Raw genomic sequence first — 57671 nt, 5'->3', positions numbered from 1 at the left:
CGCTCTCCCAGCTGAGCTACGGAATCGTTATATTATTTTCCTCTTGTGAGGACAATATAAAATATAATATTTTATTACATAAAAGTCAATACCTATATTGATTCCATTAATAGAAGATTAATTAGTTTGAAAATAGATTACATTCACATTACATTTTCCCCATTTAAAGCTGTAAGCTATCTTTTTAAGAAAATATGCTTTATAATGCCCTCTATATGATTCTTTTGTTAGATGAATCAGCCATTTCAGGGTTACGGAAGGAGAATATTTAATGAAGAAACTAATGTATCCCTTTTTACTAGTATTACTATCTGCCGTTTTAGCAGCTTGCGGTGCAGATGATGAAGGCAAGACCGCAGAGAAAAAGGATAAGGCAAAGACGGCTGAAACAGATCAGCAGGATCAGCAAAAGCAAATGGAAGAAATGCAAAAGAAAATGGAAAAACAAAAGCTTGAAGAAGATAAAACAGTTGCCATTGTAAATGACCAGAAAATTCTTGGCCGTGAGTATAATAGTGTACTGACTTCTTCACAAATGATGTTCCAGCAAATGGGACAAGATCCTACCACTAAAGAAGCAGCAGAGCAAATCAAGAAGCAAACACTTGATAGCTTAGTGGGCCAAACGCTTCTCCTCCAGGAAGCCGACAAAAAAGGCTATAAAGCGTCTGATGAAGAAGTCAAAAAGCAGCTTGAAGAAACAAAGGGACAATTCAAAGACGATAAAGAGTTTGAAACAGCTATGCAGCAGGCAGGCCTGAACATGGATTCTTTAGAGGATGAAATTGCCAATAATATAAAATATACAAAGTATATTAATAGTGAAATTAAACCTGAAGAGGTTACGGATGCCGAAATCAAGAAATTTTTTGATGAGTATACAAGCCAGGGCGGCGCTGAAGGCCAGGAGCCTCCTAAATTAGAGGAAGTCAAGCCGCAAATCAAGCAGCAGCTTGAACAGCAAAAACAACAGGAAAAGCTGGTTAAGCATGTTGAAGAATTAAAGAAAAATGCAAAAATCGATATCAAGGTTTAATCCTTATGGAGCAGCTGCCTTTTTAGGTGCCTGCTCTTTTTAATTTATATGATAAATTTACCTTACTCTTTTCCTCCACCTCCTCTTGAGAAATTATTTAAATACGGTAATATGTATTGGGGAGGCTGCATCATGATAAAACATACAACGTTCATTCAAATAATCGTAGGTTATTTAATACTCACTTTGGGTGTCTCATTAATTATTTTATCCGGCCTTGGAGCAGGTGCATGGGATACCGTCTATGTTGGCCTTTTTAAAAAATTCGGCCTGACAATCGGTACATGGTCATTCCTGGTTACTGCTTCCCTGGTATTTTTAAACGCATTGCTTACGTGGGAAAAGCCGCAATTTAAATCTTTTATAGGTACGGTGTTAGCAAGTTTGGGAATCGACTTTTGGATGGAGCTTGTGTTTAACAGCACTGTCATAACACATTTTCCTATTCAAATTCTCTCCTTCTTTTCTGGTGTTATATTACTGGGGTTTGGGGTAGCCATTTATATCCGCCCAAAATTATTTAGCGGACCAATCGATGGTTTAATGATTGCAACAGCTAAAAGGTTAAACATTAGCATTAAAAATGCCCGTATCCTAAATGAGTTTTTGGCATTGGCTATTGGTTTCCTATTAAGCGGTCCGGTGGGATTAGGCACTCTATTCGTCGCCATCTTTTTAGGCTACACCATCCAATATGGCACTGTCTTCCTAAACCGCTTAAAAGATAAAGGCATGAAAATCATTTAAAAAGGACTTCAATTTTGAAGTCCTTTTTATGCGAACATATTTTCGTCTTCATACTTGAAAAAGAACGTTCGTTCGTATATAATGTAAATAAAAGTAAGGAGGGATTTCTCTATGAAAGGAATTCTTTATCGAGCTATGGAAGAGAGAAAGCCTGTTGAAATCATTTATCTCTCCAAACGCAATTCATTTACTCAAAGAAAAATTTTAATTAAAGAACTGAGCGGAAGCACTATTTTAGCCTACTGCTTATATAGAAAGCAAATGCGCATTTTTAATTTAAATCATATCATGTCCATTCTTCCAGAAAAGAAAACACGCCAAATCAGCTAACCGAAGCTTTTCAATATTTCCATTATCAGAGCCTGTATTTCACATAAGAAGTACGGCTTTTTATTATACACCTTCCTTCTCTTCCTTTCTGTCATGCCCTGATTAACTGCGTTTTAAGGGGATATATAATCTTAAACAGGGCTTTGTCCCCATATAAACTATATACAGGCGATGAACCGGAACCTTCACTGTTGAATTGAACAGCAACAAAGACGGCTATAACAACGCAAGCCTATCAATCGGACATTGCGAACAGAAGCAGAAAAAGGAAAGCCTAAAGTTATCCGGCAAATAAAAAGGAAGGATCTCCGAGGAGTATCCTTCCTTTTTAACTTAAGCCGTTTGAGGCTTAGCTTTATCCTCTCGTTTAAAGAAAACTTGCAATACAATCAGCAAGATAAAGATTCCAAGTCCGATTATATCTGTCATTCCTTCAGGATAGATAAGCATCAAGCCGCCTGCAATTCCCAGCAGCCTTTCAAGTGGATTTAATTTGCGCAGCCAATAGCCAATAACCCCAGCACCAATTGCCATCATACCGGCCAAAGCAGTGAATACTACCCAAATTAAGTAATACCAGGTTGTATCAATCATCAAAAGCTCTGGAGATAGAACAAACATATACGGAATGATGAATGCCCCGATTGCAAGCTTTGAGGCATTTACGCCAGTTTTAATCGGATCTCCGCCCGAAACCCCAGCAGCAGCAAATGCAGCAAGCGCTACTGGAGGGGTAATATCAGCCACAATACCGAAGTAAAATACAAATAAGTGGGCAGATAAATCAGGTACACCGAGCAGTATAATGGCCGGAGCAGCAATTGTAGATGTAATAACATAGTTTGCAGTTGTTGGCGACCCCATTCCAAGGATGATGGCTGCAACCATTGTCAGCATCAGGGTTGGAATTAACAATCCGCCAGAAAGGTCTAAGAGGCCATTTGCCATCTTTAAACCAAGACCCGTCTTAACAACTACACCAACAATTATACCAGCTGCAGCTGTAGCAGCTGCAACTCCCAATGCTGTACGTGCACCATCAACTAAAGCATCAATTGCATCCCGGAAGTTAATTCGGGTATCTTTCCTTATCATACTAACGGCAATGGTAATGACGATAGACCAAAGAGCCGCACGGATAACACTCATTCCGCTCATAAGCAATACGATAACTGCCAAAATAGGCAAAAGCAAATATATCTTCTTAAATACTTCTTTACGGTTTGGCATTTCGTCGTCATTTAATCCTCTTAGACCTACTCTTTTTGCTTCAAAGTGGGTCATAATCCAAACACCTGCAAAGTAAAGCAGTGCAGGAATAGCCGCTGCTTTGGCAATATCCCAGTACGTAATTCCGCTGCCAATAAACTCGACCATAAGGAATGCGGCAGCACCCATGATTGGTGGCATTATCTGTCCACCGGTTGATGCAGTTGCTTCAACTGCCCCCGCAAATTCTTTTTTATAGCCAAGCTTTTTCATCATTGGGATCGTAAAAGAACCGGAAGTAACTACGTTTGCCACAGAGCTCCCACTGATTGTTCCCTGAAGCGCACTGGAGAAAATGGCAACCTTTGCAGGGCCGCCTGTTCTCTTTCCCGCCAGAGAAACAGCCAAATCATTAAAGTATTGTCCTACACCGGTTTTCACAAGGAAAGAACCAAATAACAGGAATAGGAAGATAAAAGTAGCTGATACGCCTAACGGAGTACCAAGAATCCCTTCTGTTGTAAAGAACATTGTTTGTACAAGTCTTTCTAAATCCAGGCCACGGTGTGCCAGGAATGCTGGCATATAAGGTCCATACATTGCATAGGCAAGAAATATAATAGCAATAATGGTAATCGGCAATCCAACTGCCCGCCTTGTTGCTTCAAGCACCAAAAGTACTGCGAGCAAGCCAACATAGAAATCAATCTCTGTCAGGCGCCCGGCTCTCATAACAATTTCATCAATAAACAGCGGCCAATATGCTCCTACAACAATACCGAGAATCGCTAATATTACATCATACCATGCAACCTTATGTTTACGTCCCCTGTCTTTTTTCCTTGCAGGGAATAAGAGAAAGATTAGGGCCAATGCAAACCCTAAATGGATTGATCGCTGCAGCTGGGCTGTAAGCATCCCAAATACTCCAGTATAGAGATGGAACAGTGAAAATGATAGAAGCCCAATAAAGACAATCCACCCCAAAATGCCTCCAAGTTTCCTCGTACCGGCCTCAGGATCGTACTTCTCCAGCAGTTTCTGCTGTTCCTCAAGAGATAACGTTTCCCCTCTATTGTCCAAGGATATTCACTCCTTTCAAAGTCTCAACTAAGTTTAATTTTTTAGCCTTTATACGAATCCAGGTTCCCGGTTCTATATAATCTGATAGCGGATACTCTTCCCCTTCACTTATTACTGTGTGGTTAGCTCTAACCTCTCCTAGCCGGAGATCAAATGAAGGAAAAATCCGATTCATATTCTTAATATAATATTTGCCGTCCTTCTGTTCAAATATTTCTCCATTTGAAGCATTTTCCGGCATTCCAATCGCAAAATCCTCATACATAAGCTCGTATAGCTTAATATTTCCTTTTTCAGTTAAGTTGTAGCTTTCTACAACATCTGAAAGGTGAATGGAATGAGTGTACTTAATTTTAAAAGATCCGTCCTCTTTAATTGGGAGATAAGCAAGCACTTCTCCTTTGTTCTGATATTCGAAAACAATTGCCTGCTTTATAGGAATGAAAAGCATAATTGCGATGGATGTGAGGCTGAGGAATGCCAGGATCCGTTTTGCCTTCCCTGGCTTCTTATATTTCATATAAAACCCCACCTAAAATAGTTATAATAGCCAGCCTTTACAGTTCCATTGGAAATCACTCTAAAAGTTAATTGACCGGCGTAAGAACCTTATTTAGGTTTTACAGCCGGCCAAGTTTTTAAGCGTTTAATTTTATTTTTGCAGATTACTCGGCTTTTAAGCCCTGTTCGTCAAAGTATTTCTTAGCACCTGGATGTAAATCAATACCGGTACCTTTTACAGCATTTTCTGCTTTGATCATTTTGCCTTTTGCGTGTGTAACTTTATCAAGATTCTCGAAAATAGCCTTTGTTACATCGTACACTACATCTTCAGAAAGGTCGTTTGAAACAACAAGCATTGCCTGTACAGCTACTGTAGGAGCAGCTTCGGCAAGCTTATAAGTTCCAGCTGGCACTTCATCCTGAACGTAGTATGGATACTTTTCGATCAATTCGTCAATTTTTCCTTGTTCGATAGGAACAATGACAACATCCTCGGTTGCAGAAAGGCCTTCTACAGCACCAGTTGGAGTTCCTGCCGTAACGAAAGCAGCGTCAATTGTCCCATCCTGGATGCCTGCAGTAGATTCATCGAAAGAGAGATCCTGTTTTTTGATATCATCTAACGTGATTCCATGGACTTCAAGAATTTGCTCGGCATTCGCAGCAGTTCCTGAACCAGGAGCCCCAATGGAAACCTTTTTGCCTTTTAAATCTTCAACAGTCTTAATGCCTGACTTTGCAGTTGTTACAATCTGAATGGTTTCAGGATATAGTGTTCCGATTGCACTTACATTATCAACAGCTGCTCCTTCAAACATTAATTTTCCTTCTTTAGCGTAAGAAGCAATATCTGTTTGAGAGAAAGCTATTTCAGCGTTGCCATCTTTCAGTGTGTTCATGTTCTCTGCAGATGCACCTGATACTTCAGCATTTGTATCAATGCCAGTAGCATCAGAAATAATCTCAGCGAACGATCCGCCTAGCGGATAGTATGTACCGCCCGTTCCACCAGTTACGATGCTCATAAACTTCGGCTTTTCAGCGCCATCACCTTCGCCTTCGCCACCGCCGCCATTGCCTTCATCAGTTCCGCCGCCGCAAGCAGCAAGGACCATCGAAAGCGCTAACAGCAAAACGGTTGCGAGAAGAAAACTTTTCTTTTTCATTATAGTTCCCCCTTTATAAAATTACAGTTTCTCGTATTATATACTATCATAAAGGATATCCAGATTGTCAAATGATACCTCTTCTATTTATAAATCAGTATATGTCTTCCATTATCCTCAGAAAGGTATACATATTTTATGCATTAAACAGCTTATATTTTAGGTTAAAGCTGGATCATTTTCAGCCGTTTCAACCATATTATTACAGAATGGCTTCTGCCGGCCGAATACTTGTAAAAAGCAATTCCTATATAAATATGATAAAATCTTCATGAAAAGCCTTACATACATGCAAACGGAGGAATAGATAACATGGATTTTCCAAGAGGATCAATCAAAGATATTAAGATAGACAGCAAAGAGCTGGGGGAAGAGATTAGCCTGCTCATTTATTTGCCGGCTTCCTATTCACCTCTATATAAATATACAGTTGCTATTGCCCAGGATGGGAAAGACTATTTTCAGCTTGGAAGGGTTGGCCGTATCGCAGACGAGCTTTTAAGCGAAAAAGAAATTGAAAACCTGATTATTGTCGGTGTTCCTTATAAAGATGTCAAAGATAGATGGAAAAAATATCATCCTGACGGGGAACAAAATAATGCTTATATCCGCTTTCTAGCACACGAATTGGTTCCATTCCTTGATCGTGAATTTCCTACATATCAAATGGGAATGGGACGGGCTCTGATCGGGGACTCCCTTGCTGCTACTGTATCTTTAATGGCGGCAGTCCATTACCCAAATACATTTGGACGTTTAATTCTTCAGTCCCCTTTTGTAAACCAATCAGTTATGGAGGCTGTTGAAGAATTCAATCAGCCACATCTTCTTAATATCTACCATGTCATTGGAAAAGGTGAAACAGCTGTAAAAACAACCGGAGGCTCGGAGAAAGACTTCCTTACTCCAAATCGGGAACTTTCAAAGCTATTTAAAGAAAAACGGTTTCCATACTTTTATGATGAATTTGATGGAGACCATACCTGGACCTACTGGCAGCCAGATTTAAAAAGAGCACTTAAATTAATGTTTTGACTTTTCTTATAAGCGAAAAGGACTATTCTTGGACATACACGAAAAGAATACATGGGTGGGCACTGTTTTTTCTTTTAAAAAAAGGTATAATTATATAATGAATTTAGAAAATTTGCTATAATAGTTCAACCACAAGGTTTTTAACCATTTAAGCCTGCCAGTTATTAAACTAAAAATAAACATGGAGGTTGTTGTATGAGCACGAAATACGGTATCGTAATTTTCCCTTCAAAAAAATTGCAAGATCTTGCCAATTCTTATCGAAAGCGGTATGATCCGCATTATGCATTAATTCCTCCACATGTCACTTTAAGATCCGGCTTCGAAGCATCGGAAGAGGAAATTAAAGAGCTTACCGAAACTTTGCACGGGATCGCCAAGAAACACCAGCCTTTTCGAATAAATGCATCGAAAATCAGCTCTTTTCAGCCGGTTAACAATGTCATTTATTTTAAAGTAGAGCCTACCTCCCAGCTCGAAGAGCTGCACCGCGAATTGAATGTTCATATCACTGGAGAGGCTCCTGAATATAATTTTGTCCCTCATATTACAATTGGGCAAAAACTTTCCAATGATGAGCATTCTGATGTTTATGGATCCTTAAGAATGCAGCCGGTTAATCACGAAGAAGTGGTAGATCGTTTTCACCTACTCTATCAGCTGGAAAATGGCTCTTGGACTGTATATGAAACATTTCGACTAGGAAAGGAATAAGAAGAAGTGGAAGTAAAAATCGTCTCAACCGAACAAGAATTACAGGATGCATTTTCTGTACGCAAACTGGTATTTATCCACGAGCAACATGTCCCTGAAGAAGAGGAAATTGACCAGTACGAGGATGAAGCTGCCCATTTTGTATTATATGATGATGGGAAGCCCGCAGGTGCAGGCCGATTCCGTACTATGGATGGCGTTGGAAAAGTGGAAAGAATTTGCGTGCTGCAAGAGAACCGCAAAAGCGGATCTGGAAAAGCGATCATGGATAAAATTGAAGAATACGCTAAAGAACAGGGATTGCCTGCCCTAAAGTTAAACGCCCAAACACAGGCCATTCCTTTTTATGAAAAATTGGGCTATGAAGTAGTCTCGGATGAATTTATGGATGCCGGGATCCCGCATCGAACGATGAAAAAAACAATATGATGGACTAACTCCTGCCTGGAATGGCAGGAGTTTTTTGTTGTGCAATATTTTTTAGCTTTCTGCAAACACTATTCAAGATGCAGCTTTAAAGGAGTGGTTTGGATGGAGTATTTACATATCGTCAGCGTGCTGGTCATTGGCTATATTTTTTTATTTGCAATGGCAAAACTATTGGGAAAAACGCAAATCACACAAATTACTCCTTTTGATTTTATCTCTGCAATCGTATTGGGAGAGCTTGTGGGAAATGCACTATATGATGAGAAAATCGGCATACTGGAGATTTTCTTTGCTGTAGCTGTTTGGGGGGTTTTAATTTTTGCAACTGAAATTATTACTCAAAAGTTCAAACGTGCTAGAAAACTTCTAGAGGGAGAGCCCTCCATCGTTATAAAAAAGGGGAAAATTGTTTATGAAGAACTCAGGAAGAACCATTTGGATATAAATCAGCTGCAGCATCTTCTCCGTTCAAGGGACGTGTTTTCCATCCGGGAATGCGAATATGCCATACTGGAGACGGACGGTACAATTAGTGCCTTGAAAAAGCCTATGTATGCTTCACCTACTGTACAGGATATGAACTTACCATTTAATACTGTTGGTTTGCCTGTTACAGTCATTTTGGATGGAGAAGTTGTTTGGGATAATCTTAAAAGTGTTGGTTGGGACGAAAGCAAGCTGATGAGTGAAATAAAAACGAGCGGCGCTCGCTCGGTGAAGGATGTATTATATGCAGAATGGAAGGAAGGAGAGGCTTTGCACGTGCAAACTTACTAAGCCTCTCCTTCTTTTTTGCTTTACTTATATACATTCACTGAAATGGCGGCCTTTTCCAGTCAGCTCGCCATATGTTTGCTCTGCTGTTTTTCTATTCTTACGGTTTGGGTATTCAGAACGCTGATTTGGATTTGTTTTGATTAATTTTTTTTGGATATCAAGAGGAAGTTCTTGACGGAAGTCTTTTGAATTTGATTGTGCAGCTATGCGGGTAACTGGTACAAAACGAAACGGATCATACTTGTTTCCTATTTCTCTTTCTGCGTACTGATTATATTGATAATGTGTCAAAGGCAGGATATAGCCCACGGTTGATCCCCCTCTCCATTCATACTCTTATCAAAGAAATACGTTATGTAATTCATTTTTATGTACCCGTTTTCAAAGAAAATTAAACATAAAGGGACTTTAGAATTCTGTTGTGTTTTGATATGATAAACTTTGCCTTGTTAGTATTACGTGGACGAAGGCAATTCAGCATTCATTTGGTATTTGCGTGCAATTTCCAATCTCTGAATGATTGCTTTAAATGGGGTATTTTTTATGAAAACGGCTCTTTTACATAATAAGGTATTAAATCTTGAACAGTTAAATAGAGAAAGCTTTCAACAGATATATCAAGAGGGCAAAAAAGGTAAATTGCTTTGTCCTGATTGCGGGGCTTCAGTCCGATTATATTTAGGCATCAGCAAGGAACCTCATTTTTATCATATTCAGCCCAATAGCAATATGTGCCAGGATGTGGAACAGGAATCTGAGAAAGTACAAACTGAATCAAAAGAATTTATAGAAAGAAATGGTTTCCAGATTCCGGTATCACGGGCTATTACTTCTACTGCAGTTAAAGATGCCGAATCAATCTTTAAAAAAGCTCAGCCTGTTAAAAACATCCCTCCTTATACTAAAGAAAACACTCAGAATTATAGCTTTCCTGATGAGTACTTGCAGGCGCTTTCCCAATCAGGGGTTTTTTTGGATGAGCGGCAGGCAGCAGCTGTATCACATATCGAGGGGCCATTGCTTGTCCTTGCGGGAGCAGGAAGCGGAAAAACCAGAGTTTTAACTACGAGGACCGCTTTTATGCTGCGAGAAAGAAAAATAGACCCTAAGTCTATTATGCTCGTCACATTTACGGCAAAGGCTGCTGCTGAAATGAAAGAGCGGCTGCTTGATTATCCCGGAATGGAATCCAGAAAAGTAAGGCAGTTAGTTTCGGGTACCTTCCATAGTCTGTTTTATCGGATCCTCTCCTTCCATTCCGCTGAGAAATGGTCTTCAGGCAGGCTTCTGAACAGAGAATGGCAGCGTGAGCAGATCATTAAGGAAGCTTGCAAAGATTTAAAACTGGACGAAAAAGAATTTGCCTTTGACCTGGCTCTACAGCAAATCAGTTATTGGAAAAACTCACTTATCATGCCAGAGAAAGTCCACCCTGGAAATGACTGGGAGGAGCAGACGGCCATTCTTTATAAAAGGTATGAGCAGGCGAAGGAGCGAAAAGGATTATTTGATTTTGATGACATGCTAACAGGCTGTTATGCCCTTTTTCATGATAATCCCGCTATTCTCGGACAATATCAAAACCGGTTTCAATATTTCCTGATTGATGAGTTTCAGGATATTAATAAAGTTCAATACGAACTAATGAAAATGCTTTCTGCACAGACAAAAAATGTCTGTGCAGTCGGTGATGATGATCAGTCCATTTACGCATTCAGGGGCAGTGACCCTCAGTATCTTCTCGATTTCGAAAAAGACTTTCCCGAAGCCAAGGTGATTACATTAAATCAAAATTATCGATCGGCACATGAGATTGTCTCAGCAGCCAACCAAATAATATCCCTTAATAAACAAAGGCGGGCAAAAAGCATGAATGCCCAATATTCAAGTGATCAGCAGCCATTCTTATTTTTTCCGTATGATGAAGAAGAGGAAGCAACCATGATTCTAACAGACATTCAGGATAAAATAGAAAAAGGCTATGAGCCACGGGATTTTGCCTTATTATTCCGGACACATGCCGGCAGCAGAGCTGTCTTCGAGAGACTGGCAAATTCAAGCCTCCCTTTTAAACTAGATCAGGATGCCGAATCATTTTATGATCGTTTTATTGTGAGAAGCATGCTTTCGTTCTTGAAGCTTTCTATAAATGAAGACGACCAAAATGCGATTAAAGATATATTGCCTTCTCTCTTTGTTAAACAGACGGCTTTGCAGGATATTAAAGCGGAGAGCATTTTAAAGGATTGTTCACTGCTCGAGTGCCTCAGCCATATAAAAACAGGCTTTGCTTTTCAGGAAAGCAAATTAAAAAAAGTAATCCCCGTGACGAGATCACTTTCAGGCCTTACTCCCTTAACAGCAATTGAAACGGTTGAAAAGGAACTCGGATTTCAGGATTTTATAAAAAAAAGGGGAAATGAAGGAAATAAAATGGAAAAGGGATCTGATGATCTGAAGGATTTAAAGGTTGCAGCCCGTAATTTCAACTCCCTTGCCGAGTTTTTGGAACATGCAGAGCATATGAAAGCCATGAACAAAGAAATCAAGCAACTAAGCAAGAGTTATAACAACGCCATTACATTAAGTACGATCCACCGTGCGAAAGGCCTTGAGTATAATGTGGTGTATGTTGTCGGGGCAGTTGAAGGAAGCCTTCCCCATGATCATGCTTTAGAAGCTTACCGATCAGGAGATTCCGCCTCATTGGAGGAAGAGCGCAGACTGATGTATGTAGCTGTTACACGGGCGAAAAGAGATTTATTTATTTCAGTACCGGAAAGAAGGCGAGGACGAAAAGCCTATCCTTCAAGGTTCCTTGCTCCCATCACAAGAAGCAGCAGGCGCTAAAGTTTCGAGAAAAGCAGACGGACCTGGCCGACAATTGCCAGGTCCTTTTTTATTTTTTATTTTTTGTTCATCATCTGCGAAATGGTATTAAAGTCCAGCTGCTTTCCATCAGCAACGATCGATTTCACAATTTTATCTTCCATCTCTTTTGATACAGGCTTATTCGCAATTTTGGAAACCCTCTTAATAACGCCTCTTACTGTTTTTTCATCTTTAAAATTTGCATTCTGCAAAGAACCTGCCAGCTCAAGTACTTCCTTCATATTTACGCCTGTTTTCTTTTCAAGGTTTTTAAAGAAATTATTATCCATGCTGCTTTCTCACGCTCCTTCTTTAACTACTTTATATAGTATGAAGGAGGGCAGAAAAGGTGATTTATAAGTACTAGCTCTTTGATCATCACATTGGAGCTACATGCAGACTGCCTTTACTTCAGTTTTTTATAGCTTCCTAAATAATCAGAAAAGCCGACCCAAAACCATAACTATGGCATTGGGTCAGCCGCTCTCACGAAGAATTATTAGTGGCAGAAGCTCGCGCCAACAATAATTAACAAGATGAATAACACGACGATTAAAACAAAACTGTTTCCACCGTATCCTCCATAGCCGCCGCCATAGCCGTAGCCGCAATAACCGAAGCCCATTCCTATCACCTCACTTTGTTTTTACTCAATACAACATATGTAAAACAACCAGTTGGTGTATAGGCAAGCCCCTAAGCAAGTCTTGCTTTTATTCCTCCAGACTGAAATAAGGCTTGGTCTTTTTTAATAATTCGTCTATGCGCCTGGAGTATTCCTTATAAGCCGTTTTTAGGACAGGTTCTTTTGCAATCAATGAGTTCCATTCAAGCTCAGCATGAATTTTCTTCATTAGGATTAAAAGGTGCTCGTCCTGCTTTATTTCAGGCATCTTTAATGAGTCATTATAAAGGTCAATTTTAAGCTGACCTTGCTCATCAATTTGAGCAAAAAAGACATGTTCTGCCTCTACCTGTCTCTTTGCCAACTCAATGCTCAGCCATTCCCTGCTAACTCCCGCATTTTTAAGAGCCTCGTTATAGATGGTTCCATCCATAATTACAGTATGCGGTACGCCCGACTCTGGCAAGTTATCAAATAAGTCTCCTGCAGTCAGCGGCTGTTTTGCTTTTTTTGGTATTATATTTAATTCTCCATTGGAATCCAGGGAGGCAAATTCCACATCAGCAACCCGAAAAACATCTTTTTTTCTTAACTGTTCCAGCAATTCATCTGCACTAAACTTTTCTTTTCTCAAATTATCTTCCAGGATTTTGCCTTTTTCAATAAAAGTAGTCGGCTTCCCTTCTACAAAATCTCTAAAGGGCTTGCTTTTTAATGATATGACGCTGATAAATAATGGTACAAATGCCCAGATTAAAAAGGCAGTTATCCCATCTCTCAAGCTAAGTTCAGGGTCCATGGAAAGTGTTCCTGCGATATCGCCTACTGTAATGCCGACAATATATTCAAAAAAAGATAGTTTGGATAGCTGTTTCTTTCCTAATAATTTAGTGATTATAAAGAGCCCCAGGATGATGAATACAGACCGCACAACTGTTGCAAGTATTTCTGTCATTACAGCTCCTCCTATAAAAGAAAGGAACGATTAAGTTCCTTTATGCGCTTTGATAAAAAGCCATTTATATCTGAAGCTGAAACGATTCCCTGATGAAAAATACGCTGCGCCTGTTCATCTGATGAGGTCATAGCCTTTTCTCTTAGAGCCAATTCCATCTCCTCAATCATCACTTGCAGCACCTTAAGACTTTGTTTACTTTCTTCCATATTTACAACGTCCTTCGCCATTAGCCTTTTGGTTTAAAAATAAGTGCACCGATAAAGCCAAATATGATGGCAGCGGATATACCGGAGCTGGTTACCTCGAACATTCCTGTCAAAACTCCGACAAGCCCGTGCTGGTCAGCTTCCTGCATGGCGCCATGCACCAGGGAATTGCCAAAACTGGTTATCGGTATTGTCGCGCCTGCCCCGGCAAAGTCTGCTAGCGGTTCATAAAGCCCAACTCCATCGAGAACTGCCCCCAATACAACTAAAAGGCTCAAGGTATGGCCAGGTGTTAATTTAAATACATCAAATAATATCTGGCCGAATACGCAAATAAGGCCCCCTATAACAAAAGCCCAGAAAAACATTGGCAACATACAAAACCCTCCTTTAGTCCATTTCGATTGAAACAGCATGGGCAATGCAAGGAATACTTTCATTCTGCTGGAATGTCAATGGAGATAATAGCGCTCCTGTGGCGACTACAAGTATTCTTTTATATGCTCCCTGTTTCATTTGATTTAATAAATGTCCATATAATACAGTAGCTGAGCACCCTGCTCCGCTTCCCCCTGACTGGACAGGCTGATCTTCTTTATAAATCATTAGCCCGCAATCCTTGAATTTCTCTCTTTCAATGTTCAGGCCATTATTTGACAGCAATTCATAAGTAGTTTCCTGGCCAATTCTGCCTAAATCTCCAGTTACGATCAAATCATAATAAGACGGATCAAGCTGCATATCCTTGAAATGGGCTGTAATGGTATCAGCAGCTGCCGGAGCCATTGCCCCTCCCATATTAAAAGGATCCGTTAGACCCATATCGATTACTTTTCCAATTGTGGCTGAAGTTGTGACAGGCATGTTCTGGCCAGCCACTTTAGAAGTAACAAGTGCTGCACCTGCACCCGTTATAGTCCATTGGGCTGTTGGCGGCTTCTGCCCGCCATATTCAGTCGGGTACCTGAATTGTTTTTCAACAGCTGCGTTATGGCTTGATGCGCCTGTTAAAATGTAATCAGCCCCTTGATAGTTAACAATAAAGGATGCTAAGGCTAGTCCTTCCATAGAAGTAGAGCAAGCACCAAAAATCCCGAAATAAGGAATCTGTATCGTTCTTGCACTCAAGCTTGAAGGAGTAATTTGATTAATTAAATCACCTGCAATATAAAACTGTATATCTTCTTTTTGAATATTTGCTTTTTGCAATGCGGTTTGCCCTGCTTCTTCCATAAGTACACGATGAGCTTTCTCATAGGAGTCCTCACCCATCCACAGGTCGTCGTGCAGGACGTCAAAATCATCCGCTAGATTGCCATTTGCTTCAAATGGACCACCGGAAACACCAGTAGCAGCAATTACAGGGCGGTTTTGAAAGATCCAGGATTGTTTTCCTTTTAGCATTAAATAACCCCCCATATCCCTAAAAGCGTTTTAATCAGAGCCACTACAAAAGCTGAGAATACACCAAAAAGTATTACGGAGCCGGCAAGCTTGAACATATTTCCGCCCACACCCAGCACAAATCCTTCGGTACGGTGCTCAATTGCTGCAGAAATAACTGCATTCCCAAACCCCGTTACTGGAACAGCGCTTCCTGCACCCCCAAATTGGCCCAGCCTGTCATAGAAACCAAAGCCAGTAAGAAGCATGGAAAGGAAAATCATAGTAGCTACAGTCGGGTTTCCGGCTGTTTGCTCTGTAAAGTTAAAAAAATAAATGTAAAAATACGTAATAGCCTGTCCGACTGCACAAATGAGTCCACCTACCCAGAAAGCACGGATACAATTTTTAAGGAGGGGGCGCTGCAGTTCATGCTTTTGTTCAAGCTGTTCATATTGCTGCTGTTCCGGCGTTTTATTCGAATTTTTTTTGCTCATTGCCCATGCCCCTTTCTATGTCATCTCTTTTTGTAATTTTATAATCTTATCAAGTTTCTTTTTGGCTTTTTTATCCGAGAAGTCCGGATCTTTCATTTTTTCCTGAAGCTCTACTGCCTCAATGAAAATCTTATAGTCACTCGAAACAGTGAAGTTCTCTTCCGGATATTTTTCCTCAAGCATTTTTGTCATTTTCTTTTCAATCCTTTTCATATGGAATCGCTGCAGGTGTTTTACCTTATAAGCGACAAGTGTGTCTCCATCCCCTTTCACCACAGCCACATCATACAGCTCTTCCAAGGATTCGACATCATGCTCAATGCTTGCAATCAAGTCCAGATTTTCTTTCGTATTTTTTTCAATTAAAGTAGGCGGAGGGTTGGTCGTTTTGACAAGCGCCAAATCGCTTTCTGTCACTTTACCATCTCCGCTGCATCCAGTTATTGCGATGAGTAAGGCTGCCGAAAACCATAAGTGTCTTTTTTTCATATAATTCCCTTCCTATGTAGATTCTTTAGCTATATTGTCCTCGAATAAGGACAATTTTATGATAACTAACAGTCATCCTAATATTTCCAAACTGAGCTTAAAAAAAAATAAAGCCGGGAATCTGCCGGCCTTATTTTTATTTTTTCTTTGATTTTTTTCCGCATCCGCAGCCTTTTTTCTTTTTCTTTTTTAGCAGCCCAGATTTTGTGCCAGCTTGCTCATTTTCATTCTTCATCATGGTGAGGCCCTCCATTTTTGAATAATTTCCCTCTCAATAATTTATGCTGAGCCTCCATGCTTGTGTAAATCAAATGCCTATGCAGTTATCCAGTAAAATAACCTTTTCCATTTAACGCTCGAACCTCTGGAGCAGTGATTCAATAATTGCAGCTAGCCCCGCCACAGCCAGCACTAGCAACACTGGAACAGCCCATTCCCTCAGAAAAACATATAAGGTACACAAAAAAATGGCACTCCACACGCCGGTACACCAATAACAGCTCAAAAGCTCCCCGAAAAATCCGCGGATCCTGCCCTTTTTTATGACTAAATAAATTTCAGTTTCGCCATCTTCACCTTTTTCCTCTACTTCCTCCAGGAATGGTTTCCGAATGAATTGAGTAATTTTATCAAACACAATCAGCCTGGTCAGTCGAAAGCTTGCTAGTGAGAGGATTATCAATTCCATAGGTGTTATATCCACTTTTCTACCTCCAAATATAAAATAATAGCCTATTTTTTAGTAAAACAAGGCGTTTGTCCGTAACCCATAGGGCACCCCGGCAATATGTTATTAGTGTAGACCACAAGAAACAAACAAGGAGGAAACCAAAAATGGGTTGTGGAAAAAAAGACGACTTCAAAGGCAAAAGCTGCGTATGTGAAGTAGTTCGTGCTATAAAAGATATTCAAGATAATGCAGAAGATGTGTGCGAATGCCCTTCAAACTGTTTCCTGGAGCCGCTGGGAGCTATATCACCTTCAAGCAAACGTCGCCATAAGCGTCCGGATACTCGCGTGTTCACACTAAAGACAGCTGATGGGACACCATTCCATGCTTTCTTTAAAGGAGATGACTGCGCATGTGTATCCATCTTCTTCAGAGTAGAAGAAGTATTTGATAACTGCTGTGCAGTGCTTCGCGTCCTTCTTCCGGTAAATAGGAAAGAAGGCCGTGACAAGGTAGTCAATCTTGCTGAGGACTGCTGCATTGACTTGAAGAAAGTTTGTGAAGTTGACTATTTCTTAGCGACGGATGATTGTGTAACAGTTGACCTAAACTGCTTCTGTGCAGTTCAATGTATTGCCGATGTAGACCTTGATGTCTGCGAAGACTAATTTTAAAAGGCCAGCCCCAGCATACGGCTGGCCTTTTTTGTGCGGAAATTATCTTCTTAAGCCAATCATTTTTACTTCTTTTAATAATTGAATGCTGATTTTTTCTGTTGTTTCATTAAAAAGCTTGATTTCTATCCATTCTTCATCTTTAGAGGCCAAAAATCCTCTTATTGCTTTCTCTTCGGTTTCAAAAATGCAAGGAATAGGAGGAAGCTGTTTTGGAAAGTCGATTAAGTAATCTAAACGTTCGGTAGTATTCATTTCCTTAAAGCTCTTCACACGTTGAAAAGATGGCTTCCTTTTTTCTGTAGTAAAAGCAAATGATGGCCCCTCTTTTTTTTCTTCCCGGCCCGCTTCAAATTCTTCTATGGCTTCCTGCACTTTCTCCTGATCCGCGACTTTCATAACTGCCTCTTCTTCAAGCTTCTTTTTATGTTTTTCTATAGTGGGATGATCATGAAGCTCCGACCCTGGTTCCAATTGCCTCTTTTTACGTTCCAATTCTGCTTTTCTGCTGGAATAAACAGTTTGCATTTTGTTTTCCGGAAATTTAAAAATTGGCTGCTGAATATAAAACAAGGGTTCCATTTCTTTTTTATCTGTCACATTCATACACCTCCGAAATCATAATCTTTCATCTTATTATATGTATGCAGAAACTGGGCTTTCGTTTCTGCGTGGACAATAAAAAAGGCCTGCTCAAGTTTGAGCAGGCTTTTTTTTAAAGAATATGATAACCTGAATCTACGTGGATATTTTCTCCTGTGATTCCGCGTGACAGGCTGCTGAACAGGAATAGCGCAGTATCTCCAACCTCTTCAGGTGTAGTAGTTTTGCGAAGCGGTGCACGTTCTTCAATTTCTTTTAGAATTGAATTAAATTCGCTGATCCCTTTAGCAGAAAGAGTCCTGATTGGTCCGGCTGAAATGGAGTTTACACGAATACCGTCTTTTCCAAGATCATTAGCAAGGTATTTGACACTTGCATCAAGAGACGCTTTTGCCACTCCCATAACGTTATAATTCTTCACAACCTTTTCACCGCCCAGGTAGGTAAGGGTGACAATGCTTCCTCCTTCTGTCATTAACCCTCTAGCTTCCTTCGCAATTGCCGTCAGGGAATAAGAACTGATATTATGTGCGAGAAGGAATCCGTCCCTTGTGGTGTTCATATACTCACCCTGGAGTTCTTCTTTATGGGCAAAGGCGATGCAGTGTGCAATTCCATGGATTACCCCGGCTTCTTCCTTAATGGTGCTGAAGCATTTTGCAATATCTTCGTCACTTGTAACATCGCAAGGCAGCACGAGTGAATTGGCACCTTCCAGCGATTCAGCCAGTTCACGTACACTTTTTTCGAGCCTTTCTCCGGCATATGTAAAGATCAGCTGTGCACCAGCATTGTGAAGAGATTGGGCAATCCCCCAGGCAATACTTCTTTTATTGGCAACTCCCATTACTACGAACGTTTTTCCATTTAAAGAAAGAGTCATTTAATAAGCCTCCTGAAATATTTATTACAAGTTATTAGTACCTAGTGCTAATTGTACATGAATTTTTTAAAAAAGAAAAGCCTATCGCCATGTTGGAAACTCAAAAAAAAATCCCGCTTGCGGCAAGCAGGATTTTTTCAACTATAACCTTATGTGATCGCTCAGATGCTATTGCTTTTAACTGCCTATAGACTGTATAGGCAAACGATTATATCTTAGCACCATTCACAAAATTCAAGCTCTCGTTTCAATTCATCAACATATTCTTTAGAGCCAGTAACAATTAATCGGTCATTGACATGAAGTTCAGTATCTCCATGAGGTACGATGGAATCTTTGCCCCTGAATATCCGTACGAAAATGACATCGCCCGTAAACGGGAACCGCCTTAGCATCATGCCCTCAAACTGCTCGTTTAATAGGCGGATTTCATATAAAGCAGTCTCCTGGTTCGTTAAAATGTTTACTACACTTGGTGATTCAATTAAGGCACGAAGAAGCGCCTTGGCAGAAAGTATCGTAGAGAATAGCTCTACATCATGCTCACGAAGTGTTTCTTCCATATCAGGGCTTTCCATGCGGCAAATAACTCGATCTACGCCTTTTTCTTTAAAGGCAATGGATAATGTCGCATTGGTCTCTTCGTCGCCTGTCGAAATAACAACGATATCCGACTCAAAAGCATCTGTTTTTTCAAGTGCTTCTATATCGAAATCTTCTATTTCAATAATATCGAATAGAGAGTCTGCAATCTGTTTTTCCGCCTTTTCCTGCTTCTTGTGATAAAGAACAGGTTCATATAATGAGGATTTAAGCTCACTATAGATCGGCATGGTCATTTGGTTAGCCCCAATGAAGGAAACCTTGAGCTTCTTTTCCTCAGCAGCTTCTTGCGGGAAAAGCTTTTTAAAAACAACCGGCGTAAAGACGCTCGTGATAACAGCCACCAGAATCAGCGTCCCACTCATTTCTGCCGTGATTACGCCCATCCGTTCCCCTATTGTTGCGGCAGCAATCACAAGCGAAAGTGTGGAGGTTAGCAGAAAACCTGAAGCAATTACCGTCTTCATGTCATACCATCTTTTTAAAATATACACTGGCAAAAGCTTAGAAAGCAGCAATGCAATCAAAAGAAGAGGAATAAGCATAAGCATTTTTGGATCGCCGAACAAAGTCCAGACATTAAGATCCACTCCAACCATTACAAAGAAAATCGGAATGAGAAATCCATAGCCGAACGAGTCCAGCTTATGGATCATTTCCTGGTTTGGCGCTAGCAGTGATACAAGCACACCAGCCAGGAATGCCCCTAAGATATTCTCTGCTCCAACAGTTTCTGAAAGCGCAACAAGGAAAATAATGAGAGCAAACACAGCTCTAGTTCCAATTTGGACTGTTCCCGTAGACATTGCTTCAAGGAATTTAAGGTTTTTAAATTTCCTTCCAAGAAAATACAATAATACACCCGCTGCAAATAGAACTAGAAGGAGCCAAGTATTTCCCTCTCCGCCGTCATTTAATGAAACAAAAACAGCCAGCAAGATCATTGTGACCAAATCCGCAATAACGGCAATTAACAATATAATTTGGCCTATGCCGGTTTTCATCAGATGGGCTTCCTTTAGAGTAGGGACTACAACTCCCAGTGAAATAGTAGAAATAATTAATGTCATCAAAAAGGCGTTATCAATGAAGCCTGCCAGCACAAATAAATAGGAAAGACCCAATGACACGAGAAAGATTCCAACAAAAATAACAGATGAAACTGCAAATGAATTTGGCTCCAGCTTTCCGCTTGGCAATTTTTCTCGTTTCTTATTGGATGAAAAGGCTGTAAAATCAATTTCCAATCCGCTTAAAAACATGAGAAATATAAAGCCGAGGGTAGAAAGAGTCTCAAGCCACATATCTTCATGAACAATATCGAATCCGCTTTTTCCGATAACCAACCCAACAAGAATTTCTGCTACCACAACAGGTATAAAATTAATCTTCAATCGGTGAAGCAGAATGGGCGTTATAAAAGCAGCCAAAATAACAATTACGAGTGACGTAACCGATGCTCCATGTTCCATAAGAAAAGCCCCCTTAACCTGTTAAATAACTCATAAATAAAGTAGCCATTCCAAAATATATTAGAATGCTAATGATATCATTAATAGTGGTGATGAATGGCCCAGAAGCTACTGCTGGGTCAATCTTCATTCTGTGCATGAATAAAGGAATAAGTGCACCGGCTAGGGTAGCTACTATTAGTGTGAACAAAATAGAAATGCCAACTAAAACGCCTAGAAAAAAATTGCCTTGCCATAAATAAATGACCAATGCGACAAGAACTCCGCAGGTTCCTCCAGTGATCAAACCAGTCCCTGCTTCTCTTATAATAAGTTTCATTTTATTTTCTTTTTCCAAATCACCTGTCGCAATACCGCGTACAGCTACAGCTAATGCCTGAGTACCTGTATTCCCTGCCATTCCCGCAATCAGCGGGATAAAAACCGCAAGAATAGCAACCTGATCCAATGTGTCTTCAAATCTTCCAATCAAACTTGCTGTTAACATGCCCAAAAACAGCAATATGATTAGCCATGGCAGTCTCTTGCGCGCAGCTGAAACCGGGTTTCTGTCGATATTATCCATATCTGAAACAGCAGCCAGTTTGGAGTAGTCATCGGATGCTTCTTCATCCATAACGTCCATAACGTCATCTACTGTTATAATTCCCAATAAATGATTTTGAAAATCCACAACAGGAACAGCCAGGAAATTATAGTCCTTAATCTTTCTTGCAACCTCTTCCTGATCTTCGCCTACAGAAACTGAAACCACTCTGTCGTTTGTAATTTCCGAGATCATCGTATCATCATCGCTGACAATCAAATCTCTTAATGAGATTACTCCAATAAGCTTTTTCTCTTCGTCAACGACATATACATAATAAATTGTCTCTGCCCTGGGAGCTTCATCTTTAAGAATATACATAGCTGATCGGACTGTCTGGTTTGCTGACAGGGAAACAAATTCCGTCGTCATGATACTTCCTGCTGTATATTCTTCGTAATGAAGCAAATCTTTGATTTCCTTGGCCGATTCATCGTCCATGATTGTCAAATAGCTGACAACCTGGTCTTTATCGAGTTCATTTAATACATCAACTGCATCATCCGCATACATTTGTGAAAGCATGTCTGCTGCATAATTGGGGTTCATCTCAGCAAGAACGTCTTTATATTCTTCTTCATCAATTTCCAGATTTTCAAAAAGGGAAGCCATTTCTTCAGGAGAAAGATAAAGATAGATTTTTGCCCTGATGTCCTCATCCAGATCTTTAAAAAATGAAGCCTGATCATAAGGATGCAATTCAAGAAATTCATTCCTGAAACTGTCGATTTCTTCATTTTGTAAAGATTGGATTAAAAGATCTCTATTGATATGCGTATCTCTTTCTTCTGCATGTTCTGCCATAATGAATTACCCCCTTTCATAATTATTGAAAAACGTACCTCACTATACTAGCAAATCTTTGTTTTTTTGTCGTCCATGAACATCCCGCCAAGTAAAAATAAGACCTTATCCCTGATTTGACACCCTTAATTTCCCCATTCTCCAAACATAAAACCAAAAGACCCCTCAGCAAGTTTATAATTTGCAAACCCGGATAATAAAAATGAATATTGATATGATAACACATAGATTAAGCAAAGGAGCACCAGTATGAAACTAGATATTATTGGCGATATTCACGGCTGTTTCGCCGAATTTAAAGAGCTTACCTTAGAAATGAATTACAACTGGAGCAGCGGATACCCGGTTCATTTAAATGGAAGGAAACTGGCATTTGTAGGTGATTTAACAGATCGGGGACCGCAATCTCTTGCAGTCATTGATGTAGTATATAATCTTGCAGCTAAAGATATGGCTTTCTATGTGCCAGGAAATCATTGCAATAAACTGTACCGCTACTTTTTGGGAAACAAGGTTCAAATTACCCACGGGCTGGAGACGACTGTGGCTGAATATGAGGAACTTGATTCGAAAGGAAGAATGGAAATCAGGCAAAAGTTTATTGAGCTATATGAAAAAGCTCCATTATACCATATTCTCGACAGCAAAAGACTTGTCATAGCCCATGCCGGGATAAGGGAAGATTATATCGGCAAGCAATCTTCAAAAGTGAAGACATTCGTCCTATACGGGGATATCACCGGAGAAAAAAATCCTGACGGGACACCGGTTAGGCGGGATTGGGCAAAGCAATATGAAGGTAAGGCTGCCATTGTATATGGGCATACCCCTGTAAAAGAAGTCAGGAAAATCAAAAATACTTACAATATTGACACAGGGGCCGTATTTGGCAATAAATTAACTGCCCTTAGATATCCTGAAATGGAAATTCTATCCGTTCCATCAAGCATGCCTTTTGTTGAAGAGAAATTCAGGGCATTATAAACAATTCAAGACGTAAAAAAAGCCGGAAAAACCGGCTTTTTTTATAAAAGCTCAATAAACTCGTCTGTTGATTTCCAAATTTAATAGAGCCTTAATAATAAACATCGCATATCTTCAGGAAGGGGCTCTTCAAACGATAAAGTCTTTTGCAAAAACGGATGAAAGAAGGAAAGGCTGGAGCAATGTAGCGCTTGGCGGTTAAGGAAGCCCCGCCTTCCTCCATACAGTTCATCCCCCACCAAAGGATGTCCCAGCCAGGAAAGATGGACCCTGATTTGATGGGTTCTGCCAGTTTCCAATTTCAGCCGCAGATGGGTAAAACCTTTTTTTCGGCTGATAACCTTATAATGGGTGCAAGCATATTGCCCATCTTCATTGACTTCCCGTTCTATAATGCTTTCCTTCCTTCTGGATATCGGCATCTCTATAGTACCGATATCCTGTTTGAGGACCCCTTCTGCAAATGCTTCATACATTCTATGTATCTCCCTGGATCGCTGCTGCTGGCTGAACAAATGGTGTACATGCCTGTGTTTTGCAATAAGCACGATACCAGAGGTATCCCTGTCCAGCCGAGTTACAATATGCGTGGTAGACATTAACCCTATTCGCTGATAGTATCCAATCAGGCGATTAGCCAAACTGCCTGAAGGATGCTCTCTGGAAGGAATCGTACTCATACCAGCTGGTTTATTCACAACAAGGACATAACCATCCTCATAAAGAATATCCAGAGGCAAATCTTCCCCCTTCATCCCCTTGCTCGGAGATTCCTCCGGAAAACCAACTTTAAGCACGTCTCCTTCTTTTAGTTCATAACGGACAGTCACTTCTATATCATTCACAGTAATAAAACCGCCTGCAAATTTAATATCCGTAAGTGATGTCTTTGAAATATCATTTTCTTTCAGAAATTCCCTGATCATTTTTCCTGACTGCTGGGCGGAAATTTCCCATTGCAATTGAAAACGCGCCATAATGCTTGCGCTCCTGTTCTATTAGACTTTCCCCATACAAAGTTCATCTTAGCTGCTTAATCCGCAACAAATGAGTCGTGGACTCTCTTCCAAAATGGAAATGGCCTGAATCTGGCAAAGCGGATCTTTTCATCCGCCACCCTGAACTGAATCGATTTTACATCTTTATGAAGTAGAGTCAGATGGTCAATCGTAATCTGAAAATCCGGTTCATTTACCGGTTTGAGCATACAAGTATGATGAGCCGGAAGGACCAGCGGAGAACCGACTGTACGGAACACTTTATTATTAATTGACGCCATTTCAGCAAGCTGGATGGCAGGCAAAGAAGGGTGAAGGATCGCTCCTCCCAATGCTTTGTTATATGCTGTACTGCCAGATGGAGTCGATACACAAAGTCCATCCCCGCGGAACCGCTCAAAGTGCTGTCCGCGAATTTCGACATCCATCACAAGAGTTCCCTCAACCGCTTTAACTGTTGATTCATTCAGTGCCAGATAGCGTGTTTCTTTCCCGCCATGCTGATAGCGGATGATCACTTCGAGCAGCGGATATTCAATCACTTGGTAAGGTGTCTTGGCAATTGCAATCACAAGCTTTTCGATTTCCTCAGGCACCCAGTCTGCATAAAATCCCAAATGGCCAGTATGTATCCCCACAAACGCGGTTTTATCAAGACGGCTGCTATATCGGTGAAAGGCATAGAGCAAAGTGCCGTCCCCGCCTACCGATATGACAATATCAGGCTGTTCTTCGTCATATGTAAGCTCGAAGTCCAATAAATAGGTTCTCATTTTGTGCATGAGCGTATTTGATTTTGAATCTCCTTTTGAGGTAATGGCAAATTTCATCGTTTCCAAGCTCCTCTTTTAGAATAGACGTCCTGTTCAGTTATCTTGCTTTTGCTGCTTTTCCCTTTTTCTTGTAAAAAACGCCTGGGCATCCTGAATTTCACCGCGGATAAGAGACATTTCTTCATCGAGCCTGAAAGCTGCTTCTGCAGCCCTTTGCAGTCTCATCTGAATATCTTCAGGAAACTGGCCCTTATATTTATAATTTAGGGAATGTTCTACGGTTGCCCAGAAATTCATTGCCAGTGTCCTTATCTGAATTTCTGCGAGAATTTTCTTCTCCCCTTTGATCGTCTGGACGGGATAACAAATTACAACATGGTAAGACCGGTACCCGCTTGCTTTTTTATGGGAGATGTAATCTCTTTCTTCCACAATTTCAAAGTCGTTCCTTTGCCTTAAGAGTTCAACAACCCTTTTAATATCATCTACAAATTGGCACATCATCCGGACACCGGCAATATCCTGCATCTCGGATTCCAATTTATCAAGGGGGATCCCTTTTTGATTGGCTTTATCCAAAATGCTTGCAATTGGCTTTACCCTTCCAGTAACAAATTCAATCGGAGAATGGGAAGAATCCATTTCAAATTGGCTTCTCATCCCTTTTAGTTTTACTTTTAATTCTTCAACCGCCTGCTTATACGGCGCCAAAAATAAATCCCAATGCTTCACCTGCAACACCACCACATCCGAAGTAAAAGAGAGAGATGCCTGGATATGCATATATAAGACATCCAGGCACACGGTTTCTTTGAAAAATATATTTGCCTCTTTATCCTTGTTTAACGGCTATTAAACACTCACTAAAATATACTCTCCACTTTTGCAACCATTTCCTCACCATAATTGCTGTTGCCTCTAATATTTTCTATTAAATCTCCTAATTCCTCATGGAAACCTTTGAGCAGCAGCCGTTCACTTTGATCAGTTACATAAACAGGCAAATTGCCATCATAAGCCTTTTTTAACTCCGGCCATACAGAATCAGGAAGGGAAATATATGTATATTCTTCGTTATTATCTAATATGTAAATAAATGACAGATTGTCAGAATCAGCCAATATTTGCTCCGTTGCTTTCATACCTGAAACAGATCCATCCACTAGCCCTAAAAATAATTCATTTTGTTTTATTTCTGCTTTTTCAACTGTTAGTTTTTGTTTCATTTTTCTACCTCCATAGTCATTTACTATTTTATCGCAGATTAACGGGCAGTAAAAGTCCCACGTATTAGTCCTGGATAATTCAAAGAAGAATTGCGGGGACTTACTGCCCGTAAAAACCCGATTGGTTCAACTAGCAAACTTTAATGAAAGGATTTTCCCACTAATTGAGTTTTACTTTATCACAGGAGAATAAAAAATCTCAAAGATTGAAGTCATGGCTCATGAAGGAGATAATAAAAGAAATAGCTTTTAATTGAGGTGTTAAGCTTGTCCAAAAATATTGAGATTGAATTTAAAAACATGATCACAAAAGATGAATTTTCAACATTAAGGAAGTTTTTGGGGATCAATGAACAAGATTTTACCGAACAGGTAAACCATTACTTTGATACACCTGAATTTTCATTAAAATCTCATGCCAGCGCGCTAAGAATAAGACGGAAAAATGAATCATTTGAAATGACGCTAAAGCAGCCTCACCCGGAAGGGCTTTTGGAAACCACTGAAAACCTTACAGAGTCTGAGGCCCAGCAGGTATTAAAAAAAGGAAAAATTCCTTTTGAACAAATAAAAAAGGCAATCGAGGAATTGGGTGTAAATCCTGATAATCTTCAATACTTCGGCTCACTTTCAACCACCCGGGCAGAAAAAAATTATTTGAACGGACTAGCTGTATTAGATCACAGCCGATATTTAAAAAAGGAAGATTTTGAGATAGAATATGAAGCGGGCAATAGAGAAGAAGGCGAAACCATTTTTCTTAATCTGCTTAAACAGCTAAACATTCCTGTCAGGAAAACCGAAAATAAAATTAAGCGTTTCTATAATGAAAAATATAGACAGCAAAAGGAATAAACAATAAGGAAGTTTCCCTTTTGCCAAGGAGTTTTACTATGAATGTAAATCAAATGAAAATCATGCTTGAATTGCAGGCTCTTCAAGGCTTTAACCATGTAAAGCAAAATCACAACTCTAGCCCTTTGTTTCAACAGCTTTTAACAGGTCTTGTACCGGCTGGTGTCCAATCTTCCCAAGTTACTGGGGGACTTGGCACTATTGCTTCCCTGGAGCCTTACTTTAACCTGACTGAAAATAATCGATTGAATGCTGCTGCCCTGCCTCCGGTAAAGCTTACAAAAATTGCCGGATCGTCAACTGGAGATTTTGATGATTTGATTCAAAAAGCTTCAGACATGTTTAATGTACCTATTCATTTAATTAAATCTGTTATCAAACAAGAATCGAATTTTAATCCAAATGCCGTTAGCCAGGCAGGCGCTTCAGGCCTGATGCAGCTTATGCCCGAAACCGCCAGGGGCCTTGGCGTAAAAAATATATTTGACCCAGCGGAAAACATATTTGGCGGGGTAAAATATCTTCGCCAAATGATGGACAGGTATGGGGATAATATTGAATTGGCACTTGCCGCCTATAATGCAGGTCCCGGAAATGTAGATAAGTACGGCGGTGTTCCCCCTTTTAAGGAGACACTGAACTACATAAAAAAGATAACCGCATCTTTTATAGCTTAAAAATTGTATAGAAAAACCGCCTGTTTTTTAGCGAGGCGGCTTTTGTCATGTCCTCGTTAGGCTATTGTTTTATCTTTCACCCGGATTGATGCTATGCTGTTAACTCATACTAAAAGAAAGATTCAGTGCAATAGCCAGGTCATTTCCAAAGCTAAAGTTCTGCTGTAAGCTATTTGTTTGAGATATAAATGTCTCATTGATAGAATATAAACAGATAAATATTAAATAGGAAGATTTTGATTTAATGAACTAACTCATAAAAGGAGTTTTAAATATGGCCGAGAAAATGCACACTCCCTTCGACGCTATTGGCGAGGAAAAGCTCCACCAGCTTATAGACGCTTTTTACCGGCGCGTAGGACAACATCCTGATCTCGTTCCTATTTTTCCAGATGACCTGACAGAGACAGCCAGAAAACAAAAACAATTCATGACCCAATATTTAGGGGGGCCTCCATTATATACTTCAGAACATGGTCATCCAATGCTGCGTGCCAGGCACTTGCCTTTCCCAATAACGGAAACCAGGGCCAGGGCTTGGCTTTCCTGCATGGATAGCGCAATGGATGAAGTAGGGCTTGGGGGTCCTTTGCGGGAGGACTTTTTTGCAAGGCTTGTTCTTACTGCCCAGCATATGATTAATACACCTGAAAACGATGTGAAAGGTGAAGGCTCGTGAACAAGCGGGAATCATATGAAAAAAAGCTGGCCTCTCCGCATTGCCACGGCAGTGAGAAAAAGCCGATTGAAGTATATATGTTCGTCGATCCCCTTTGTCCGGAATGCTGGGCATTGGAGCCGATCATTAAAAAGCTGCTGATCGAGTATGGCCGTTATTTTTCAATAAAGCATGTATTAAGCGGCCGGTTGGCAACCTTAAATATGGGAAAAAGGCAAAATTACGAAAACATTGCGGACTTGTGGGAAAAAACAGCAAGCCGCTCCGGGATGTCTTGCGATGGAAGCGTCTGGTTTGAGAATCCAATTTCCTCTCCCCATCTTGCATCCATTGCAATTAAAGCAGCGGAATTGCAGGGCAGAAAAGCGGGGATCAAATTTTTACGCAAGCTTCAGGAGGTTTTGTTTCTTGAGAAACAGAATGTCTCCAACTTTGAGGTACTAAAGGATTGTGCAAAAGGTGTCGGTCTTGATGTAGTCGAGTTTGTTTCTGATATCCATTCAGATAGTGCAGCTAAAGCTTTTCAATGTGACTTAAAAATAACCGCTGAAATGGATGTCCAGGAAATCCCAACCCTTGTCTTCTTCAATGAGAATATTGAAGAAGAAGGAATCAAAGTTACCGGTTATTATCCTTATGAAATTTATGAACAGATTTTGGAAGAAATGCTGCCTGCAAAGCCAGAGCGATCTCCCCTTCCACCGCTTGAATATTTCTTAAAATATTTTAAGCTTGTCGCAAGCAAGGAAATATCAGTTGTATACGGTATGTCAGATAGCGAAGTAAACCGGGAAATGAAAAAGCTGCAGTTAAAACAGGTAGTTGAACATATTCCAGCTAAGTACGGGAAGTTTTGGAAATATATAGGTTAGCAAAAAGCTGTGCAGAGTGCACAGCTTTTTCTATTTTAACAGAGCCAAAAGGATATGGCCTTTTTAATGAAAAAAACCATGCAGATTTTGAGCACGGCTTTTTTCGGATTATTTATACGAACAAAGGGGATGGGAGAAATTTTTCACGATCAAACAAAGGGGTATATGTTTGCCTGTGATCAACTTCACACCTGTAATATACCATGAAAGAAACAAGCAAAACAATAAGTTTGTGTGCCTTTTCACAATATTGTCATAATCCAGTCATGATAGATCGGACAAACGCATAAGATTATACAAAATGTTCTTCTAACTGTAGTTCCCTTACAAAGACGGATCTATGAAAACAATAAGATAAGGAGGAGACCATAAATGAAAAAACTGCCGATCATCGTCATGCTCGTACTCATTTTGCTCTCCTTTATTTTAAATATTTTTGGTTTAATGAAACTCATCCCTATTTTTATTACCTCTCCCCTTCTATTTGTATCCCTGCTGATCCTTTTATTGTATTTGAATGACCGCAGGCGGTTTAAAGGCTTCTAACCAAATCAAAAAGGGACCAGACAATTTGACTGGTCCCTTTATTATTATGAAAGCAGGCTCTCCATTTCGTTCAGCTTTTCTTCAAAAACTTTGCATGCATCTTCAATTGGCTTGCTGCTCGTCATATCGACGCCCGCTTTTTTCAGGACTTCGATCGGATAATCTGAGCTTCCGGACTTTAGGAACTCAATATATCTGTCGACTGCAGGCTGGCCTTCCTCTAGGATTTGTTTGCTTAACGCTGTTGCTGCGCTAAATCCAGTTGCATATTGATATACATAATAATTGTAATAGAAATGGGGAATTCTTGACCATTCAAGCCCAATTTCTTCATCGATTATAATGTCTTCTTCCCCAAAATATTTCTTGTTAAGTTCATAATACTCCTTTGTTAATGAATCCGCAGTCAAAGCTTCATTGCTTTGCGCCTTTTTATGGAGCATATGCTCAAACTCCGCAAACATTGTCTGGCGGAAAACAGTTCCTCTAAAGCCTTCAAGGTAATGGTTCAGCAAATATAAACGCTTCTTATCATCATCAATGGTTTTAAGCAAATAGTCATTTAAAAGAGCTTCATTGCAGGTAGAGGCCACCTCAGCAACAAAGATTGAATAATTTCCATATGGATATGGCTGGTGTTTGCGAGTGTAATAACTGTGTACGGAATGCCCAAATTCATGGGCAAGGGTAAACAAATTATTCACATTATCCTGCCAGTTCATCAGGATATATGGATTGGTTCCATATGTCCCGGAAGAATAGGCACCGCTTCTTTTCCCTTTATTTTCATGGACATCCACCCAGCGGTTTTCAAATCCTTCTTTTAAGATATTTAAATAATCCCCGCCAAGCGGTTTTAATCCTTTAAGAATTAAATCCTTTGCTTCATCATAAGGTATTTCCATTTTTACTTCTTTAACCAATGGTGTGTATAGATCATACATATGAAGCTCATCAACGCCTAAAACCTTCTTGCGCAGTTTCACATAGCGGTGAAGGAGATGAAGATTATTGTTGATGGTGTTAACTAAATTTTCATAAACACTTTCAGGAATATTATTGGCTGCCAGTGCCGCATGGCGTGCTGAATCATAGTTTCGAATCTTAGCGTTGAAATTGTCCTTCTTAATATTCCCGCTCAAAGTGCTTGCGAACGTATTGCGGAACTTCCCGTAAGTGCCGTACACAGCTTTAAAGGCATCGTGTCGGACACGCTGATCATCACTTTCAAGAAAGCGGATAAATCGTCCATGTGTTATTTCTACTTCCTCACCATTTTCATCCTTAATGGACGGAAATTCCAGGTCAGCATTATTCAGCATGCCAAATGTATTGCTGGACGCCCCAAGCACTTCGGAAGCCTGAGCCAGCAGCGCCTCCTGCTCAGCAGATAATACATGCGGCCTTTGAAGATTAATTTCCTCAAGAGAATGCTTATATAGCTGAAGTTCTTTCTTTTCTTCTAGAAAACCGGCAACCTTTTGCTCATCAACTGCAAGCAGTTCTGGCACAATATAAGCCAATGTACTGGCAGCTTCCGAGTATAGATTTTTAATCCTGTCATCCATACCCTGGTAAAAAGAATTTGTTGTATCCTGGTCATAACGCATATGGGCATATGTATATAGCTTCCCGAGGCGTGATAATAAATGATCCTGAAACTGCAGGGCTTCGTATAAGGTTCCAGCACTTTCACCAAGCTTGCCCTGATAATTGCCCGCTTCAGGAATTAGTTTCTCTACTTCTTTATATTCTTTATCCCAATCATCATCTGCCGAAAAAATGTCTTCAAGACGCCAAGTATCTTCTGCTGCAATCTCGCTTCTTGCAGGAAGTTTTTTTACCGTTGTTTCGTTTGCCATTCTTCATCCTCCATTCAAAGGTCCCATTTTCTAAATCATCATTACTGTATCTTCTCTTTCCAGCGAAAAAATCCTTCTTTTATGATAGTTATTGCGCAATCCTCAATTATTTTATGTTAAATAAGGCATTTTCATTAATTCTTATTTAACAAAAATAGATTGCTTTGTACTGTCAACAATAATAATACCTTTTTCCCGGTAAAAGTCCTCTTCCCATTGAAGCAGCGAGGTCTGATTTTCAGATGCTGAAAAAGGAGCTCTTTTTCTATATAGACCCTTTCCTGCTCTTTCAAGTACCTTCAGGTTAACAAGCAACTCTATATATTCTTTCACAGCATAAACAGCCTCTCCACTGTGAACAAGAGGAAGCTTTCTAATTTTAATATCACTTTTCCATACCCTTTTCTGAAAGCAAGAAATCATTTTTTCAAACGAAAACACATCATCCTTCAAAAGTACATCCATAAATAAATAACCTTGCCACTGTATTGGGGATGTTTCGATATAAGGAGCGTGAAATACCGGAAGGCCAATCTCGGGAGGGAGTAGAGAGGGTATAAGTGAATGAGAATATAACTCTTGCAGAAATTTATTGTGGAAAGACCCGCGGGTTTGCGAAAGAAAATTTTTGGTTTGTCTTATCTCCCTTTGCCACTCATAATGGCTTAGATTGCCGGGAAGATGCGGTGGATCAAATAAAATTTTCAAGCTAGCATGACTCAATGGAATAATATCAAAATTTGAAAAAGAATTTCTTACTGTAAATGGAACGATCTGATGAGTATTGATGAAGGACTTAGTGATGGGGCAAAAGAAAGGAATCACCCAATTGCCTAAAGCAGTTTTGTGAAGAAATAAATACTGGAAACCAGATAAAGATATTTTATTTTTTCCTATGCGCCTTAAATTTTTGCCAGCCAGTATCCATATGGGAATGATGCCTGACTGAATATACGCCTCTGAACGTTTTATAAATAAGGCCTCAGAAATGACTGAACACTGATATTCAATAGCATAGTCTTCTCCTTCGTAATTGACGCCAATGTCAGGCCTTTGGGATATGTCCGAGTAGTAAGGTTCAAGAACCGGATCAAGCCCTTTTTCTTTTAGCCAGGAATATAAGAGAAGTTTGCCGTTAATATGATATTCCGATTCCCTTTCATAGCTTTCTGGACATTCCGACCCCTTTTTGTGGCTAAAATGCGGAATACGCTTCGATCCAATTTTCAGGACAACCTCTTCGCTGCATTCAGGGCAAAAAAAGACGTTCTGTTTTCTAAATTCTTTTAAAGTGAGGAGGTTATGCTTTTCAAATAAATTTACTCGTTCTCCTCCCTTTGTGTTAGCAATTAACAAATAATCAGCTCCTTTCCTAACAAGTGCTATTCTCCATACTGTTCCCAAAATCCTCTCAACCCTGAAAAAAAATACACATTTTTAAATAAAAGCTCTGTTAACCTTACTTTTGTTTTCCGCTCCAAGCGTTCAGCGGATTGCAGGTGGTTCGGGAGCCTCCTCAAGCATTAAACCTGCGGGATCTCCCTTTAACCGAACTCTCGCAGGACATTGAATAAACTTCCTCAAAAAAACTCCGCACGAAGGAATTTCGAATGCTCTTCCGAGGATCCAGCCACCTCAGATCCAATCAACAAAGTGCCAAAATCCACAATAAGCTTTAACATAGCCAAAATAAAAAAACCGATTTCAGAAATGAAATCGGTTTTAATTATTTAAAATGTTTTCTTAAATTTTCGAAGACATTTTCTTTTATAATTAATTTACCGTATTCCATAATACGGTGAATCGTAGTGCTTGTTTCTTGCCCATACTCCAGAAGAATGCTTAGCATGTTATCTATATCATCTTCTTCAAAAAGATCTTCCGGAAACTCGGCAAATAAATAGTATTTCCCTTGAAAGGAATATAACTTGGTGTTAATAGTATCAAGGTTGGTGCGTTTTGATAAGGATATAATATCTTCAAAATCTTTAAAAGTTAAAAGAAATTCAAGATCTCCCTCATATCCATCATCACCATCATCATCTGATTTGCGGAAGTGATGATCAAGCATATCCTCTATATGTTCATCAACAGGCAAGTCTTTCACTTTTTCATCAGGAACAGGAAGTTCAAATTTTTGCCCGTCCTTGGAAAGCTGAGCCTTAGTAACCAATACCTCCAAGCCTTTATCCAAAGCCTGAACCTGTATCCACAGCGGCCCCTCCACAAGAAATTCTTCCTCCTGATGGACCTCATCCATCATTTCCCAAAAGAGCTCTTCACTCCGTTCACGATTGTACCAAATCTCTTCACGGTCAAAGCCTCTTTCTTCTATATCAAGATAAGAAATATAAAATTTAACTGTATGATCATTAATACGTTCGATTTCCATGCAGCAACTCTCCCTTCTGGCTATGATTGAAGGGACTAAATACCCCCAGCAGTCATGTGTGTTATTCATTTACCCGTAAATCAATTGGTTAATCCCCATTTAAAAGAAGGTAAAGTGTATTTTGTACCTTGTACTTTTATTTTATGACAAAATAAGAATAAAGGGAATTAAAAAGTCATATCTTTGAAAAAACCGTTATATGCCTATTATAACCGGCCTTAATTATTGCACCTTTAGCATTGTATAAATTCCAATAACGAAATGGCATATGCGGTTTTTTATTTATTCTATTATTGTATCCATTTTCCTTGTTTTTTTCACAATGATAATAAAAAAGACCCTCTTCTGCAAGCAGAAAGAAGGCCTGATTGTAATATTAGTTAACCATGCGCTGTGCTTCACGCAGCTGGTAAGTACGAACCTTTCTTGGTAGGAAACGTCTGATTTCATCTTCATTATATCCAACCTGCAGACGTTTTTCGTCAATAATGATTGGACGGCGAAGAAGACCAGGGTTTTCTTTAATCAGCTCGAACAAATCTTGTAAGGGCATTGTTTCAAGGTTAACATCAAGCTTTTGGAATGTCTTGGAGCGAGTAGAAATAATTTCATCTGTCCCATCTTCTGTCATTCGAAGAATTTCTTTAATCTCCTCAATGGACAGCGGCTCTGAAAAGATATTTCTTTCTTTATAGCCAATTTCATGTTCTTCCAGCCATGATTTCGCTTTTCTGCAAGATGTACAACTTGGTGAAGTGTATAATGTGACCATTTTACAAATTCACACTCCTTAAATTTAGACATATATAATTCCATTATTTAGATTAATATTTGTTTAATTACATATATTTAGAGCGGCCTAAATTAAAATAACTTTAATCAAGTAATTTATATTATTTATTATACACCAAACAAGATCCATTTGGTATAACTTTTTATAAATATGATAAAAGTCTTATACATAAATTAAACAAACCTGTTTGAGAAACAAATCTACTATATAAGACGAACCAGCAAGCAAAAAGTTTCATTTTTTTAATTAATTTTCCTTTTTTATTCTTAAAGAAGACAACAACTTACTGTTTTAAGGGAAATTATGTAGAAATATAATAAATATTTTTTCTAATCCCTTTTTAAATACCCATGTTTCTGTTGATTAAACCTAAAATTCATATTTTTTATTCTCAATTAATTTATGAAAATGAAAACACAGCCATTTCCATAAGTGGCTGTGTTTTTCCATTGGTGATAATCTGTTTTTATTGTGTTACTTATACATCCTCCAAAACATTCTGGCCGTTTTTATCTTCTTCAAAAGTTAGAACTTCATCAACCGGTTGATAAGATTGGCCATAAAAGTGTGTGTCCCTGTAGGTGTGAATCATTTCATATGTTTTTTTCATTGCTTCATAAATCATTTCTTCACTTTCATTCCCCGGGGACCAGTAAAGAATTTCCATTGTATTAATTTCATTAGTGGCAAGAGATCTCCGGCTGTAACCAATTGATTGGGCATGCTCAAATCCTTCCCTTTTATAAAAACGCAAACGTTTTTCGGTATCGGTATCTTCATAATCAACTGGCTCAACTTCTAAAATAATAGGCTTCCCCTTTGCTTTTAGCTTCTCAAGCAATTTATGGCCCAGCCCTTGGCCACGGGATTCCGTTGATACAAATAAATAATCAATAAATACAAAATTCTCTAGCTCTACATACATAAGGACATGGTGAGGCCCTTCATCCTTATGATAAATGTCTGATCGTTCCTTTAAAAGGGTTTCCATATGATCTTTCGATTTCATTTCCTCAATAGGGAAATACTGATTCAATTTTTCATACCAATGCATGGATCTGCTCCTTTTCTGCTTCCCAAACCTTAGATTTGGTGGCGCAAATATTTATTCCAGCATGATAAGCTCCCAGCTTTCCTTTCCATAATGGTGTGCGCGAAAGAAAATAAATAAGCTGATACTTTTTCCTGAAAAACGGTATATCCTGCAAGATTAAGTATTTGTGGAATTTCCCCTTTTAATACATGAAAATTTCGAATAAAATAAGGATAGGGGATGTTTCATATTAATCACAGGAAACTGTGAAAAGAAAGATGGAGGTTTATCATGGTTGGTTACATAACAGATTTAACAATTGTTGCTTTGCTTATAATTGGATTTACTGCCTTATTAGGTGTACTAACTAATGGTATTGGAGAAAGGTTTTTTGGCGGTAAAAATAAATCCCAATTCGTGGATCAATCTGCAAGAGTACAGACTGGATGGAAAAGCGTAGGCGGAAATAAAAAGTAAATTCCGATATGCCCATATACTATGATACCGCATACAAAATTGGTGTCAAACAAAAAGAAAACAGAAAGCATTTTACTCTTAGGTACATGTGCCAGGGCTTTATCTTATTTAATGTTCATACTGTATATAGAAAAAGAGGCTGATAACTTCAGCCTCTTTTTGTCTATGGCGTATAATCAACGTTTTGCGTATACGTATTACCTGCATTCCATAACAAGAATTCATTTATCCCTTGTTCGTTTAAAGCCTTAATCTGGGCTTCGACTTCGGCCTTTCCGTAATTCTTGTAGTTTCCTGCACCCAAGTAAGAGGCTGTAAAATCCTGAAGCCATGGCCTGGATACAGGCGGGTTTTCCAGCTCACCCAGCTTCTTTTTCTCAAGCTTTGCATATTCTGCAACCAGTTTATAAGGTTCCAGGTCAGGTTTTGCAATTCCAAAGTAAGATGTCCAATGGCTTGGATAAATCATGGAGGAAATTACATCTACGTGTTCTGAGATCTTTGAGAAATTTTGCCCAATGCCCGGAGCTTCCGGCAAGGTTGCCGTATAGCCAAAGATATCAACAGACACCTTGACTCCATATGGTTCCAATTGATCCTTTGCATAGGCGACAAAATCCGTAACAGCCTTAACCCGTTTCTGAACATTTTCCATTTCTAAATCTTTATATTCCCCCATACCATAGGTCAAGGATGTATCCCTATGTTCAAATCCTTCCGGGAAACGGACGTAGTCAAACTGGATTTCCTGAAAACCCATTTTAGCAGCTTCGATAGCTATTCCTACATTATAGTCCCAGACCTCTTTTAAGAATGGATTGACAAACGACTCCCCTCTGCCATTTTTCCATACCTTATTTCCTTCTTTAAATGTCAACTCCGGCTTCTTATTGGCAAGCACAGAATCTTTAAAAACAACCACCCTAGCAATCGGGTAAATTTGCTTTTCTTCCATCGTTTTCATGATCTTCTCCGTATCTTTTATGTAAGACTTCCCTATGTCACTGTATGGAGAGTTTTTATCAGGGATAAAAGTAAGATTGCCCCAATCATCCTTTATATCTATTACCATAGCATTTAATTCCGTTTCATCCATTAAATTGGCAAGCTTATTAAACCTTTCTCCTCCAGCTGAATGCCCTGTTACATAAACACCTCTTACAGCATCTGGATACTGAAAGGCATAGCCGGAATCAAATTGAAAACGGCTAATCTCTTTAGGCAGTTCCTTCATAAGTGAAATATGCTCTCTCTGAGGCTGTTTCCCTATTTCAAAAGTTTCTTGTTCTTTTGCTTCACCATTTCCTGCCGAAAATGAAATACCTGTCATAACCAACAAGGTAGCAGCTATCTTTTTTGCCTTTTTCAAATGTTATGCCCCCTCTTCCATGCAGACGTCCTTAACGTTACTTTCATTATAAAGATATTTCAAAACCTAATCTATGATGAATCTTAAAAACTTGTACCCTCTTTCTTATATGTATCTTTTCCTCTTAATCTTTAAACCTTTTTTATCAAAAAAAATAAATACTTTAATTAAACAATTTGACGGAAAAATATAATTAATCGAAAATTCTAATAGTAATACTGTTAAAAATGTTGTATTATATACTAAAGTAAATTACATTAACGAATAAAAGTGTTAAAGTAATCAATAACTCTCTAATGTTTGCAGATCATTTTTACATCTTGGTAAATCCTTTTTATCATTAAAAGGATTTAGCATTAAGTTTATCAATTATAACTTTACCAGGATGTAAAAAACGATCTCGATATGAGATCGTTTTTCGTTATTTAGCATATTGAGCTTTTAATTGCTGGTACTCTTTTTCAGAGCAATAAACAAAATGTCCTGGTGTAATTTCACGCATTTCCAGCTGTTCACCTTCAGTATAATTGTGTACAGAAGGGTCATAGGATGTTCTTCTGCGTGTCCGTTCCGTTTCAGGATCCGGCAGCGGAATCGCTGATAATAGTGATTGAGTATATGGGTGCATTGGATTATTATACAGATCATCTGCTGGTGCTAATTCTACCAGCTTACCAAAGTACATAACCCCAATTCTGTCACTGATATACTTAACCATTGACAAATCATGTGCGATAAACAAGTAAGTTAACCCTTTTTCTCGCTGAAGCTTCTTCATCAAGTTTACTACCTGGGCCTGGATAGAAACATCCAAGGCAGAGATTGGTTCATCAGCAATGATAAAATCTGGATCAACAGCTAGTGCACGTGCAATGCCGATACGCTGTCTTTGGCCGCCTGAGAACTCATGAGGGTAACGGTTAGCGTGCTCTTTGTTTAGACCAACCGTTTCTAAGAGCTCATAGACTCTCTCCATGCGTCCTTTCTTATCTTTAGCCAGACCATGAATATCAATGCCTTCAGCAATGATGTCAGCAACCGTCATACGAGGGTTTAAAGATGCGTAAGGATCCTGGAAGATCATTTGCATTTTGCGGTTAAACTTTTTTAGTTCTTTTGCAGATTTTTTGCCATGTACATCTTCACCTTCAAAAAGAACCTGGCCATCTGTTGCATCATATAATCTGATGATAGTACGTCCAGTTGTTGATTTTCCGCAGCCTGATTCGCCTACAAGGCCAAGAGTTTCACCTCTGAAAATATCAAAAGTAATACCATCAACTGCTTTTACCATATTTGGGCGTCCAACATTAAAGTGTTGTTTCAAGTTTTTAATTTCAAGCAATTTTTCTGCCATGATTATTTACCCTCCTTCACTAATATTGGCTTTTCAAATGTGGAGGATAATTGGCGCATACGTTTCTTTACAGCTTCAGGCGGCTCAACTTTAGGAGCATCCGGATGAAGAAGCCATGTTTTTGCAAAATGAGTTTCAGATATTTGGAACATTGGCGGCTCTTCTTCAAAATCAATTGCAAGTGCATAGCTATTTCTTGCAGCAAACGCGTCTCCTTTTGGAGGATTTGTTAAATCCGGAGGAGTACCAGGAATGGCAGCCAACTCAGCTGAATCATCACTATCCACACTCGGCATGGAAGCTAGCAGGCCCCATGTATATGGGTGGCGCGGGTCATAGAATATTTCATCTACTGTACCCATCTCAACAATTTGTCCAGCGTACATTACAGCAACCCGATCTGCGACATTGGCTACGACCCCAAGGTCATGGGTAATAAAAATGATGGAAGTATCCATTTTGCTTTGAAGATCCTTCATCAGTTCAAGAATTTGTGCCTGGATTGTAACATCAAGCGCAGTTGTTGGTTCATCGGCGATTAAAAGCTTTGGATTAGCTGCAAGAGCGATCGCAATCATGGCACGCTGTCTCATACCGCCTGAGAATTCATGAGGATATTGGTTTACCCTTTTTTCAGGCATCGGAATACCAACTAGGCGAAGAAGTTCAATTGCTCTATTCCTGGCATCCTGCTTAGACATATTTTGGTGCTTTATTAAGCCTTCTGTTATCTGGTTCCCTATTTTCATCGTCGGGTTCAGAGATGTCATAGGATCCTGGAATATCATACTGATTTCTTTACCACGTATTTTTTCCATTTGTTTTTCGGTTTTTGGTACTATATCGTCACCATTTAATAAAATCTGGCCGCCGGAAATTTGGCCTGGTGGCATAGGTATTAACTTCATAATTGACTGGGAAGTAACACTTTTGCCTGAACCTGATTCACCAACGATGGCAAGCGTCTCTCCCTTATGAAGGTCAAAGCTGACACCACGGACTGCTTTTACTGTACCTCCATAGGTTTGGAATGAGACTTCTAAATTTTTGACTTCTAGTAATTTTTCCATATTCTCACTCCTTTATTTCCGCATTCTTGGATCTAAAGCATCACGTAATCCGTCGCCAACTACGTTGAAAGCGAAGATCGTTAGACAGATAAATGTAGCAGGGAAGAATAAACGCCATGGATAATAACGCATCGCCGGCAGACCATCATTGGCCATTGTTCCCCAGCTGGCAAGCGGCGGAGTCAATCCAAGTCCCAGAAAGCTTAAGAATGCTTCAGTAAATATTGCAGAAGGGACAGTTAAAGTCATTGTAACCAGAATAGGTCCCATTGAGTTTGGAATTAAGTGTTTACTCATTATACGATTAGTATTGGCGCCAAGTGTTTTGGCTGCAAGCACATATTCCTGGCTCTTAAGCGATAATACCTGTCCACGGACAATACGGGACATGTTGATCCAGCCTGTAATCGACATCGCAATGATCATTGTAGTCAGACCCTGGCCAAGAACAACCATTAATAGAATAACTAATAGAAGATATGGAACACCGTAAAGGATATCGGCAAAACGCATCATAAATTCATCTGTACGCCCGCCTTTATATCCAGCGATACCACCCCAGATTACACCAATAATCAAATCAATCAGCGCGGCAGCTACACCGATAAAGATTGAAATCCTTGCACCCTCCCATGTACGTGCAAATACATCACGTCCGAGATCATCTGTACCAAACCAATGTTCAGAAGATGGAGGCTGGTTTTTATTGCCAAGATCATTGGATGCATAATCATATGGAGTCATATATGGTCCAAAGATCGCCATGAAGATTAGTAATCCAAGTAAAACTAATCCAAACAAAGCGAGCTTGTTTTTTCGGAATCGGATAAAAACATCTTTCCAAAATGAAAGACTTGGTTTTGAAATTTTTTCAGCTTCACTTAGCTGCGTACCGACTAACTTAAACTTATCTTTTGAAATCTGCATAATTACTCTCCTTTCTTCCCGCCAGCAAGTTTTATGCGTGGGTCGATGATTCCGTATGCAATGTCAACAAGGAGAATAGATACAAGCAACAGAATACTGTAGAAAACTGTTACACCCATAATTACCGTATAGTCACGGTTGTTAATACTTGTTACAAAGTGTGCACCTAGCCCAGGAATACCAAATATTTTTTCAATTACGAAGCTTCCTGTCAATATACCGGCAGTCAACGGCCCCATATATGTTACAACTGGTAATAGTGCGTTACGGATTGTATGCTTTACTGTAATTACTCCACTGCTTAATCCTTTGGATTTTGCTGTTTTAATATAATCATTTGCCAGTACCTCAAGCATGCTTGAACGTGTTAAACGGGCAATGAATGCCATCGGTGTTGAAGCAAGTGCCAATGCAGGAAGGACACTGTGCATGAACGATTCCCAACGTGCAACTGGGAAGATTCCCATTTTAATAGCTAGGAAATACTGCAGGAATGATGCCATTATAAAGGAAGGAACAGAGATACCTAAAACAGCAACAATCATTGCTGTGTAGTCCGGCCATCTATTATGCTTTAATGCTGCGATGATACCTAATAGAACTCCAACCGCAACGGCAATAAAAATGGCTTCCATCCCAAGTAAGAAAGATACAGGGAAGCCTTCATTAATTAAATCGTTAACAGTTTGGCTTTTATACTTAAATGATGGGCCGAAATCCCAATTGACAATTCTAACTAAATACTCCCAGTACTGCGCATACCATGGCTTGTCCAACCCAAAGTGGGCATTCAGGTTAGCTTCAATTTCGGGAGGAAGTTTTTTTTCTGATGCAAAAGGGTTTCCGGGTGCAATGCGCATGAAGAAAAACGTTGCTGTAACGATCATCCATAAAGACAGGAGCATGTACAGTAAGCGTTTTCCAATATATTTCGCCATTGTCAAACACCTCCAATTTATTACAATGCCTTAATCAGAAACGAAGGTATATGGGATTAAATATCCCATATACCTTTCGTTAAGTTAGCTATTTTTTATTCAAAGTATGCCCACTTGTACTGGACATCACCAAGTCCGGATACAACAACGTCTTTTAAGTTTTCAGCTTGTACCCAGTTATTAGTGTAGAAGTAGATTGGAGCTACAGGCATATCTTCCATGAAGATTGCTTCTGCATCTTTTAATAATTGCTGGCGGGCTTCAGGGTCAGTTTCAGTTGCAGATTTAGCAAGCAGATCCTGGAACTCTTTGCTCTCCCAGCCAGTATTATTGTTTCCGCCATCAGCGTCACGATACATTTCTAGGAAGTTCATTGCATCGTTAAAGTCACCCAACCAGCCCATACGAGCTACTTGGTAATCCATTGTGTTAACTTTATCAAGGAAAACATTCCACTCAGCGTTATCAAGAGTTACTTCAACACCAAGGTTTTGCTTCCACATATCCTGGATTGCCTGGGCAATCTTTTGGTGTGCTTCAGATGTGTTATAAGAAAGAGTTACAGCAGGAAGTTCAGAAGCATCTTTGTATCCAAGCTCTTCTAAACCTTTTTGCAAGAATTCTTTTGCTTTCTCTACATCATTGTCAGGGAAGTATCCCTCTTTGTTCTCTTCGAACATTGATGGAGGAACAATTGCCATAGCTGGAAGCTGCTCGCCCTGAAGGATGTTGTCAATGATTTCCTGACGGTTGATTGCATGTGCAAATGCTTTACGGATATTAACGTTGTTAAAAGGCTCAACAGTTGTATTGAACTTGTAGTTATAGATACCTGCGATTGGCTGTGTTACTAAGCGGCCTTCATCTTTAAGAGCCTGCATAGCATCAGTTGGAAGGGCACCAGTTGGAGCTCCAGCCCAATCTAATTCACCATTGTCAAACATTGATAACTCAGTGTTTGGATCATTGATCATGATCATTTCAATCTTGTCTAGCTTAACTGCTTCAGCATCCCAGTAAGTTTCGCTCTTTTCCAGGACAATTTTGTCACTGTGAGACCATTCAGTCATATGGAAAGGTCCGTTAGTTGTAAAGTTTTCACCAGCATCTGTTGCCCACTCTGGATTTGATTCGGCAATTTTGCTGTTAACTGGCAGGTAAGTATAGAAAGCTGTCAATTCCAAGAAATATGGAGTTGGGTTTACTAATTTAACTTCAAGAGTTTTGTCATCAACAGCTTTAACTCCTACAGCATCCAGTGAGCCTTCGCCAGTGTTGGCAGCTTCAGCACCTTCGATATAGTAAAGCTGGTATGCATATGTTGAATTATTCGCTGGATCAAGCGCCCATTTCCATGCATATTCAAAATCTTTTGCTGTTACAGGGTCACCATTTGACCATTTTGCATCACGGATTTTGAAAGTGTAAGTCTTTTGGTCTTCAGAAATTTGAACATCTTCAGCCATTGCATTTTCAGGCTTTCCGTCTTGACCAATACGAGTTAAACCTTCAAGAACCTGACGAAGCACAGTTCCAGATGTAGAGTCTTCAGCTAAACCTGGGTTTAATGAAGGTGGTTCAGTATTGATATTTACTCTTAATTCCTGCGGTACGTCAGACTTTCCGCCGTCATCGCCGCCTTTGTCGCCGCCATCAGCATTGTCTCCTCCGCCGTTGCACGCAGCAAGGAACATGCTAAGCACTAGCAGCATGCTAAAAAAGATCGATAATCTTTTGTTCACGGTTTTAACCCCCTATATAATTTCCTCAAACAATACCTTTACGGATGTCCCTAATTTAAAACACAACTGTACGCCCCAGGTATATTGCTTAAATAGTCTGTTAATTCAACTTGCAAAAATTTGCAGACTATTTAGAAGGCAACAAAAAAAGTAAGTTTATATTCTCTTAAAGATAGATTATCCCTTTATTCTGAAAATTCAGCACAAAAGAATAAATCCTCAATATGTAAGCTATAAACTTACTCATTATGTACCATACTCTCGCTACCCGGAGTGATATAGTTTTGTTTTAAATGTTACAAAAACGTAAAGAATATGTTTGTTACGTTTATTATAAATAGTTTAAAAACTTATTGCAAGTAGCTTTTAATGGCTTGAATTCAATCTAGCATTTTATTTTTAGCTTAAAAGTCTTATAAATTAAGATTTTTAAGATTTTAAAAAATTTTTTAAAATTATCATTTAATGAGTTCTTTCAATGGTGAATATGACTATTTTTTACCAATTTTTCGCTTCAATCCAGTTCCCAGATCAGGGTTTTCCCTGCTTATTTACTTGATTTTTGTATCTCAGTAGTATATTTTATTATATAATAACAATAAAATTTATTTGAAATCGGCAATGAAAAAAGAGTAGTAAATTTACTTAGGGTTGGCAGAGATCCTGTGGCTGGTGAAAACAGGAAACCCGGTAAATTGAATGGACTTTTGAGCCTTCTGAATTTTTTCAGGCGTGTCCTCTCGTTATCGAGGATCTATGCATGAAACATGCATAGGACAGAGTGACTCATATTGAGTAATTAGGGTGGCAACGCGGACCATTCGTCCCTATTTTTTTAGGGATGAATGGTCTTTTTTGTGCTTATTTTAAGCATAATATGTAAATGCTTTCAATATATGGCACTTCTTCACCCTGTTAAATTTAGTGCTTTTTTCAGCCGAATAAAGGAGGAAAAACATGAAAACCATCTTTTCCGGCATCCAGCCGAGCGGGACGATTACCCTCGGAAATTACATTGGTGCCATGAAGCAATTTGTTGAATTGCAAAATGAGTACAACTGTTATTTTTGTATTGTTGACCAGCATGCGATAACAGTTCCCCAAGACAGGCTCGAATTAAGAAAGAACATCCGCAGTCTTGCTGCCCTCTACTTGGCAGTGGGGATTGATCCTGATAAATCAACATTATTTATCCAATCAGAGGTTCCTGCACATGCCCAGGCTGGTTGGATGATGCAATGCGTTTCCTATATCGGAGAGCTTGAGCGCATGACCCAGTTTAAGGATAAGTCTGAAGGAAAGGATGCCGTCTCTGCTGGATTGCTTACTTATCCGCCACTTATGGCTGCTGATATCCTTTTATACAACACTGATTTAGTGCCTGTAGGAGAAGATCAAAAACAGCACTTGGAATTGACGCGTGATTTAGCAGAAAGATTCAATAAGAAATACAATGATATCTTTACTATTCCTGATGTAAGAATCGCTAAAGTGGGCGCCCGGGTTATGTCGCTTCAGGATCCATTAAAGAAAATGAGCAAATCTGACCCTAATAAAAAGTCATTTATTTCACTATTGGATGACCCTAAACAAATCGAAAAGAAAATTAAAAGCGCAGTTACTGATTCAGAAGGAATCGTTAAGTATGACAAGGAAAATAAGCCGGGAGTTTCCAATCTTCTTTCAATATACTCCATTCTTTCGGGTAAACCGGTAGCGGAAATAGAAAATGTATACGAAGGCAAGGGCTATGGAGACTTCAAAGCAGGTCTGGCAGAAGTCGTCATTCATACGATTAAGCCAATCCAGGATAAATATTATGAGCTAATGGAGTCGCAAGAACTTGATGATATACTTGATCAGGGAGCTGAAAAAGCACGTAAAGTCGCTAATAAAATGGTCGGGAAAATGGAAAATGCCATTGGACTTGGACGGAAAAGAAAATAAAAAACAGCCATTTGGCTGTTTTTTTATTTATTGAAAAACTCTAATTCACCTTTGGACCGTGCTCCATTTCCCATAATTTTTCAAAAAATGGCTGCCCTTTAATCAAATTCTCACAAAAATGTTCATGCTTGCTTGACCAGCCATATTTGCTTTCCTCGTACAGTTCATACCACGCTTCTTCAAAATTTAATGACTGGATTTTTGAATACCGTTCTGGACTCCATTCGGTGTACCAGTAGCGAACTTCAGCATCATTCTTTGAGGAATGCAGCTGATCAAGGGCCATAAAGAGCAATTGTTTCAGCTGTCTTTCTTTTCTGGTAAGCCCCATCATAAGATCAGGGGATGGTGAAAGAATATGAAAATCCTTTAGTGCTGTTTGGTCATTAAATGAGTAGTTTTTCGTTTCTTGATTATCCAGCATTTCATAGGCAAGCTGTTCCTGGCGAGGAATCAGTCTGCTCTTTCTGATTGGAATGTTATAGCCTATTGTGTCTACAGCCAGGATGCCTGTCCCATCTGATACAACAAAGCAGTATTCCAATTGGATTCTCTCATGGTTTTTCCTTAAATAAGCCTTTTGATAGATGTCATCAAGCAGTTGTTGTGGCAGCTCTGAAAGATCATTTTCAATGTAATTAAACAAAATCGGGTCAATCTTTAATAACGGTACCTGGTCAAGCAATTCAACGCCATCATCTTTTCTCCATTCGTGAAAATGGCACACATTGTATCCATTTTCTTCCCCTTCAAACCAGTTCACCCAAACATCATGAAGATATAACATTTTTAAACCCCCACTTCAACAAACTGTTTGTCACTCAGTATGGGCAGTCTGCAGTAAATTTATTCCTTAATTACATTCAGAATCCATTTTTTTATCCTTTATTACTGTCAAAAGGAAAGTAAATACTTATCCAAATGATTAACATGCCTGCTGGCAGCAGATAACATTCTGGCCGGGAAGAAATAAAATGCAAATATTCCTTAAAGGCATGTCCCGTAGCAAGCAAATTTAAATACGCTATAACGCTGACACCGCCTGAGACCGCAATTCCGAAACCGGTCAATAGCAAAAACGCTCTAAATAGCATATCGTATCACTATTCTGTGAGCCCTAAATTGTATTAAAGCTGCCATGAACCCACTCCTTGCCTTGTCCTTTTAAAAATATATATATGAAAGAACTTGATCGGTTATGTACAAGCTATCCGAAAACCGGAGACGATTTGGCACCCCCTACTTGGAGGAGCATGGTTATTCTAACGAAGCCTTACTTCTTGGAACTAGACAGTTACCAGGATTAGAAAACATTTATACGACAAAAAAAACGCCACACTATGGCGTTTTTTGCTTTTATTAACGGTTCGATTTAGGGTTGAAGGCATCCTTTAAGCCTTCACCAATAAAGTTAATGGAGAGAATAGTGAATGTTAAAACGGCTGCCGGCGGAATCCATATCCACCATTTGCTTGTTAATACATCAGGACTTCTGGCTTCCTGAAGCATATTACCCCAGGTTGGAATGTTGATTGGAACACCAAATCCCAAGAAGCTTAGTCCTGTCTCAGCCACTATCATCGCTGCCAATGTAATCGTTGCCTGTACAATAATGGTTGACATTACATTGGGCAGCAGATGCTTAAAGATTGTTTTGGGTGCCGAACATCCGATCGAGACTGCACTCATAATGTATTCATTTTCTTTCTCTGCCATAACCTTGCTTCGCACCAGACGGGCAGTACCGGTCCAGCTGAGCACACTGATTACAAATATAAGGGTTCCTGTACTTGATTCGATAAAAATTGATTTTAATACGATAACAAATAGAAGGAACGGAAAGTTCATCATAAAGTCTGTGAATCTCATGAGGGCATTATCGACCCAACCGCCAAAATATCCCGCAGTGGCACCTACAAGCGTACCAATTGTAATAACTGAAATCGTGATTGAAAATGCTAGCAATAGTGAAGTTTTGCCGCCGTGTAAAGTACGGGCAAATACATCCCGACCAGATTTATCTGTACCGAAAAAATGCTCGGCAGACGGCTCTTTACTCATTTGTGTTAAATTGATCTTAGCTGTCTCCTCAACCGGCATAGTTAGCGGCTCAGCCAATATGGACATTGCACAGACAATTAGCAAAAAGGCCAAGCTGACCATTGCTATTTTATTGCGCAAAAACTTACGGCGGGCGAGAGCCCATGGTGATTGACTCTTCGGCGGTTTAACAGGTTCTACTAAACCAGGCGAAGTTTGCTGTGAAATTGAAGGTTCCATACTCTCACCTACCTAACTTAAACGGATACGCGGATCTACTAAACCATAAAGTAAATCTGCAATTAAATTTCCAATTAACGTTAAAATGGTCAACATCATGGCAATGGCCATCATAACAGAATAATCACGTGCGTTAACTGACTCTACGAATAAATAGCCGATGCCAGGGTATGTGAAAATGGTTTCGGTAATAATTGCCCCTCCAAATAGATTGGCAATATCGAATCCAAGCAATGTAACAATAGGTATGATTGAATTTCTTAAAATGTGCTTATTATAAATCGCAGATTCCTTCGTACCTTTAGCTCTTGCAGTACGAACATAATCTTTGCGAGAGCTTTCGATCATATCATTTCTCAAAAATTGTGTATAGGCGGCTGTAGCCATGGCGCCTAATACAAGAGCCGGCAATACTGTATGTTTTGCTTTACTTAAGTAGTATTCTAATGTTCCTGGTTCCACCCCGCTGCCGATACTTCCGCTGGCAGGAACCCATCCTAGATTTATGGCAAAAACATAAATGGCAACTAAAGCTGCAACAAAGCTTGGTATTGCAAGTGCAAGATAATTAAATGCCGATATTAAGTAATCTCCGATGCTATAGGCAAAACGCCCAGAGTATCTTCCCATTAGAAAAGCCAATATATAAGTGATTAAAAGAGCTGCTATTCCTAAAATAATTGTGTTCGGCAAACGATCTCCAATTAGTTCCATAACCGGTCGCTTATGAACAAATGAATCTCCAAAATCCCCTTGAACCACTCCACTCATCCAGCGGACATACTGTACAGGAATAGGGTCATTTAAACCCATCTTATCCCGCATTTCTTCAATATACTCAGGATCTGAATTTAGAGGGTCTATTTTTCCAGATAGGGCATCTCCAGGCATTAACTTGGCCAAAGAAAATACCACTACTGAGATAAGGAAAATTATTGGAATCATACCTATAAGCCGTCGAATTGTGTACTGTAGCATTTTCCATTCCCCTTACCAAACAAAAATTTATTCGTTGGATAAACTAGCAATCATTGGGGGAAATATCCCCCAATGAAGCAGTTTCCATTAATCCTATTACTCTACAATGTGCCACTTATGGAACTCATCAGTTCCAAATGGAGTTACTTTAACTCCGCCAACACGCTTGTTAATTGCCCATGGATCAATTCGCTGTTCAAAGAAGATGATTGGCAATTCTTCGTTAACAAGCTTTTGCCATTCGTTATAGATTTCCTGACGGTGTTCAGTTACATCTTTGCTGGAATCTTCAGGGAATGTTACACCCTTCTTAATTAGCTCATCTGACTCTTCGCTGTACCATCTCCACATGTTCCACTTATCAGTAGATAACCAGATTCCAGCTGGATCCGGATCTGCAGCGAGTCCCCATGCACCCATGAATGTTTCAACAGATGGATCATCTGCTTCAATACTGTCATAGAATAGGTTAAAGTCTTTTAATGAACCGCCGTTAAGTTTCGCATTTAGGCCAATTTCCTGCCAAGATTGAAGAATGAATTGAGCACGTGCTTCGGAAGTTTCAGCTCCAGCCATTGCATCGAAGTTGATTGTGAATGGATTTCCTTCTGGATCTTCACGGAAGCCGTCGCCGTCTTTGTCAACATATCCTGCTTCGTCAAGTAATTTCTTTGCTTTTTCTACATCATACTCATACTGATTGATTTCAGAGTCGTCAATCTTTGCCCACGATACGGATGGGAATGGAGTATTTAACGGTTTTCCTAAGCCGTTTGCAAAACCATCGATGAATGCTTGACGGTCAATAGCATGTGCCATTGCATGGCGAAGGTTTTTGTTTTGGAATTTTTTGTTATCAGACACTACAACACCTTTTTTAGTATCATAGTGACCCCAGTCAAAGCCAATGTAGCTGTAAGACATTGCATCTGCTTCTACCGGATTAACATTATCAAGAGCTTTAATTGCTTCCCACTGATCTTTTGGAGCTTCGATAACATCGATTTCTCCGTTCTGCACTAAGCCTTGCGCAAGCGATCCATCAATGATTTTGTAAACAACGCCATCTAATTGTGGCTTGCCTTGCCAGTAATCATCAAAACGCTCAAATTCAATCATTTCACCAGGTACGATGTTTTTCACTTTAAAAGGACCTACACCGATTGGAGCCTTACGAATTTGATCGGAGTCTGGTAGCTCTTTAGAAGAAATATCACCATAATAGTGCTTTGGCTCAGGATAAACCCAAATATTATCTAATAAGTTAACAGATGGTTCTGTTACTGTTACTTCTACTGTGTAATCATCTATTACCTTGATACCTTCGATTGTGTCAGCTTTTCCATCTTTGTACTCTTGAGCACCTTTGATCATTGCTACGTTAGCAAATCGAGCTCCTTCATAAGTTGGATCAGCAATTAAGTACCATGCATATTCCATATCCTCAGCAGTCAGCTCTTCGCCATCATGCCATTTCACACCTTGCTTGATCTTAAAAGTTAATTTTGTCTTGTCTTCAGAAAGCTCATAGTCAGCCAAATTTGGTTCAGGCTGGAGCTCATCATTTGTTTTTAGCAAAGCTTCATGCATAAACTGAAGCGCGTTTACATCGTCTTCCCCTTCATAATAAGCATAAGAGAGAACGCCTTTAAATGGCTGTGTATAACCAAAAGTTACTGTTCCGCCTTCTTTTATTTCACCTGACGCCTTTTCTCCGTCATCTGCTGGTTCTTTTTCAGTGTTAGCTTTCTCTCCGCCGGAACATGCTGCCAGGAATACAGACATGACCAGAAGAACAGAAAGAAGCCAAAATGCTGATTTCTTCATTGTTTTCCCCCCGAATAATATTTTTTGACAAAGCCTTATTTATATAAGTGACAAGCGACTCTATGCCCAGGCTTCACCTCCTTTAATTGCGGTTTTACATTCTGGCACTCCGGCATTGCATGCGCGCAGCGCGGATGGAATGTGCATCCTTTTGGAGGATCGATCGGGCTCGGAACATCACCCTCTAATATGATTCTTTCTTTCTTTTTGCGCGGATCCGGCTCAGGGATCGCAGAAATAAGTGCTTGAGTATATGGGTGAAGCGGCTCAGCATAAATGCTATCTTTCTCAGCCACTTCAACCAGGCCGCCCAAGTACATTACACCGATCCGGTCGCTCATGTGTTTTACAACACTCAGATCATGGGCGATAAATAAGAAAGTAAGATCGAATTCATCCTGAAGCTCTTTTAATAGATTCAAAACTTGCGACTGGACAGATACATCCAGGGCTGAAACCGGTTCATCTGCGATAATTAGCTTAGGCCTTAAAGCCAGTGCCCTGGCAATCCCGATACGCTGCCTTTGTCCGCCGGAGAATTCATGCGGATATTTATAATATGCATCTTCAGGAAGTCCAACTTTTGCAAGAAGATCCAATACTTCAGGCTTCAGTTCTTTTTCAGATTTATTGTTATAATTTCTGATCGGCTCAGAAACCAGATGCCCAACCATCATCATAGGGTTTAATGATGCATAAGGATCCTGGAAAACCATTTGGAAGTCCTGGCGGATTTTCCTTAAACTTGTTCCTCTGACATTCGTTATATCCTGCCCGTTAAAAATGATTTGTCCTTCAGTAGGCTCAAGCAGTCTAAGTATCGTTCTGCCTGTTGTTGATTTTCCACAGCCTGATTCACCTACAAGCCCTAGTGTTTCCCCTTTTCTTATTTCAAAAGAAACATCATCAACTGCCTTAACCACTGCCACCGTCCTTCTGAGGATTCCACCCTTTATCGGGTAGTACGTTTTAAGGTTTTTAACCTCAAGAAGCATTTCGTTGTTGCTTTTATCCTTTTTTAAAACAGCAGAATTATTAAGTCCTGTTCTCATTATGCGTTCACCCCTGTTTTCGGGCGGCTTGTCTCGTATAGGAGACAGGCAACCTCATGTCCTTCTTCATTTTCTGCCAGTTGAGGTGTAACTGTAACGCATTCAGGCATTGCTTTTGGGCAGCGCGCCGCAAATTTGCACCCTGTTTTAGGCATATTTTTCAATGAAGGCACAATTCCTTTTATCGTGCTGAGTGTTTCCACTTCTTCATCCATTTTTGGAATGGCTCCCATTAAGAGTTGCGTATATGGATGTTTCGGGTTATGGAATAATGAATCGACATCTGTTCGTTCCGCAATTTTCCCTGCATACATAACTATTACTTCATCGCACATTTCCGCAACCACGCCCAGGTCATGAGTAATCAGAATAACAGACATATCATTGACTTCCTGAATCTCTTTCAAAAGCTCCAAAATTTGGGCTTGTACAGTTACATCCAGTGCTGTTGTCGGTTCATCGGCAATCAGCAGCTTTGGCTGGCACGCAATCGCAATAGCAATCATAACCCTTTGCCTCATACCGCCTGAAAGCTGATGCGGATATTCATCAACAATCTTTTCCGGCCTTGAAATTCCCACACTTTTTAAAAGTGCAATACTTTTAAGCCGAGCTTCTTTTTTGGATATTTTCATATGATTGAATAATACTTCCTGTAATTGAAAGCCGATAGAAAATACCGGGTTTAATGAAGTCATAGGCTCCTGAAATATCATAGCGATATCCTTGCCCCTAATCTTATTAATCTCTGAATCTGTCATATTTTCCAGGTGGACACCATCAAATAAAATTTCTCCGTTTCGAATCTTTCCTATTCCTTTGGGAAGAAGCTGCATGACTGAAAGACTCATTACAGATTTACCGCAGCCGGATTCCCCTACGATTCCTACTATTTGCCTAGGCTTAACCCGGAAAGAAACGTTATCAACAGCGTTGTAATATGTACCATCTATGGAAAAAGCCGTTTCTAAATTCTTCACCTCTAGCAAAGGTGTGTCTTTATGTGAATGGGATTTAGCAGTCATGGGACACCTCTTACCTTTTCGAATTATTCTGTTAATTCGTTCTATTTGTCTAAAATATTATTACAAAGTTATTACAATTGCAAGATTTTTTTAAAATTTGTTAAGATTCATTATTCTTATCTAGAAAAAAAGCCCAGCTTTAGGGCTTTAAAGCGTTTATATATCCAGTTTGAATATAGTTTGTTTTACAAAATATTCGGATGGCGCAATAAAAGAAAGTTTTGTAGAAAAGCTTTTTTTCTCTCTGAACTCTTTTATGATTTCATAGCCGGCTGCATATCCGAGCAATTGCGGATAAGGCTTTTCACCATATAATAACTTCTGATGAAGCCTATCCTCCTTTTTCACTTTTAATTGATCTTTGAGTATTTTTCTCCAAAAATGCACAATTTCTTCTTTTGAATACTGTGTGCACCATTTCCCCCTATACTCTTTGCCGACATTTATTTCAACAGAATGCTCGGCCAAGCCTTCCAGGATAATGGAATCCAGCAAAGTATATTCTTCCAAATTTTTTTTCTGTCTGTTAATCCGGCAGGAATGGTGGTATTCATGAACGAATAAAGCCTCCAATTCCTTTTCATCTATGTCTGGGGTTAAAAATAGAAATAACATGTTTTTAAATGATACACCTGATTTTCCGTTCTTCCTTGAAAATAGCCCTCCCGCTGCTGCGGGAAAAATGTATACATCAATTTCCGGCCCTGCCCATTTATACTTATATTTTAAATATATTTTTTCGGCAAGGTGCCATGTTTCTTTTTCTTTAAATTCCCTGAAAGTATTTCTGCTGCTGCGGTCAGGCTTATACATTCCGAAACTTATTAAGTATTGATATATTTTTCGGGAATTCGTTTCATTGAAGGATTCGAGTAGCTTTTCACAAATTTCAATAGGATTGTTAAAGCTTTCTTCAAGCCATTTATCTGTTTCGACTATCCCACTTTTCCACCCCCAACTTCAGATATCCTCCTAAAATTTTATGTAGGTGAGCAGACTTTAGTTCTTTGAGGACATACAAAAAGGCTGGAATAAAATATTGCGTAAAATAAAAAGCTGACTCATTTAGGTCGTTATATAACGACCTTTTGAGTCAGCCTCTTCAATTACTCATATTTTTTAAAAACAATCGTTGCATTATGGCCGCCAAATCCTAATGAGTTGCTCATCGCAGCCTTTATTTCTTTTTCCCTTGACTTGTTTGGCACATAATCAAGATCACATTCAGGGTCAGGTGTCTCAAGGTTAATCGTAGGAGGCAAAACGCCTTCTCTCATTGCCAGCACTGTAAAAATGGCTTCAATTCCGCCTGCTGCACCAAGAAGGTGGCCTGTCATCGATTTAGTCGAGCTTACCGCCAATTTGTAGGCATGCTCGCCAAAAACCTCTTTAATCGCCAATGTTTCAAATTTATCATTATAATCTGTGCTCGTTCCATGAGCATTAATATAGTCGATATCCTCCGGCTTTAAGCCGCCGTCTTCGATCGCCATTTTCATAGCTCTCGCTCCGCCTTCTCCGCCTGGTGCAGGAGCGGTGATGTGATAGGCATCTCCTGTTGCTCCATATCCGACAATTTCAGCATAGATTTTAGCACCGCGTGCTAGTGCATGTTCCAATTCCTCAAGTACGACAACGCCTGCTCCTTCACCTATGACAAATCCGTCCCGGTTTTGATCGAATGGACGGCTTGCCGTTTTCGGATCAGGATTAGTGGATAGAGCAGTATTGGCACAGAATCCTGCCACAGACATTTTCGTGATTGGCGCTTCTGCTCCGCCAGTGATCATCGCATCAGCATCTCCCCGTTGAATAACCTTAAAGGCATCACCAATCGAGTTTGTTCCTGTTGCACATGCCGTAACAGTACATGAGTTAAATCCTTTTGCCCCAAGGTAAATGGAGACCTGGCCGGTAGCCATATCCGGAATCATCATTGGTACAAAAAACGGGCTAACCCTTCTGTATCCGCGTTTTAAAAACGTTTCATACTGATTTTCAAAGGTTTCCATTCCCCCGATTCCGGAACCGATCCAAACACCAATACGATGTGCGTTTTCATCTGTAATCTGAAGGTTGGCGTCTTTTACTGCCATCAATGAAGAGGCAACAGCATAATGTGTAAATCGATCCATCTTTCTGGCATCTTTTTTGTCCATGTACTCTTCAGGACTGAAATCCTTTACTTCTGCAGCCACTTTGGCTGGATACTCTTCCGCATTCAATCTTGTTAGAGGACCTACTCCGGATACCCCTGACTTAATATTGTTCCATGTCGTTTCTGTATTATTTCCAAGTGGTGTTACAGCACCAATGCCTGTAACGACAACTCTTCTTTTATCCATTTTGATTGCAGCTCCTTTTAGAATATCATCAAATGGTTTTATTAATATTTAATATTGCTTTGTTTATCTTCCCCACCGCATGGCAATGGCGCCCCATGTTAACCCTCCGCCAAAACCAACCATCACAAGCAGATCATCGTCTTTAATTTTACCGGCCTCAAGCTCTTCAACCAACGCAATCGGAATTGAAGATGCTGAAGTATTTCCGTATTTTTGAATGGTTTTTGACATCTTTTCGACTGGGAGTTCAAGCCTTTGCCTGGATGCTTCCATGATTCTGATATTTGCCTGGTGCGGGATAAGAAAATCCACATCTTCTTTTGAAAGCCCTGCTTTATCCAGTACGTTAATACAGCTTTCACCCATCTGGCGGACCGCAAATTTAAATACCTCGCGTCCGTTCATTATGATATATTCATCCTGATAAAGATGCTTCGCTCCGGTTCCATCGGCACCCAGTTCAAACGAGAGGATGCCCCTTCCATCAGATACAGGGCTAAGCACAACCGCGCCGGCTCCATCACCAAATAAAACAGCCGTGTTCCGGTCATTCCAATCAGTAATTTTTGATAATTTTTCTACACCTACTATTAAAACATGTTTATATGTTCCTGTTTCAATAAACTGTTTACCTGTAATGATACCATACATGAATCCTGCACACGCAGCACTGACGTCCATTGCCGCTGCCTTGGATGCTCCCAGACGCTCTTGTAACATGCAGGCAACAGAAGGAAATGGGTGATCCGGAGTAACCGTTGCGACCAGAATCATATCTAAATCCTCAGCTGCAATTCCCGCATTATCTAAGGCATTCTTGGCTGATTCATAAGCCATGTCCGATGTATCAATGTTATCTTCCGCAATTCTTCTTTCTTCAATTCCAGTCCTTGTTCGAATCCATTCATCTGAAGTATCTACGATTTTTTCCAAGTCAGCATTTGTCACCACTTTTTCAGGCAGATATCTTCCAATCCCAATAATTCCTGCATTCATGGAGCCCCACTCCCTTTCTGTTTTCCCCTTATTATTTACTAAGTAAAAATCATTCATCGTGCATATTTAATATATTTTATTATCAATTATTATGACTTGGTACTAATTTTATCAAAAATAGATATAAAAACGCAACACTTTTTAAACGATGGCCTCCATTTACTCCACAAATGTCTATACGCTCCAGAAGCTTCTTTCATATGTTGTGATATAGGCATCAGAAAGGAGGAAGATCGGATATGCTTGATGAGGAATTTAAAAGCAAAGACGAAGATGAAAAAGATACTGACCCGTTTACACAATTTATGTTTGGACCCAATTTCAGAAGAAATAGGCACCCGGAGGAAGATCTGCAGGGTGAAGAAGATATAGAAAAAGAACCTGAAAGCAGAAACAAACACCAGCATGAAGACTGGCTGTTCGGCGGAAGACAGCGCCCTCATGAAGATGACAGTTTAAACGGCAAAGTTAACCATATACTTAACAACATTAACTATGAGGAACTTATGAACAATATTGACACACTAATGACTTCAGCCAGCCAGTTAAAGCCGCTGCTGAAAAAAGCAAGCCCGTTCCTAGAACAGTTTTGGAAAAAGAAGGTTTGAGGATGGATGAAGAGGAGACTCTTCATCTTTTTAGGTTAGGAATTTTGATTGAAGTAAAATCTTGTTTTTGAAGGTCCTTCAAAAGTAAGGTTCATAGACTTTAGGATCCTATAAGCAGTATGCCTGGAATTAAGGTTTAAGAAGTCCCGGCATTTCTTGTTTGTTATTTGCGTGCTGTTCAGCAAAAAGTAGTCGGTTATTGCTTGAATATGGGCGGTTCTTGTAACCTTTGCACATTTGGTACAACACCACCTCACATCTTTTTCTTATAAGGATATAAGATTTGCAGAAATGACATTGCACCCTTTTAAAAGCTCTTTTTCACTTATCCCATATTCACTGAGAATTTGATTTTCTAAAGGTGTATTTCTTTCAAAAATTAATTTATTTAGAGTTTGAAGCTGGTTTGGCCACATTATTTGTTTGTTGTAAGCCGATTTAGATTCCATAAGCCTATCAACAATTTTTTCAGCATGGATTACTCTTTTAAAAATATAGCTATTATCCTTCTCTGTTTTTAAATAGGTGTTTTTGTGCGCGGGTTTCTTCCTATAACATGCTTATCCAGCGATTAAACACTCCTTACCCCCCCCCAATCGAGTAGAGGGAAAATAAATGTATTATTTTCGCCCCTCTCACAACACCGTACGTACGGTTCGCGTATACGGCGTTTCAATTTATATCACAGT

At 39.6% G+C, this 57671-nt stretch carries 58 protein-coding genes, 1 tRNA gene, 1 pseudogene and 1 other annotated feature (1 of these 61 running past the window's edge); of the genes and pseudogenes, 18 read left to right on the top strand and 42 right to left on the bottom strand.

Translation table 11 applies throughout. The annotated features are described in order from the left end of the window. A tRNA-Val gene (locus DFO73_RS26360) sits at nucleotides 1-26 on the bottom strand; it reaches 47 nt to the left of the window's first position. Nucleotides 27-271: 245 nt separating this feature from the next. Between DFO73_RS26360 and DFO73_RS26355 the strand changes: the two genes are divergently transcribed. The 3 genes from DFO73_RS26355 (at nucleotide 272) to DFO73_RS26345 (ending at nucleotide 2113) form a co-directional block, all read left to right on the top strand. After that, nucleotides 272-1036 carry a SurA N-terminal domain-containing protein gene (locus DFO73_RS26355; protein WP_110067634.1) on the top strand — a complete coding sequence of 255 codons (765 nt, stop codon included), beginning with the start codon at nucleotides 272-274 and terminating at the stop codon, nucleotides 1034-1036. 132 nt (nucleotides 1037-1168) lie between these two features. After that, entirely contained in the window at nucleotides 1169-1783 is a 615-nt protein-coding gene (locus DFO73_RS26350) for a YczE/YyaS/YitT family protein (protein ID WP_110067633.1), read from the top strand. Between the two features lie 111 nt (nucleotides 1784-1894). Further along, on the top strand, nucleotides 1895-2113 hold the full coding sequence (locus tag DFO73_RS26345) for a hypothetical protein (RefSeq protein ID WP_110067632.1): 219 nt from the start codon (nucleotides 1895-1897) through the stop codon (nucleotides 2111-2113). Between the two features lie 333 nt (nucleotides 2114-2446). Here the strand turns inward: DFO73_RS26345 and DFO73_RS26340 are convergent, their stop codons facing one another. The 3 genes from DFO73_RS26340 to DFO73_RS26330 all read right to left on the bottom strand — a co-directional run bounded on the left by DFO73_RS26340 (nucleotide 2447) and on the right by DFO73_RS26330 (nucleotide 6075). Next, on the bottom strand, nucleotides 2447-4405 hold the full coding sequence (locus DFO73_RS26340; protein ID WP_110067631.1) for a TRAP transporter permease: 1959 nt from the start codon (nucleotides 4403-4405) through the stop codon (nucleotides 2447-2449). Then, a complete protein-coding gene (locus tag DFO73_RS26335) occupies nucleotides 4395-4925 on the bottom strand; it encodes a DUF1850 domain-containing protein (RefSeq protein WP_110067630.1) in 531 nt (176 codons plus the stop codon). The genes DFO73_RS26340 and DFO73_RS26335 overlap by 11 nt, the downstream gene beginning before the upstream one ends. A gap of 145 nt (nucleotides 4926-5070) precedes the next feature. Further along, complete coding sequence (locus DFO73_RS26330; protein ID WP_110067629.1) at nucleotides 5071-6075, bottom strand: TAXI family TRAP transporter solute-binding subunit; 1005 nt, start codon at nucleotides 6073-6075, stop codon at nucleotides 5071-5073. A 312-nt stretch (nucleotides 6076-6387) separates the two neighbouring features. On the opposite strand from DFO73_RS26330, the gene DFO73_RS26325 reads away from it, so the two are divergent. The 4 genes from DFO73_RS26325 (at nucleotide 6388) to DFO73_RS26310 (ending at nucleotide 9030) form a co-directional block, all read left to right on the top strand. Beyond that, entirely contained in the window at nucleotides 6388-7110 is a 723-nt protein-coding gene (locus DFO73_RS26325) for an alpha/beta hydrolase (protein WP_110067628.1), read from the top strand. Between the two features lie 195 nt (nucleotides 7111-7305). Beyond that, nucleotides 7306-7824, top strand: a complete 519-nt coding sequence (locus DFO73_RS26320; protein ID WP_110067627.1) for a YjcG family protein — start codon at nucleotides 7306-7308, stop codon at nucleotides 7822-7824. 6 nt (nucleotides 7825-7830) lie between these two features. Continuing rightward, entirely contained in the window at nucleotides 7831-8253 is a 423-nt protein-coding gene (locus DFO73_RS26315) for a GNAT family N-acetyltransferase (RefSeq protein WP_110067626.1), read from the top strand. A gap of 102 nt (nucleotides 8254-8355) precedes the next feature. Then, nucleotides 8356-9030, top strand: coding sequence for a DUF421 domain-containing protein (locus tag DFO73_RS26310; RefSeq protein WP_110067625.1), 675 nt, complete (start codon nucleotides 8356-8358; stop codon nucleotides 9028-9030). A gap of 24 nt (nucleotides 9031-9054) precedes the next feature. Here DFO73_RS26310 and DFO73_RS26305 read toward each other — a convergent pair whose 3' ends face one another. Further along, nucleotides 9055-9339 carry a hypothetical protein gene (locus DFO73_RS26305; protein WP_110067624.1) on the bottom strand — a complete coding sequence of 95 codons (285 nt, stop codon included), beginning with the start codon at nucleotides 9337-9339 and terminating at the stop codon, nucleotides 9055-9057. A 234-nt stretch (nucleotides 9340-9573) separates the two neighbouring features. Here DFO73_RS26305 and DFO73_RS26300 point away from each other — a divergent pair, with 234 nt between their 5' ends. Further along, nucleotides 9574-11880, top strand: coding sequence for a UvrD-helicase domain-containing protein (locus tag DFO73_RS26300; protein ID WP_110067623.1), 2307 nt, complete (start codon nucleotides 9574-9576; stop codon nucleotides 11878-11880). Between the two features lie 56 nt (nucleotides 11881-11936). Here the strand turns inward: DFO73_RS26300 and DFO73_RS26295 are convergent, their stop codons facing one another. The 9 genes and pseudogenes from DFO73_RS26295 to DFO73_RS26255 form a co-directional block, all read right to left on the bottom strand. Further along, nucleotides 11937-12191: a stage VI sporulation protein F gene (locus DFO73_RS26295; protein ID WP_110067622.1), complete on the bottom strand. Its 255-nt coding sequence runs from the start codon at nucleotides 12189-12191 to the stop codon at nucleotides 11937-11939. Nucleotides 12192-12400: 209 nt separating this feature from the next. Further along, nucleotides 12401-12472, bottom strand: a pseudogene (locus tag DFO73_RS29895) (YjcZ family sporulation protein); the annotation flags it as partial. A gap of 142 nt (nucleotides 12473-12614) precedes the next feature. Further along, nucleotides 12615-13481 carry a DUF421 domain-containing protein gene (locus DFO73_RS26285; protein WP_110067620.1) on the bottom strand — a complete coding sequence of 289 codons (867 nt, stop codon included), beginning with the start codon at nucleotides 13479-13481 and terminating at the stop codon, nucleotides 12615-12617. An 11-nt stretch (nucleotides 13482-13492) separates the two neighbouring features. Next, nucleotides 13493-13690 carry a hypothetical protein gene (locus tag DFO73_RS26280; RefSeq protein ID WP_110067619.1) on the bottom strand — a complete coding sequence of 66 codons (198 nt, stop codon included), beginning with the start codon at nucleotides 13688-13690 and terminating at the stop codon, nucleotides 13493-13495. Between the two features lie 20 nt (nucleotides 13691-13710). Next, entirely contained in the window at nucleotides 13711-14067 is a 357-nt protein-coding gene (gene spoVAE, locus DFO73_RS26275) for a stage V sporulation protein AE (RefSeq protein WP_110067618.1), read from the bottom strand. A 13-nt stretch (nucleotides 14068-14080) separates the two neighbouring features. Next, a complete protein-coding gene (gene spoVAD, locus DFO73_RS26270; protein WP_110067617.1) occupies nucleotides 14081-15094 on the bottom strand; it encodes a stage V sporulation protein AD in 1014 nt (337 codons plus the stop codon). Continuing rightward, a complete protein-coding gene (gene spoVAC, locus DFO73_RS26265) occupies nucleotides 15094-15570 on the bottom strand; it encodes a stage V sporulation protein AC (protein ID WP_110067616.1) in 477 nt (158 codons plus the stop codon). Before spoVAC ends, spoVAD begins: the two co-directional genes overlap by 1 nt. Nucleotides 15571-15585: 15 nt before the next feature. Further along, nucleotides 15586-16059, bottom strand: coding sequence for a sporulation protein (locus tag DFO73_RS26260; RefSeq protein ID WP_110067615.1), 474 nt, complete (start codon nucleotides 16057-16059; stop codon nucleotides 15586-15588). A gap of 349 nt (nucleotides 16060-16408) precedes the next feature. Beyond that, the gene (locus DFO73_RS26255) at nucleotides 16409-16762 is read right to left on the bottom strand and encodes a DUF1360 domain-containing protein (protein ID WP_110067614.1); all 354 of its coding nucleotides are present in this window, start codon (nucleotides 16760-16762) and stop codon (nucleotides 16409-16411) included. A 131-nt stretch (nucleotides 16763-16893) separates the two neighbouring features. On the opposite strand from DFO73_RS26255, the gene DFO73_RS26250 reads away from it, so the two are divergent. Further along, a complete protein-coding gene (locus tag DFO73_RS26250; protein ID WP_110067613.1) occupies nucleotides 16894-17397 on the top strand; it encodes a CotY/CotZ family spore coat protein in 504 nt (167 codons plus the stop codon). A 48-nt stretch (nucleotides 17398-17445) separates the two neighbouring features. Here DFO73_RS26250 and DFO73_RS26245 read toward each other — a convergent pair whose 3' ends face one another. The 4 genes from DFO73_RS26245 to mgtE all read right to left on the bottom strand — a co-directional run bounded on the left by DFO73_RS26245 (nucleotide 17446) and on the right by mgtE (nucleotide 22354). Next, a complete protein-coding gene (locus DFO73_RS26245; RefSeq protein WP_110067612.1) occupies nucleotides 17446-18003 on the bottom strand; it encodes a CotO family spore coat protein in 558 nt (185 codons plus the stop codon). Nucleotides 18004-18118: 115 nt separating this feature from the next. Continuing rightward, nucleotides 18119-18889, bottom strand: coding sequence for an enoyl-ACP reductase FabI (gene fabI, locus DFO73_RS26240; RefSeq protein ID WP_110067611.1), 771 nt, complete (start codon nucleotides 18887-18889; stop codon nucleotides 18119-18121). Between the two features lie 215 nt (nucleotides 18890-19104). After that, nucleotides 19105-20964 carry a monovalent cation:proton antiporter family protein gene (locus tag DFO73_RS26235; RefSeq protein WP_110067610.1) on the bottom strand — a complete coding sequence of 620 codons (1860 nt, stop codon included), beginning with the start codon at nucleotides 20962-20964 and terminating at the stop codon, nucleotides 19105-19107. A gap of 13 nt (nucleotides 20965-20977) precedes the next feature. Continuing rightward, on the bottom strand, nucleotides 20978-22354 hold the full coding sequence (mgtE, locus tag DFO73_RS26230) for a magnesium transporter (RefSeq protein WP_110067609.1): 1377 nt from the start codon (nucleotides 22352-22354) through the stop codon (nucleotides 20978-20980). Nucleotides 22355-22603: 249 nt separating this feature from the next. Here mgtE and prpE point away from each other — a divergent pair, with 249 nt between their 5' ends. Continuing rightward, nucleotides 22604-23338 carry a bis(5'-nucleosyl)-tetraphosphatase PrpE gene (gene prpE, locus DFO73_RS26225; protein ID WP_110067608.1) on the top strand — a complete coding sequence of 245 codons (735 nt, stop codon included), beginning with the start codon at nucleotides 22604-22606 and terminating at the stop codon, nucleotides 23336-23338. Nucleotides 23339-23418: 80 nt separating this feature from the next. On the opposite strand, the gene DFO73_RS26220 is transcribed toward prpE, so the two are convergent. The 4 genes from DFO73_RS26220 to DFO73_RS26205 form a co-directional block, all read right to left on the bottom strand. Next, nucleotides 23419-24315, bottom strand: a complete 897-nt coding sequence (locus DFO73_RS26220) for an RluA family pseudouridine synthase (protein WP_181396144.1) — start codon at nucleotides 24313-24315, stop codon at nucleotides 23419-23421. 56 nt (nucleotides 24316-24371) lie between these two features. After that, nucleotides 24372-25166: an NAD kinase gene (locus tag DFO73_RS26215; RefSeq protein WP_026583728.1), complete on the bottom strand. Its 795-nt coding sequence runs from the start codon at nucleotides 25164-25166 to the stop codon at nucleotides 24372-24374. A 36-nt stretch (nucleotides 25167-25202) separates the two neighbouring features. Further along, nucleotides 25203-25892 carry a GTP pyrophosphokinase gene (locus tag DFO73_RS26210; RefSeq protein WP_309044450.1) on the bottom strand — a complete coding sequence of 230 codons (690 nt, stop codon included), beginning with the start codon at nucleotides 25890-25892 and terminating at the stop codon, nucleotides 25203-25205. Between the two features lie 80 nt (nucleotides 25893-25972). Further along, a complete protein-coding gene (locus tag DFO73_RS26205) occupies nucleotides 25973-26335 on the bottom strand; it encodes a hypothetical protein (protein ID WP_110067606.1) in 363 nt (120 codons plus the stop codon). Nucleotides 26336-26602: 267 nt separating this feature from the next. Here DFO73_RS26205 and DFO73_RS26200 point away from each other — a divergent pair, with 267 nt between their 5' ends. From DFO73_RS26200 to DFO73_RS28935, 5 genes are all read left to right on the top strand, one after another. Beyond that, the gene (locus tag DFO73_RS26200; RefSeq protein ID WP_110067605.1) at nucleotides 26603-27190 is read left to right on the top strand and encodes a CYTH domain-containing protein; all 588 of its coding nucleotides are present in this window, start codon (nucleotides 26603-26605) and stop codon (nucleotides 27188-27190) included. Between the two features lie 38 nt (nucleotides 27191-27228). Beyond that, nucleotides 27229-27867: a lytic transglycosylase domain-containing protein gene (locus tag DFO73_RS26195; protein WP_110067604.1), complete on the top strand. Its 639-nt coding sequence runs from the start codon at nucleotides 27229-27231 to the stop codon at nucleotides 27865-27867. Between the two features lie 274 nt (nucleotides 27868-28141). Further along, a complete protein-coding gene (locus DFO73_RS26190) occupies nucleotides 28142-28546 on the top strand; it encodes a globin domain-containing protein (RefSeq protein WP_110067603.1) in 405 nt (134 codons plus the stop codon). Further along, the gene (locus tag DFO73_RS26185; RefSeq protein ID WP_110067602.1) at nucleotides 28543-29418 is read left to right on the top strand and encodes a ClpXP adapter SpxH family protein; all 876 of its coding nucleotides are present in this window, start codon (nucleotides 28543-28545) and stop codon (nucleotides 29416-29418) included. The genes DFO73_RS26190 and DFO73_RS26185 overlap by 4 nt, the downstream gene beginning before the upstream one ends. A gap of 372 nt (nucleotides 29419-29790) precedes the next feature. After that, nucleotides 29791-29964: a hypothetical protein gene (locus DFO73_RS28935; protein WP_181396143.1), complete on the top strand. Its 174-nt coding sequence runs from the start codon at nucleotides 29791-29793 to the stop codon at nucleotides 29962-29964. A 44-nt stretch (nucleotides 29965-30008) separates the two neighbouring features. Here the strand turns inward: DFO73_RS28935 and pepF are convergent, their stop codons facing one another. The 5 genes from pepF to DFO73_RS26160 form a co-directional block, all read right to left on the bottom strand. Continuing rightward, nucleotides 30009-31826: an oligoendopeptidase F gene (gene pepF / locus DFO73_RS26180; protein ID WP_110067601.1), complete on the bottom strand. Its 1818-nt coding sequence runs from the start codon at nucleotides 31824-31826 to the stop codon at nucleotides 30009-30011. Nucleotides 31827-31967: 141 nt separating this feature from the next. Beyond that, a complete protein-coding gene (locus tag DFO73_RS26175; RefSeq protein ID WP_110067600.1) occupies nucleotides 31968-33182 on the bottom strand; it encodes a competence protein CoiA in 1215 nt (404 codons plus the stop codon). A 370-nt stretch (nucleotides 33183-33552) separates the two neighbouring features. After that, the gene (gene mecA, locus DFO73_RS26170; RefSeq protein WP_110067599.1) at nucleotides 33553-34218 is read right to left on the bottom strand and encodes an adaptor protein MecA; all 666 of its coding nucleotides are present in this window, start codon (nucleotides 34216-34218) and stop codon (nucleotides 33553-33555) included. A 376-nt stretch (nucleotides 34219-34594) separates the two neighbouring features. Beyond that, nucleotides 34595-34990 (bottom strand): transcriptional regulator SpxA, encoded by a 396-nt coding sequence (spxA, locus tag DFO73_RS26165; protein WP_110067598.1) that lies wholly within the window; start codon nucleotides 34988-34990, stop codon nucleotides 34595-34597. A gap of 499 nt (nucleotides 34991-35489) precedes the next feature. Further along, nucleotides 35490-36065, bottom strand: a complete 576-nt coding sequence (locus DFO73_RS26160) for a GNAT family N-acetyltransferase (protein WP_110067597.1) — start codon at nucleotides 36063-36065, stop codon at nucleotides 35490-35492. 270 nt (nucleotides 36066-36335) lie between these two features. On the opposite strand from DFO73_RS26160, the gene DFO73_RS26155 reads away from it, so the two are divergent. After that, the gene (locus DFO73_RS26155) at nucleotides 36336-36521 is read left to right on the top strand and encodes a hypothetical protein (protein ID WP_110067596.1); all 186 of its coding nucleotides are present in this window, start codon (nucleotides 36336-36338) and stop codon (nucleotides 36519-36521) included. Nucleotides 36522-36684: 163 nt separating this feature from the next. Here the strand turns inward: DFO73_RS26155 and DFO73_RS26150 are convergent, their stop codons facing one another. The 6 genes from DFO73_RS26150 to DFO73_RS26125 all read right to left on the bottom strand — a co-directional run bounded on the left by DFO73_RS26150 (nucleotide 36685) and on the right by DFO73_RS26125 (nucleotide 43924). After that, entirely contained in the window at nucleotides 36685-37851 is a 1167-nt protein-coding gene (locus DFO73_RS26150; RefSeq protein WP_181396146.1) for a putative glycoside hydrolase, read from the bottom strand. A gap of 460 nt (nucleotides 37852-38311) precedes the next feature. Further along, on the bottom strand, nucleotides 38312-39247 hold the full coding sequence (locus tag DFO73_RS26145; protein ID WP_110067594.1) for an ABC transporter ATP-binding protein: 936 nt from the start codon (nucleotides 39245-39247) through the stop codon (nucleotides 38312-38314). A 2-nt stretch (nucleotides 39248-39249) separates the two neighbouring features. Beyond that, nucleotides 39250-40317: an ABC transporter ATP-binding protein gene (locus DFO73_RS26140; RefSeq protein WP_110067593.1), complete on the bottom strand. Its 1068-nt coding sequence runs from the start codon at nucleotides 40315-40317 to the stop codon at nucleotides 39250-39252. 12 nt (nucleotides 40318-40329) lie between these two features. Continuing rightward, a complete protein-coding gene (locus DFO73_RS26135; RefSeq protein ID WP_375137354.1) occupies nucleotides 40330-41247 on the bottom strand; it encodes an ABC transporter permease in 918 nt (305 codons plus the stop codon). Then, nucleotides 41247-42182 carry an ABC transporter permease gene (locus DFO73_RS26130; protein WP_110067591.1) on the bottom strand — a complete coding sequence of 312 codons (936 nt, stop codon included), beginning with the start codon at nucleotides 42180-42182 and terminating at the stop codon, nucleotides 41247-41249. Before DFO73_RS26130 ends, DFO73_RS26135 begins: the two co-directional genes overlap by 1 nt. Nucleotides 42183-42277: 95 nt before the next feature. After that, nucleotides 42278-43924, bottom strand: coding sequence for a peptide ABC transporter substrate-binding protein (locus DFO73_RS26125; protein WP_110067590.1), 1647 nt, complete (start codon nucleotides 43922-43924; stop codon nucleotides 42278-42280). 612 nt (nucleotides 43925-44536) lie between these two features. Further along, nucleotides 44537-44756: a binding site (T-box leader), on the top strand. A gap of 125 nt (nucleotides 44757-44881) precedes the next feature. Here DFO73_RS26125 and trpS point away from each other — a divergent pair. Further along, nucleotides 44882-45871, top strand: coding sequence for a tryptophan--tRNA ligase (gene trpS, locus DFO73_RS26120; RefSeq protein ID WP_110067589.1), 990 nt, complete (start codon nucleotides 44882-44884; stop codon nucleotides 45869-45871). Nucleotides 45872-45911: 40 nt separating this feature from the next. Here trpS and DFO73_RS26115 read toward each other — a convergent pair whose 3' ends face one another. The 9 genes from DFO73_RS26115 to DFO73_RS26070 all read right to left on the bottom strand — a co-directional run bounded on the left by DFO73_RS26115 (nucleotide 45912) and on the right by DFO73_RS26070 (nucleotide 56374). Next, nucleotides 45912-46658 (bottom strand): YjbA family protein, encoded by a 747-nt coding sequence (locus tag DFO73_RS26115; protein ID WP_110067588.1) that lies wholly within the window; start codon nucleotides 46656-46658, stop codon nucleotides 45912-45914. Nucleotides 46659-47230: 572 nt separating this feature from the next. Next, nucleotides 47231-48151: an oligopeptide ABC transporter permease gene (gene opp4C, locus DFO73_RS26105; RefSeq protein WP_110067586.1), complete on the bottom strand. Its 921-nt coding sequence runs from the start codon at nucleotides 48149-48151 to the stop codon at nucleotides 47231-47233. 12 nt (nucleotides 48152-48163) lie between these two features. Beyond that, nucleotides 48164-49129, bottom strand: coding sequence for an oligopeptide ABC transporter permease (opp4B, locus tag DFO73_RS26100; RefSeq protein ID WP_110067585.1), 966 nt, complete (start codon nucleotides 49127-49129; stop codon nucleotides 48164-48166). A 96-nt stretch (nucleotides 49130-49225) separates the two neighbouring features. Beyond that, entirely contained in the window at nucleotides 49226-50956 is a 1731-nt protein-coding gene (gene opp4A / locus DFO73_RS26095) for an oligopeptide ABC transporter substrate-binding protein (RefSeq protein ID WP_110067584.1), read from the bottom strand. Between the two features lie 35 nt (nucleotides 50957-50991). Then, a complete protein-coding gene (locus DFO73_RS26090) occupies nucleotides 50992-52008 on the bottom strand; it encodes an ABC transporter ATP-binding protein (RefSeq protein ID WP_181396142.1) in 1017 nt (338 codons plus the stop codon). Continuing rightward, complete coding sequence (locus DFO73_RS26085) at nucleotides 52008-53033, bottom strand: ABC transporter ATP-binding protein (RefSeq protein ID WP_110067582.1); 1026 nt, start codon at nucleotides 53031-53033, stop codon at nucleotides 52008-52010. The genes DFO73_RS26090 and DFO73_RS26085 overlap by 1 nt, the downstream gene beginning before the upstream one ends. A gap of 156 nt (nucleotides 53034-53189) precedes the next feature. Then, entirely contained in the window at nucleotides 53190-53846 is a 657-nt protein-coding gene (locus DFO73_RS26080; RefSeq protein WP_110067581.1) for a DUF2268 domain-containing protein, read from the bottom strand. A 293-nt stretch (nucleotides 53847-54139) separates the two neighbouring features. Further along, nucleotides 54140-55378 carry a beta-ketoacyl-ACP synthase II gene (gene fabF / locus DFO73_RS26075; protein WP_110067580.1) on the bottom strand — a complete coding sequence of 413 codons (1239 nt, stop codon included), beginning with the start codon at nucleotides 55376-55378 and terminating at the stop codon, nucleotides 54140-54142. A gap of 63 nt (nucleotides 55379-55441) precedes the next feature. Then, nucleotides 55442-56374 carry a beta-ketoacyl-ACP synthase III gene (locus tag DFO73_RS26070; RefSeq protein WP_110067579.1) on the bottom strand — a complete coding sequence of 311 codons (933 nt, stop codon included), beginning with the start codon at nucleotides 56372-56374 and terminating at the stop codon, nucleotides 55442-55444. 239 nt (nucleotides 56375-56613) lie between these two features. Between DFO73_RS26070 and DFO73_RS26065 the strand changes: the two genes are divergently transcribed. Next, nucleotides 56614-56982, top strand: a complete 369-nt coding sequence (locus tag DFO73_RS26065) for a hypothetical protein (protein ID WP_110067578.1) — start codon at nucleotides 56614-56616, stop codon at nucleotides 56980-56982. The last annotated feature ends 689 nt before the right edge of the window (nucleotides 56983-57671 follow it).

Source organism: Cytobacillus oceanisediminis, assembly GCF_003182355.1.
GTDB classification, from domain to species: domain Bacteria; phylum Bacillota; class Bacilli; order Bacillales; family Cytobacillaceae; genus Cytobacillus; species Cytobacillus oceanisediminis_A.
This window is presented reverse-complemented; position numbering and strand designations above follow the sequence as displayed.

Excerpts from the sequence above, each read along its gene's own strand:
- DFO73_RS26080 (WP_110067581.1), bottom strand. The coding sequence starts at position 53,846 with ATGTATAAGCCTGACCGCAGCAGCAGAAATACTTTCAGGGAATTTAAA.
- spxA (WP_110067598.1), bottom strand. The coding sequence starts at position 34,990 with ATGGTCACATTATACACTTCACCAAGTTGTACATCTTGCAGAAAAGCG.
- trpS (WP_110067589.1), top strand. The coding sequence starts at position 44,882 with ATGAAAACCATCTTTTCCGGCATCCAGCCGAGCGGGACGATTACCCTC.
- DFO73_RS26280 (WP_110067619.1), bottom strand. The coding sequence starts at position 13,690 with ATGGAAGAAAGTAAACAAAGTCTTAAGGTGCTGCAAGTGATGATTGAG.
- DFO73_RS28935 (WP_181396143.1), top strand. The coding sequence starts at position 29,791 with ATGAAAAAACTGCCGATCATCGTCATGCTCGTACTCATTTTGCTCTCC.
- DFO73_RS26155 (WP_110067596.1), top strand. The coding sequence starts at position 36,336 with ATGGTTGGTTACATAACAGATTTAACAATTGTTGCTTTGCTTATAATT.
- DFO73_RS26215 (WP_026583728.1), bottom strand. The coding sequence starts at position 25,166 with ATGAAATTTGCCATTACCTCAAAAGGAGATTCAAAATCAAATACGCTC.
- mecA (WP_110067599.1), bottom strand. The coding sequence starts at position 34,218 with ATGGAAATCGAACGTATTAATGATCATACAGTTAAATTTTATATTTCT.
- DFO73_RS26150 (WP_181396146.1), bottom strand. The coding sequence starts at position 37,851 with ATGACAGGTATTTCATTTTCGGCAGGAAATGGTGAAGCAAAAGAACAA.
- spoVAC (WP_110067616.1), bottom strand. The coding sequence starts at position 15,570 with ATGAGCAAAAAAAATTCGAATAAAACGCCGGAACAGCAGCAATATGAA.
- DFO73_RS26250 (WP_110067613.1), top strand. The coding sequence starts at position 16,894 with ATGGGTTGTGGAAAAAAAGACGACTTCAAAGGCAAAAGCTGCGTATGT.
- DFO73_RS26325 (WP_110067628.1), top strand. The coding sequence starts at position 6,388 with ATGGATTTTCCAAGAGGATCAATCAAAGATATTAAGATAGACAGCAAA.
- DFO73_RS26070 (WP_110067579.1), bottom strand. The coding sequence starts at position 56,374 with ATGAATGCAGGAATTATTGGGATTGGAAGATATCTGCCTGAAAAAGTG.
- DFO73_RS26335 (WP_110067630.1), bottom strand. The coding sequence starts at position 4,925 with ATGAAATATAAGAAGCCAGGGAAGGCAAAACGGATCCTGGCATTCCTC.
- DFO73_RS26115 (WP_110067588.1), bottom strand. The coding sequence starts at position 46,658 with ATGTTATATCTTCATGATGTTTGGGTGAACTGGTTTGAAGGGGAAGAA.
- fabF (WP_110067580.1), bottom strand. The coding sequence starts at position 55,378 with ATGGATAAAAGAAGAGTTGTCGTTACAGGCATTGGTGCTGTAACACCA.
- DFO73_RS26260 (WP_110067615.1), bottom strand. The coding sequence starts at position 16,059 with ATGAAAAAAAGACACTTATGGTTTTCGGCAGCCTTACTCATCGCAATA.
- DFO73_RS26130 (WP_110067591.1), bottom strand. The coding sequence starts at position 42,182 with ATGGCGAAATATATTGGAAAACGCTTACTGTACATGCTCCTGTCTTTA.
- DFO73_RS26065 (WP_110067578.1), top strand. The coding sequence starts at position 56,614 with ATGCTTGATGAGGAATTTAAAAGCAAAGACGAAGATGAAAAAGATACT.
- DFO73_RS26355 (WP_110067634.1), top strand. The coding sequence starts at position 272 with ATGAAGAAACTAATGTATCCCTTTTTACTAGTATTACTATCTGCCGTT.
- fabI (WP_110067611.1), bottom strand. The coding sequence starts at position 18,889 with ATGACTCTTTCTTTAAATGGAAAAACGTTCGTAGTAATGGGAGTTGCC.
- DFO73_RS26295 (WP_110067622.1), bottom strand. The coding sequence starts at position 12,191 with ATGGATAATAATTTCTTTAAAAACCTTGAAAAGAAAACAGGCGTAAAT.
- spoVAD (WP_110067617.1), bottom strand. The coding sequence starts at position 15,094 with ATGCTAAAAGGAAAACAATCCTGGATCTTTCAAAACCGCCCTGTAATT.
- DFO73_RS26090 (WP_181396142.1), bottom strand. The coding sequence starts at position 52,008 with ATGAGAACAGGACTTAATAATTCTGCTGTTTTAAAAAAGGATAAAAGC.
- mgtE (WP_110067609.1), bottom strand. The coding sequence starts at position 22,354 with ATGGCAGAACATGCAGAAGAAAGAGATACGCATATCAATAGAGATCTT.
- DFO73_RS26190 (WP_110067603.1), top strand. The coding sequence starts at position 28,142 with ATGGCCGAGAAAATGCACACTCCCTTCGACGCTATTGGCGAGGAAAAG.
- DFO73_RS26235 (WP_110067610.1), bottom strand. The coding sequence starts at position 20,964 with ATGGAACATGGAGCATCGGTTACGTCACTCGTAATTGTTATTTTGGCT.
- DFO73_RS26085 (WP_110067582.1), bottom strand. The coding sequence starts at position 53,033 with ATGACTGCTAAATCCCATTCACATAAAGACACACCTTTGCTAGAGGTG.
- DFO73_RS26330 (WP_110067629.1), bottom strand. The coding sequence starts at position 6,075 with ATGAAAAAGAAAAGTTTTCTTCTCGCAACCGTTTTGCTGTTAGCGCTT.
- DFO73_RS26345 (WP_110067632.1), top strand. The coding sequence starts at position 1,895 with ATGAAAGGAATTCTTTATCGAGCTATGGAAGAGAGAAAGCCTGTTGAA.
- DFO73_RS26285 (WP_110067620.1), bottom strand. The coding sequence starts at position 13,481 with ATGACAGAAATACTTGCAACAGTTGTGCGGTCTGTATTCATCATCCTG.
- DFO73_RS26195 (WP_110067604.1), top strand. The coding sequence starts at position 27,229 with ATGAATGTAAATCAAATGAAAATCATGCTTGAATTGCAGGCTCTTCAA.
- opp4C (WP_110067586.1), bottom strand. The coding sequence starts at position 48,151 with ATGGAACCTTCAATTTCACAGCAAACTTCGCCTGGTTTAGTAGAACCT.
- DFO73_RS26220 (WP_181396144.1), bottom strand. The coding sequence starts at position 24,315 with ATGGCGCGTTTTCAATTGCAATGGGAAATTTCCGCCCAGCAGTCAGGA.
- DFO73_RS26205 (WP_110067606.1), bottom strand. The coding sequence starts at position 26,335 with ATGAAACAAAAACTAACAGTTGAAAAAGCAGAAATAAAACAAAATGAA.
- opp4B (WP_110067585.1), bottom strand. The coding sequence starts at position 49,129 with ATGCTACAGTACACAATTCGACGGCTTATAGGTATGATTCCAATAATT.
- DFO73_RS26145 (WP_110067594.1), bottom strand. The coding sequence starts at position 39,247 with ATGGCAGAAAAATTGCTTGAAATTAAAAACTTGAAACAACACTTTAAT.
- DFO73_RS26320 (WP_110067627.1), top strand. The coding sequence starts at position 7,306 with ATGAGCACGAAATACGGTATCGTAATTTTCCCTTCAAAAAAATTGCAA.
- DFO73_RS26140 (WP_110067593.1), bottom strand. The coding sequence starts at position 40,317 with ATGGAAAAATTACTAGAAGTCAAAAATTTAGAAGTCTCATTCCAAACC.
- DFO73_RS26160 (WP_110067597.1), bottom strand. The coding sequence starts at position 36,065 with ATGCATTGGTATGAAAAATTGAATCAGTATTTCCCTATTGAGGAAATG.
- DFO73_RS26350 (WP_110067633.1), top strand. The coding sequence starts at position 1,169 with ATGATAAAACATACAACGTTCATTCAAATAATCGTAGGTTATTTAATA.
- opp4A (WP_110067584.1), bottom strand. The coding sequence starts at position 50,956 with ATGAAGAAATCAGCATTTTGGCTTCTTTCTGTTCTTCTGGTCATGTCT.
- DFO73_RS26310 (WP_110067625.1), top strand. The coding sequence starts at position 8,356 with ATGGAGTATTTACATATCGTCAGCGTGCTGGTCATTGGCTATATTTTT.
- spoVAE (WP_110067618.1), bottom strand. The coding sequence starts at position 14,067 with ATGTTGCCAATGTTTTTCTGGGCTTTTGTTATAGGGGGCCTTATTTGC.
- pepF (WP_110067601.1), bottom strand. The coding sequence starts at position 31,826 with ATGGCAAACGAAACAACGGTAAAAAAACTTCCTGCAAGAAGCGAGATT.
- DFO73_RS26300 (WP_110067623.1), top strand. The coding sequence starts at position 9,574 with ATGAAAACGGCTCTTTTACATAATAAGGTATTAAATCTTGAACAGTTA.
- prpE (WP_110067608.1), top strand. The coding sequence starts at position 22,604 with ATGAAACTAGATATTATTGGCGATATTCACGGCTGTTTCGCCGAATTT.
- DFO73_RS26210 (WP_309044450.1), bottom strand. The coding sequence starts at position 25,892 with ATGCATATCCAGGCATCTCTCTCTTTTACTTCGGATGTGGTGGTGTTG.